A 56,797-nucleotide genomic window follows, 5' to 3' on the forward strand; every position below is an offset into this window, starting at 1 on the left:
GCGCACGCAAACCCGTACCGTCGTTACACACACACCCGCCACGGCAGATCCACCAACCGGCCGCCGGCTTAGTCGCGGGCCATCGCCTCGCGCAGACTCTTGGGCCGCATATCGGTCCAGTGTCCCTCCACGTACGCCAGACAGTTCGCGCGAGTGTCCTCACCGAACACCACCCGCCAGCCCTCCGGCACGGCGGCAAACGTCGGCCACAGGCTGTGCTGGTCCTCGTCGTTGACCAGGACGTAGAACGTGCCGTTGTCGTCGTCAAACGGATTGGTACTCATCGCTTCTCTCCAGCGGGGGCGTCGCAACAGCCAGATCGGCGCCCAGGACACGGTCCGACAACAACCCCAGACAGCTCAGGTTCGGGAATCCCGGCCCCTGGTTCAGGCCGGAAAGATTGGGCAGCACCAGCTTCGGGGTCACACCCGTGATCGCCAGGTCATGTCCGATGGACTCCTCCAGCCGCTCGCCACTGAGCGACCCACCCAGCGACAGCTCCAGACGGTCCACGACGTCCTGGCTCAACAGCGGGACAAACCACAGCGGATCCGCCCCCGATCCGTCGATCACCAAATCGAAGCCGTGCATCGTCTCGACCCGCTCACCGGCGCGGTCGGTATGCAGCGTGATCCAGACCTGGCTGTCATCGTCGACGACGTCGGCGACACGGCCCCGCAGGTGTCTGATCCGTTCGTCGGCCAGCAGCGACTCCTGCATGCGGGTGGAGAAGACGCCGCGGTCGGTGCGGGCGATGCAGTCGCGCCGCTCGGCGACCGTCAGGCTGCCCCAGTCGGTGGGATCGGAGAACAGTGAGTTCTCGAAGTAGCCTTCGCCCCGGGTGAACAGGGTCGCCTGCGGCGCAATCGCGGTGATCGACGAAATCCGGTGGTGGAAGAGCTCGTTGAGCATCGACGCTGCGGTCTCGCCACCACCGATGACCGCCACCTTCTCGGCGACGATCCGGTCATGACTCGCGGTGCGCTGCCAGAACTGGGCGATCGACAGAATCCGTGGGTCGCCGGAGACGACCGACCGTTCCGGCTGGCCTGGACCGGTGACCATCAGCGCGTCGGCGGCCAGCGTCGCCTCACCGGTGTGCAACTCCCAGCCCGATTCGTTGGCTGCGATGCGCACGACTTCGCCATGGACGACGTTCAAGCCCACCATCTCGGCAGCCCAACGCAGATAGCGTGCCCAGGTGTCGTGGGTGGGTGCCGGCCTACCCCGATCGATCCAGCCGACGAACTGGTCGGTCGCCACCAGATACGACTGCCAACTCCACCGCATCATCCGCTCATCGAGTTCGGCGGCGCGCCCGGGCGCCAGCGTCGAGCGGTACGGGTAGCCGAGGTCCTTTTCCGGGCTGGTCCCCAACAACTGCCGACCATCGGTCCAGCCGCCGCCGGCCCCCCAGTTCGCGGCGACTCCCGAACGTTCGATCGCGACGACCTCGACGGTGTCGATGCCCATCTGGCGCAGCGCCGCCGCTTTCGCGGCAACAGCCACCGCCTTGGCGCCGGCCCCGATGACCGCGAGCGTCCCGCTCATCGCGGACCTGAGTCGAGGCGGACGGCCCGCGGAGAACGAATGCCCACCAGCCCACCCTCCCTAATTAGCCCAGGCTGCCCTAACTTCGTGTACGCTACACGATGTTCGACGACCGGAACACACGCCCCCGAGGGAGCATGGACGGGTTTGATCCTTTTCCCCCGGACCGGGCGGCCGCCTACCGCGCGGCCGGCTACTGGACCGGCGACAGCGTCGATTCCCTATTGCGGCAGGCGGCGGAAACCTGGCCCGAGCGGATCGCGGTGGCCGATGCCGACAGTAGCCACACCTACGCCGCACTCGATGCCCTGGCTGACCGTGCGGCGGCCGGCCTACACCGACTGGGCATCACGCCGGGCGACCGGGTGTTGCTGCAGTTGCCCAACACCTGCCAGTTCGCCATCGCCCTATTCGGGCTGATGCGGGCCGGCGCGATCCCGGTGCTGTGCCTGCCCGGTCACCGCGCCACGGAGATGAGCCACTTCGCTGCCGTCAGCGGCGCCACCGCCGTGCTGATCCCCGACGCGGACGCCGGATTCGACTACCCCGCAATGGCGCAGTCCCTGGCTGCCGAGCATCCCGGGCTGCGCCATGTCATCGTCGACGGCGACCCCGGGCCGTTCACCTCCTGGCGGCAGCTGTGCGCCGACAACAACCCACCGTCCGCCCGGCAGCCGGCCGATCCCGAAGCACCGGCCCTGCTGCTGGTCTCCGGCGGCACCACCGGCCTCCCGAAACTCATCCCCCGCACCCACAATGATTACGTCTACAACGCGACGGCGAGCGCGGCGCTGTGCCGGCTGACCGCCCAGGACGTGTACCTGGTGGTGCTGCCCGCCGCGCACAACTTCCCGCTCGCCTGCCCGGGCCTGCTCGGAGCGATCTCGGTCGGGGCCACGACGGTGTTCACCACCGACCCCAGCCCGGAGTCGGCGTTCGCCACCATCGCCGCCCACGGCGTCACCGTCACCGCCCTGGTGCCCGCGCTGGCCAACCTGTGGGCCCAGGCCTGCGACTGGGAGCCGGTCACGCCGACGTCGTTGCGGCTGCTGCAGGTCGGCGGCTCCAAGCTGGCCGCCCCCGACGCCCGGCGGGTGCGCGATGCTCTGACACCGGGCCTGCAGCAGGTGTTCGGGATGGCCGAGGGCTTGCTCAACTTCACCCGGCTCGACGACGCTGACGAGGTGCTGGACAACACCCAGGGCCGCCCGCTGTGCGACGCCGACGAGGTGCGGGTGGTCGACGACACCGGCACCGAGGTGCCGGCCGGCGCCGAGGGCGAGTTGCTGGTGCGCGGCCCCTACACGATCAACGGCTACTTCCGGGCGGCGGCCGCCAATGAGCGGTCCTTCACCCCCGACGGGTTCTACCGCAGCGGCGACACGGTCCGTCGTACCGCGGACGGGTATCTGGAGGTGACCGGACGGGTCAAGGACGTCATCCAGCGCGCCGGTGAGACCGTCGCCGCCGCCGATCTGGAGGAACACCTGCTCACCCATCCCGCGATCCGGTCCGCGGCCGCGATACCGCTACCCGACGAGTACCTCGGCGAGAAGATCTGTGTGGCAGTGATCTTCGACGGCCGGCCGGTGTCGCTGAGCGAGCTGAACCGCTACCTCGATGAGCGCGGAGTGGCGACACACGTCCGGGCGGACACCCTGATGCCGATGACCACATTTCCCACCACCGCCGTCGGCAAGGTCGACAAGAAGGCGATCGTCGGGCTGGCATGCGGGTGAGCCGCACCCGGCGGCTGCACGCCAAGCTGGCCGCCCTGCCCGGGGTGACGTCGGTGCGTCGACCCGTCACCCCGGACAGCACCGAGAGCTTCGACCTGTACTACGTGCGCAACGGGCCGGTCTCCGCCCATCCGCTGGTGATCATCCCGGGCGGGCCCGGTGTCGCCTCGGTGGCGTTCAAGGGGATTCGCCGCCGCGCCGCCGACGCGGGACTCGACGTCATCATGGTCGAACACCGTGGGGTAGGCCTATCGCGGCGCGATGACGCCGGCGCCGATCTTCCGCCGCAAGCGCTCAGCGTCGATCAAGTAGTCGATGACATAGCCGCCGTGCTCGACGACGCCGGGGTGGACACCGCCGTCATCTACGGCCTGTCCTACGGCACCTACATCGCCGAGGGCCTCGGCGTCCGACATCCCGACCGAGTCCACGCGATGATTCTGGACTCGCCGCTGCTCTGCCAAGATGACCTCACCGAGGTACGTGCAGCCATCCGGGAATTACTGTGGGACGGAACTCATCCGGAGACCGGCGCACTGGCACCCAAGGTGCATGCTCTCGTCGATTCCGGCGTGATGACCCCGCTCGGCGGCCAGGTCGCGGCCACGCTGTACGGCATAGGCGGACCAACGCTGCTGGACCGTCACCTCGACCTGCTGTTGCGCGGCCGAACGCGGGTGTGGCGTCATCTGATCCGCATCGCCAAACTGATGACGCGGGTGGCCCCCTATCGCAACGAGCCGGATCTTGTTGCCCGCATCGCATTCCGGGAACTCAACTACGGCGGTCAGCCCGACGGGCAGCCGCTGGACCCCGCCGTCGCGATGCGTGACATCGGCTACCGCACACAAGACTTCGAGTCCGAACCCTATGACCTGACAGCCGAACTGCCGACGTTCAACTGGCCCGCCGTGGTGCTCTCCGGCGGCCGTGATCTGACCACGCCCCCGGCGGTGGCCGAACGCATCGCGGCGCTCATCCCGGATGCCACGTTGATTCAGTTCCCGACCATGGCGCACGGCGCGCTCAGCACGCGTGAACCCGCCGCGCTGGCGATCGCCGTCGCGGTCAGCCGCGGCGAGTTCGACGAGTTGGCCGACCGGGCAGCGGTGCTGGACGCGCTCCCGCCGCGCGTCGGCCAGCGCCTGATCCCGGTAGTTGCGGGAATCGCGGCAAGCATCGGCGGCGTCCTTCCCGGCTGACCCCGTCGCTTCCGGCGTGACGTTGGCTTCACGTTCGAATGCGAGCGCGAACCTCGCTTCACGTTCGCGCGGGATATTCCCACGGACCAACATTGCCATTGACGAATGTCACCATTGGTTGTTGACTTAGTCGATGATGTTCGGACGATCGCCGAAACGCAGCCACGACGCCTCGGCGGTGGTGACCGGCGCCGGCAGCGGAATCGGTGCGGCGTTCGCGCTCGAACTCGCCCGTCGTGGCGGCGCCGTGCTGTGCAGCGACATCGACGAACCCTCCGCGCAGTGCACCGCGGCCGCCATCACCGACCAGGGCGGGCGCGCCATCGCGACGCTCTGCGATGTGTCCAGCATCGACCAGGTCAATGAGCTCGCAAACCAGGCGCAGTCCTGGTTCGACGGCCCACCCACCCTGGTGATCAACAACGCCGGCGTCGGCGCCGGCGGCAGCCCGATCGGTGAGATGCCCCTGGACGACTGGCACTGGACGCTGGGCGTGAACCTGTGGGGTCCGATCCACGGTTGCCACGTATTCACCCCGATCCTGCGCGAATCCCGCACCGACCGTCCCCGCGGCATCATCAACGTCTCATCGGCGGCCTCGTTCGGCGCCGCGCCCGGCATGGGCGCCTACAACGTCGGCAAGGCCGGCGTGTTGTCTCTGTCGGAAACCCTCGCCGCCGAGTTGTCCGGTACGGGGATCGCGGTCACCGCACTGTGCCCGACATTCGTCAAGACCAACATTGTCGAGTCCGGACGGATCACCGAACAATCCACCGCAATGGCCGCCCGGCTGATGCGCTGGACCGGACTCTCGGCAGCCAAGGTGGCCCGGGACTGCCTGGATACCCACGACCGCGGCGGCCTGTACTGCATGCCCCAGCTGGAAGCCAAAATCGGTTGGAATGTCAAGCGTTTCGCTCCGGAATCGTTCACCCGTTCAATCGGCCTGCTGTACCGGGCCGGGGGCAGTCTGTAGAGGAGGGTCTGCTGATGACCATCGACATGGATGTGATGCTCGCCAAGATCAAGGACCGGCAGTGGGCGCTGGCCGACATCGACTGGAATGCCCCTGGCGCAGAGGTGATCCGACCCGAAATGCGGCCCAAGCTCAAGGCGTTCATGGCTGATCTGTGCTGGATCGAGAACATCGGCGCCCGCGGATTCGCCGCCCTGGCCCGCAAGGCACCCACCCCGACCATCGCCGAGATCTACCGGTACTTCCACGCCGAGGAGCAGCGCCACGCCAACGCTGAACTGGCGCTGATGAAGCGGTGGGGAATGCTCGACGACGGCGAGATGCCCGAACCCAACGTCAACATCCGGCTGGCCATGCAATGGCTGGACAGCTACTCCGACGATATGCCGCTGTCGCTGCTGGGCACAGCGATCCCCATGCTGGAAGTGGCACTGGACGGAGCATTGCTGAAGTTCCTCCTCGAAGAGGTCGACGACCCGGTGTGCCACCAGGTGTTCGAGAAGATCAACAACGACGAATCACGGCACCTCGCCGTGGATTTCGCGGTACTGGACATGATCGGGCATGCCGACGTCCGAAGACTGGCGATCGAGTTCGTCGGCAACGTCGCCTCCCCCGGGGTGATCATCGGCGCGCTGATGGCCGTCCCGCTGTTCAACCGGGTACGCAACGAGATCATCGGCATGGGTCTGGATCCGCAGCGACTTTACGCCGCGTTCATGCGATTCCAGCAGTTCGGTGACCGCGGCGAACGCACCCGCCGGGTGCCGGCCTACCAGGTGATCAAACGTTACTCGGGCTGGCTGGCCAACCCGGAGAGCCCGTACCACCTGGTTGCCAACCCCACGGTATGGCTGTCCGGCTTGTATCCCAAGCGGCTACTCAAACCGATTCCGTCCTGGTTCAACGAACTCACCCACGAGCCTGCGGCCTGAACATGGCACCCGCGCACACCTATCAGACGCTGATCGTCGGCGCCGGTTTTTCCGGCCTGGGCGCCGCGATCAAACTCACGCAGGCCGGCGTCGAGGACTTCGTGATCCTTGAGCGCGCCGACGCTGTCGGCGGTACCTGGCGCGACACCAGCTATCCCGGTGCGGCCTGCGACATTCCGTCGCTGCTGTATTCGTTCTCATTCGCCGGCAACCCGACCTGGTCGCGCGCCTATTCCCCGGCCCCCGAGATCCGCCGGCACATCGAAGACCTGGCAGACCGCTTCGATCTGCGCCGCCGCATCCGCTTCGGTCACGAGGTCAACGGGCTGTCATTCGACGCGGACGCCGGGGTGTGGACCGCACGGGTGGGCCGCAAACGCGTCCGCGCCCGCACCGTGGTCTTGGCGTCGGGACCACTGCCGGACTCCAGCTTCCCCGACATCCGCGGCTTGGACTCCTACACCGGGCACAAGATCCACAGCGCCCGCTGGGATCACGACTACGACTTCAGCGGGAAGCGGGTCGGTGTGATCGGCACCGGCGCCAGCGCCATTCAGATCATCCCGGAACTGGTCAACCGTGCCGAGTTCGTCAAGGTTTTCCAGCGCACCCCGGGCTGGGTGATGCCTCGCCTCGATGTCGCGATGGTTCCCGCCGTGCAGACGCTGTTCAGTAAAGTCCCTGGCGCCCAACAGCTCGCGCGGCAGGCACTGTTCTGGGGACATGAGGCCAGCGCCACCGCCCTGGTGTGGGATACGCCGCTGAGCGGACTGGTGGCGCAGCTCGGCAAGGCCCATCTGCGGCTGGCGGTCAAGGATCCGTGGCTGCGGCGCCAACTCACCCCGGATTTCACGCCGGGCTGTAAACGCATGCTGCTGTCCAGCGACTACTACCCGGCGCTGCAGCGCGACAACTGCAAGCTCATCGACTGGCCGATTGCCACCCTGAGCCCGGCGGGTATCCGCACCAGCGACGGTGTCGAGCACCATCTGGATGCCATCGTGTTCGCCACCGGCTACGACGTGCACCTGACCGGCCCGCCGTTCCCGGTCCGCGGGCTCGACGGTCGGGAACTGGCCGCTGAATGGGCCGGCGGCGCGCAGGCCTACAAGAGCATCCATGCCAGCGGCTACCCCAACCTGTTCTTCATGACCGGCCCCAACTCCGGGCCCGGCCACAATTCGCTGCTGGTGTACGTCGAGGGCCAACTCGACTACGTGGTGCGCGCGATTTCCACCATCCTCGACAAGAACCTGCGCTACCTCGACGTGCGCGACGACGTCCAGCGCCGCCACAACGCCCGCATCCAGCGCCGACTCGCCAATACGACGTGGATGTCCGGCTGCCGCAGCTGGTATCTGACCAAGGACGGATTCAACGCGTCGATGTACCCGGGAACCGCCACCCAGTATCTTCGGCAGATGCGTGACTTCCGATTCGCCGACTACGACGCGGCGGCGCGCCCGGCCTGATGACCCCGGACCGACGCCCCGATTCCATCGCCGGTGTGCTGGCCAACCTGCGACGGGTGCCGCGCCGGATGCAACGCCAGTCCCGCGACGTCATCGAGAACGCGGTGACGCAGCTGTTCGACGCTGCGGTGCGCCACCCGCATTCCGGCGGCACCTCCGGCGAGTACCGGATCGACGACCTGGCCCGGCTGGCCGGCACCACCACCCGCAACATCCGGGTCTACCGGGACCGCGGCCTGCTGCCGCCACCGCTGCGGGTGGGACGGATCGCGCTGTTCAACGACACCCATCTGACCCGGCTGCGGTTGATCACCTCGATGCTGGATCGCGGCTACAACATCGCGCACGTCCGGGAGATGCTCAGCGCCTGGGAGGAGGGCAAGAACCTCGGCGACGTACTCGGGTTGGAGACTGCGATCGCGGGGACCTGGACCACCGAACGGCCGCAGACCATGGCGCGCACGCATGTCGAAGAGCTCATCGACGACCCGCCCGCGTTCGATCGGTTGGTGAGGCTGGGACTGATCCGGGTCGACGGGGCGAACGCCACCATCACCCGGCCCAAACTGATCGAGGCATTCAACGAGATCCGCGGATACGGCCTGAGTATCGACAAGCTGGTCGACTTGTACGAGACGAGCCTTCCGCACATCGACGCGATCAGCGACATGCTGGTGCGGGCCGGCGCCGAACACGTCATCGAACGGATCCGTCCCGGCGAGCCGCTGCCCGCGGACACCGAGATCGCCGAATTGCTCACCATGCTGGTGCGGTTCCGCACCCAGGCCGTCGCCTCGGTGACCGCGACGTTGGCGTCGTCGATCGAGTCCACCATCGAGTCCATGGTCGGCCAGCTGCTGACCGACTACCTCACCAAGGCCGAGCAGACGTAAATGTGCCCAATTTCGGGCTGAAAAGGGCACATTTGCGTCTGTTCGCGCTTAGGGGCGCGCCACCAGATACGGCGCCAGCGTGCCCAGCTTTTCGCAGGTCTCCTCGAACTCGCGCTCCGGCGTGGAGACGTCGATGATGCCGGCGCCTGCCCGCAGCCAGGTCCGACCCTCGCACGCGTAGGCCGTGCGCAGCGCCAGCGCGGCATCCAGGCCGCCATCGGCCGAGAACATCACGACGGCACCGGAATACAGTCCGCGGGGGCCTTCGTCGAGACGCAGGATGGCGTCGATGCCGGCCGCCTTCGGGATGCCCGACGCGGTGATCGCCGGAAAGAGTGCCTCCAGGGCATCCATCCGGTCGCGCGCCGGATCCAGGCGCCCACTGACCGTTGAGCCCAGGTGCTGCACGCTGCCACGTTCGCGCACCGTCATGAAATCGGTGACCGCGGCACTGCCGGGTACAGCGACCGAGGCGATCTCCCCCATCGAGGCACGCACCGAGATGGCGTGTTCGACAATCTCTTTCGGATCCGACTCCAGGTCCTCGCGAGCCTCTCGGTCCAGCGCCGCCCCGCGGCCCAACGCCCTGGTCCCCGCCAGGGGTTCGGTGATCACCACACCGTCGGGTCGGACCGCGGCCACCAGCTCCGGGCTATACCCCAGGGCCTGAATTCCGCCCAGGTGCAGCAGATAGGAGCGCACCGGGGTGGAGTGGCGGCGTCCCAGCCGATACGTCGACGGAAAGTCCAGCGCGAACGGCACATCGACACACCGCGACAGGATCACCTTGTGGTAGCGGCCCGAACCGATCTCGTCGACCGCCGTCGCCACCCTACTGCGGTACCCGCCGGCGTCGTCCAGCACCGAGATCGGTGACGGGGCGGCCAATCCCGGCACCCCGTCAGCCAGTAACCCGTCCAATACCGCGCGCTGGTGGTCGTCGGCGCCGACGGCGCGAATCTCCTGGCCGGTGACGACGATCCGGGTGCGCGGCCAGAACATCCGGGCCAGTGGGGTCCCGGGCGCCAGGCGGTCCTGCAACCCGAAGTGGTGGGCGCAGAACTCGAAGGCGATCCAGCCGAACACCTGGTCGGTCTCCAGCAGCAGCCGGTCGACGGCCTCGCCGAGCACCGCTGCCGGGCGCCCCGACCACGACTGGCGCTGCACCACGCCATCGCGCGCGATGCGCAGTTCGTCGCTGTCCAGCTCGATACTCGCCTGCACGCCGATGGCCAGGGTCCACACCCCGTCGCGCTCGTAGAGGAGGTATTCCTCGCCGTCCCGTTCGTGCAGCGCCGCGGCCAATGCGGCGGCCAGGTCGGCCGGGCTCACCCCGGCCATCAGCGCGATAGACGCGCCCGCCTCGACCCCCACCTCCGTCACAGCTAGTAAATGTAGCCTAACCTACTAAGCGATGGTGACGGCCCCTCCGCACTCGGCCCTCAAAGGACCCGCAGCAGCGCCGCGCGGCCCTTCACGTGCAGCCGCTCGAACTTCGAATCGCGCAACTGCTGCATCCGCGCGGCCATCGCGTCACCCAGTTCCTCCAGCTCGGCCTCGGTGAGATTCACCGGCGCGGGCGGCGGCACCAAGTCCCGTTCCTCTTCGTCGGCGTGCGCCTCCAGGACCGTCAGGAAGCTGTTCCACTCGGCTTCGTAGTCGGGCGAGGTGACCGGGGTCCGCAACGCCGCCGCCAGCGCGTCATAGATCTGGCGATGCTCGGCGTGCGCGATGGCGATCAGGGTGCTGGCGGCGGCCAGCGCCGGGTAATAGAGGTCATCCTCGATTCGCATGTGGATGTCGAACTCGAGCAGCAGTTCGTCGAGAATCTCCTGGCGTTCGGCCGAGCCGACCGGCGCTGCCTTCAATCGGGTGCCCAGCCCGCGAAGGGTGTCGTGGTGGGCGCACAAAACGTCGTAGGCGTTGCTCACTGCGCTGCTTCCTTCCCCGCCGCGTCGTCGGCGGCCTCCAGGTACTTGTGTCTGCCTGAGCCGGTGGGTTGCGGTGCGCCGTCACGTAATTCGATCATCCCGTTGCGCAATCGGGCCTCGTAGCACGGCAGCGGCGCCGCCGAAGGCCCGCGCACCACCTGACCGGTCGTGGTGTCGAACTGCGACCCGTGCCACGGGCACACCAGCCGGCCACGATCGAGCCAGCCGTCCTCCATCGGCGCGGCCAGGTGCGGGCAGTAGGCGCCCAGAGCAGACACGGAGTCGCCGTCGCGGCACAGCACGATGCCCACACCGTCGACGTCGACCCGGGTCGGCTTCTTGCCGCTTTGTAGCGCGGCGGCCGACAGCACCGGCGTCCAGTCGTCGATCCGCAGCCGGTGACCGGACTGGTCGATGCCGACCCCGGAGCCGAACACCAGCGCGCCACCCAGGAAGCCGCTGCCGGTGGTGATGCCGTAGCCGACGGCACTGATCACCATCCCGCGCCGATGCCGGCCGCGCCGGCGGTCCCGCCACGAGTGGATATAAAGCCCGGTTGCGACGAGGTTCAGCAACCCGTGCACCGCCCCGATCCGCCGGTCTTGTTCATGGGTGTGCTGCCAGTCGGTCACGCCGGTGACCGCCGAGGCCAGGTTGGCCAGGATGCCCAGCCCGAGCGCGCGTTGCGCGAACCGGGAAGCGTCGAGCAGCTCACTTTTGGGCCGACCCGGCAGCACGCTCAGCGCATCCAGTGCCACCGTGGTACCCAGGGCACCGCTGGTCAACGACGCCAACGGCGGGTGTACCGGATGCCCCAGCCAGACCCCGTTGAGCAGGTTGGTCACCCGATTACGCGCACCGCCGAAGGCATTGAACACGAAGCTCAGCGCGTTTTCGAAGCGATAGCTCGGCCGATCCAGCCACTCCTGACGCCCGAGGACGGTCAGCACCCGGGTGCCGGCCCGATGGAACCCATCCTCAACATTTTCCCGCTCGATAACCATCACACCGTCCCTTTGTCGACCTGCGGCGCGCCGACGTCACCGTCGGCAGGTCCTTCAACCTCGGCCCGACCGCACCGCGAAGCCGGGTTCTGATATTTCCGCAATTGCGGATTACAGTAGCGGATTCTCCCGAGTTTGCCGAAGGACGGGTCCAGCCGTCTCTCGGATACCGGCCGGACAGCTGTGAGATCGCTGGCCAGTAGCCGGTTTCTTGCTGTTTTATCGGATTCAACCAGGAGGTTCCCGGATTGTAGCGGGGCGCTGGCGATCGCATAGCGACGTCGCTTACAGCGCATTCACAGTCTGGATTGCTGTTCACGGTTTGCGGATATCACTATCGATTATTTCCGCATCCGCGCTATGCGAGGGACGGTCTACGCTCACCCCGGCGGCACGGATCTAACGTGGCAAATCCCGCCGTGGATCCTTCGCGCGAACCGTAAAGTGAGCGTGGCGCGTGTCGGCGAATCGGGAGGTCGCGGGGTGGACGAGGCGTTCGGCCGCTACCGGCTGCACGAGTTGCTCGGCGCCGGTGGAATGGGCCAGGTCTTTCACGCCTACGACACCGAACTGGACCGCGACGTGGCGATCAAGGTCCTCCCACCGCAGGCCGGCTCCGACCCGACGTTTGAGCAGCGGTTCCGTCGCGAAGCCCGCGCCGCCGCCGGGCTCGGTGAACCTCACGTGATCCCCATCTATGACTCCGGGGAGATCGACGGCCGACTGTTCATCTCCATGCAGCTGATCAGCGGCACCGACCTGCATACCCTGCTGGGTGACCGCGGCCTGCTGCCGGCCGAGCGCGCGGTGAGCATCATCGAACAGGCCGCGGCCGCACTCGATGCCGCCCACGGCGCCGAGCTGGTGCACCGCGACGTCAAACCCGCCAACCTGCTGGTCACCGCGAAGGACTTCGTCTACCTCATCGACTTCGGCATCGCCCGCGCGCCGGGCGAAACCAAGTTGACCAGCACCGGCGCGACGATCGGGACGGTGTCCTATATGGCCCCGGAACGCTTCACCACCGGACTTTGCGATCACCGCGCCGACATCTACGCACTGACCTGTGTGCTCCACGAATGCCTCACCGGCACAAGGCCCTACCCGGCAAACAGCCTCGAACAACAGATGTTCGCCCATGTCAACGGCCCGCCGCCCAAGCCCAGCGAAATCCAAACCGACCTCCCCGCCGCGCTGGACGACGTTATCGCGTGCGGCATGGCTGCAGACCCCGACGATCGCTACCAGAGTGCCGGCGACCTCGCCAAGGCTGCCCGCGCCGCACTCGGCGCCGCCGGAGCGTCCACCCACCCATCCGTCACCCACCTGAAGGCAGCACCTGATGCGGCCACGATTCCCGCGCGGAACCTACCGGGCGCGGCGCAGACCCGAGGTAACCTACGCCGACGCTGGATTGCGGCGTGCGCGGTTGCGTTCGTCGTGGTGCTCGTCGCGGCCGCGGGGATCCTCTACCGCATGAGCTCCGGGCACGACGACTCACCGGAAAACTCGGCCGCCGATGGCGGCGCTGACGCGCCGACGCCCGGGGTCATCACGATCCAGGTCGGGCGAGCGCCGACCAACATGGCCGTCGACCCCGAAACCCATACCGCCTACACCGCCAACTGGGACGACAACACCATCTCGGTCATCGACACCACCAGCAACGCGGTTACCAAGACCGTCAATGTCGGGGAGACGCCCAGCGCGGTGGCCGTCGACTCCGGCACCCACGCCGCCTACACCACCAGTTGGGGCGACGACACCGTGTCGATCATCGACACCACCAAGGCCTCGATCACCGCGACCATCCCGGTCGCCAAGAAACCACAGGGTTTAGCCGTCGACCCCACCACCCACACCATCTACACCACCGACTGGGGCTCCGACACCGTGTCCGTCGTCGACACCGTCAACAACACCGTCACCACCGCCATCCCGGTCGGCTCCTATCCGCACGCGGTGGCCATCGACCCGAACAGCCACACCGTCTACACCACCAACGCCGGCGCCAAAACGGTATCGGTGATCGATGCCACCACCAACGTCGTCACCGCGACCGTGCCCATCGGCAGGAGCTCACACGGGGTAGCCGTCGACCCCGTCGCTCGCATCGTCTATGCCACCAACAGCGCCGAGAACACCGTGTCGGTCATCAACGCCACCACCAACACCGTCACCACCACGGTCAACGTCGGCAGAAAACCACAGGGGGTAGCTGTCGACCCCGCTATCCACACCGCGTACATCGCCAACGCTGACGACGACACCGTGTCACTGATCGACACCACCAACAACACCGTCACCGGTGTCCTCAAAGTCGGCAAGCGGCCGTACGGCGTGGCGGTCGACCCCACCACCCACACCGTGTATGTCAGCAATAGCGCCGCCAGCACCGTGTCGGTGATCCCGCCCTATCGGTGAGGGCTCTGGCTTGTCGGCCGCGGCGTCGAAAATTCCCGTCATCTGGGGACGGCTGCTGACCGTAAGGTGAGCGTGGCGTGTGTCGGCGAATCGGGAGGTTATGGGTTGGACGAGGTGTTCGGCCGCTACCGCCTGCACGGATTGCTGGGCGCCGGCGGCATGGGCCAGGTCTATCGCGCCTTCGACACCGAACTGCACCGCGAGGTCGCCATCAAGGTGCTGCCCCCACAAGCTGCCTCCGACCCCTCCTTTGAGCAACGGTTCCGCCGGGAAGCCCGCGCCGCCGCCGGACTCGGCGAACCCCACGTCGTACCCATCTACGACTCCGGGGAAATCGACGGGCGGCTGTTCATCGCCATGCAACTCGTCGACGGCACCGACATCGCGACGCTGCTCAGACAGCACGGGCCCATGCCGCCCGAACACGCCGTCGCGCTCATCGAACAGGCCGCCGCCGCCCTCGACACCGCACACGCCGCCGGGTTGGTACACCGCGACGTCAAACCCGCCAACCTGCTCGTCACGCCGCGAAACTTCCTCTACCTCATCGACTTCGGCATCGCCAACGCCCCCGGCGAAACCAAACTCACCAGCACCGGCGCCGCCATCGGCACCCTGTCCTACATGGCCCCCGAACGCTTCACCACCGGACAATGCGACAAACGCGCCGACATCTACGCCCTGACCTGCGTCCTACACGAATGCCTCACCGGCACAACGCCTTACCCCGCCCGCAGCCTCGAACAACAGATGTACGCCCACGTCCACGGACCGTCGCCACGGCCGAGCCTGATTCGGCCCGGCGTGCCTGCGGCGTTCGACGACGTCGTTGCCCGAGGCATGGCTGCGAATCCCGAGCAGCGGTACCAGACCGCGGGACAACTCGCCGCCGCAGCGCATGCCTCCCTGCACACAGGCACCGCAGCCACGTCCAGTCCAGCAGCGGGGATACGCCGACCCGCTCCCCTTCCCCTATACCGGGCGCCAACCGTCCCGAACGCCTACGACGACGCCGCGGAATTCAACACGTCATCGTCCACCGCGCTCGCTACTACGCAACCGGCAGCCGACACCCGCCCACCCGGATTGGCGGAGCCAGGGCGGCGGCGCGGCGTCGCCGCGCTCGCCGCCACCATCTGCCTCGTTGTCGCGGCAACAGCTGCGGTCGTGTTCTGGGTCCACAGGCGAGGCGCCAACCCGGCTCCATCGACGGCCAACTCAGCCTCAACTGCTGCGGCCACGGCGCAAGGGGCGCGCGCTGTCGCCGACACAATTGACGTCGGCAAGTGGCCGAGCTCGGTGGCTGTCGCGCCCGGTATTCACTCTGCCTACGTGGCGAATTTCGAAGACGACACCGTGTCGGTCATCGACACCAAAACCAACAAAGTTAGGGCGACCATCGCAACTGGCAAGAATCCTTGGATGGTAGCGGTCGATGTCACCACCCACACTGCCTACACCGCAAACAGATTCGATAGCACCGTGTCCGTCATCGACATGGCCACTAATAAGGTCACCGCCACGGTCCCGACCGGCAAACACCCGTACAGCGTGGCGGTCGACCCCGCCGCTCACACCGCTTACGCCGCCAACTACGACGAAGGCACCCTGTCCGTAATAGACACCACGACCAACACCGTCACAGGCGCCATCGACGTCGGCACCTTCCCGCTGGGACTGGAGGTGGACCCCACGACGCACGCCGTCTATGCCACAAACAGTCGGGATAGCACCGTGTCGGTTGTCGACAGCGCTAGTCACATGGTCTTCGCCACAATCAAAACCGGCCGCCAACCGCTCGGCGTGGCCGTCGACCCAAGCACCCACAGTGCTTACGTCACCAGTACCGGAGGCAACAGCGTCTCGGTCATCGACACCACCACCAACAAGGTCACCGAGACCCTCAACATCTCTGGGCCGCAGGGCGTAGCAGTCAGCCCAACCACACACACCGTCTATGTCACCAGTGCAAGCCACCACACGGTGTCCGTCATCACTCCCGCCCGCTGACTACCCCAGCAGACTCCGCACCACCCCATCGGCCAACAGCCGCCCCCGATCGGTGAGGACTAACCGCTCACCCTCGGACGTCAGCAGGCCATCGACCACCGCGACGGTGGCCCGCTCCCGCTCGGCGGCGGAAAGCCGCGACACCGCCAATCCCTGCCGCAGGCGCAGGCCCAGCATCACCTCTTCGGTGTGGCGGTCCGCCTGCGACAGCTCCTCGAAATCGGCCACCGGCAACTCGCCGGAATCCAACGCCGAGGCATAAGTATTGGGGTGCTTGACATTCCACCACCGGAGGTTCCCGACGAAGCCGTGTGCCCCCGGCCCGGCACCCCACCACTGGCCGCCGTCCCAGTAACCCATGTTGTGCCGGCATTCCCCGCCGGGCCGACTCCAGTTGGACACCTCGTACCAGGTGAAGCCGGCCGCAGACAGCCGCGCGTCCACCAATTCATAACGGGCAGCGAGAACGTCGTCGTCGGGGGCGGGCAGCTCACCGCTGCGCACCCGCCGGGCCAGCGCGGTCCCGTCCTCCACGATCAGCGCGTACGCCGACACATGATCGACGCCGGCACCCACCGCGGCATCCACCGACTCCAGCAGATCGTCGTCGGTCTCCCCCGGCGTGCCGTAGATCAGATCGAGGCTGACGTGCTCGAAACCGGCGGCCAGCGCCTCGCGAGCAGCGGCCGTCGACCGTCCCGGCGAATGCACCCGTTCCAGCACGCGCAACACCCGCGGCGCCGAGGACTGCATCCCCAACGACACCCGGGTGAAGCCCGCCGCGCGAATCGCCTCGAAGAACTCCGGTGACGTCGACTCCGGGTTGGCCTCGGTGGTGACCTCGGCATCGGGCGCCAGCTCAAAGCACGAGCGCACCGCGTCGAGCATCGTCGTCATCCGGGGGTGCCCCAGCAGCGACGGCGTCCCGCCCCCGACGAACACCGTGTGAACCGTCGGCCCACCCAGCCGCGCGGAGGCCAGCTCCAGCTCCCGGCACAGCGCGGCCAGCCACGCATCGGGGTTGACCCCGCCCAACTCGGCGGGGGTATAGGTGTTGAAGTCGCAGTATCCGCAGCGGGTCAGGCAAAACGGCACGTGCAGGTACAGCCCGAACGGCCCGTGGGGCGTCAGCTGAAGATCGGGCAGGGCTGCGGTCATGACGACCGATCATCCCACGCTGCGGGGCAACCGGCAGGTCAGCGACCGAAGCCAATCGTGTCGTCGATCAGGGTGTTCAGGTACTGCGTCACCGACCCCACCGGGGTGGCCTGGGGATCACGGCTGTGCGCGCGGGACATGCATTTGCCCCAGGCTTTGGGTCCCTGAGTGGCCAAGATCCGCTGGGCGACCGCTACCTGCTGCTGCGGACTGGCCTGCGAAGGCAAGTTTGTCTGGCCACCGTTGGCATCCCAGGTGGAGTCCTTGATCTGCAGGCCACCGTAGAAACCGTTGCCGGTGTTGGCGGCCCAGTTGCCGCTGGATTCGCACTGCGCGACCGCTTGCCAGTCCACCGAGTCCGCGGTCGCCGCGCTGATACAAAACGCCGCCCCAGCCATCCCGACCGCGCCCGCAGCCAGCCTGATCATCCGCCTCATAGCAGCTCCACCTTGCTGGCCAGCCACTGGCCGTCGCTCTTTTGCATTGTCATCCGCAGCCTGCTGTGGTCCACCACCGCATCGGGGTTCGCGGCGTTGCGCACCGATTGGTCGACCAGGACCATCACCACCACTTCATCGGTGGTTGCCGACTTCACCGCCGAGTCCACGATCGTGCCGCGCGAGGTGGCGAGGTGCCCCTGGATCAGCCCCCGCAGGTGTTCGCGGGAGTTGGCATGTTGCGCACGGAACTCACCGGTCGAGCCGGCGGTGAGTTTGTCGAAGGTGTCGTCGATGATCCCCGAGTTGATGTTGGTCATCGTCAGCGCGTAGTCCTCTGCGGCGGAAAGCGCTTGCGCACGTGCGACATCGGTCTGGTGGTTGTGCACCAGCTGCCATCCGCCGTATCCGATGCCCAGCACGACGGCGACCGCCAGGCCGACGTCGAGCCAACGTCTCGGCCGTCGTCGCCCCGGCTTGTCGGTCAGTGTGGCGGTGTCGCCGTCTTCTGGAGATTCCATATCTCGCCCATCTCTTGAAGGTCGAGGACATGGTCACCCGAGGCCGGCATTTCACCTGGGGCCGACACACCGATATTTATCGTTTCGACACCATCTCCGGTAATGCCACGTTCATTCTGCGTTCACGGCGCAAAAGGTCGAGTGAACGCCGCCGTGGACGCAGAATCAACGCGAACAGGCCCCGACTTTCGCTCACAGTGATCGCAACTTTCGCCTGGTTAGGCGGCTGGGCGCGGTGTGTGGCAGAATGACGGACGTGACCGTCGCGCACCGCACCGAGTTCGATGTTGCCTTGGTGGTGCGGCGGCATATCGATTTCAAGCGTGTTTGCAGCTGTCGCTGTCTGCCTTGATGTCGTAGACCTGCCCACCTGATTTCAGCTGGCCGCCGGATCTGCGCCGCCGGACAGCCCCGGTGATGTGCGCGATCGAGCCAGCTCCTCCGCAAGGGAGAAACCTGTTATGACGTCACCGACGACGCAGCCCCGCCCGGCCAAGACCAAGGCCGAAGGTCAGTGGGCGCTGGGCGACCGCACCCCGCTCAACGGCAATGAGCAGTTCAAACTCGACGACGCGCCGCTCAACGTGCGCGATCGCGTCATCGACGTGTATTCGAAGCAGGGCTTCGACAGCATCGAGAAGAACGACCTGCGGGGCCGTTTCCGCTGGTTGGGCCTCTACACCCAGCGTGAACAGGGCTACGACGGCACCTGGACCGGCGATGAGAACGCCGACCTGCTGGAAGCCAAGTACTTCATGATGCGGGTGCGCTGCGACGGCAAGGCGCTGTCGGCGCAGGCCATGCGCACCCTGGGCACCATCTCGACCGAATTCGCCCGGGACACCGCCGACATCTCCGACCGGCAGAACCTGCAGTACCACTGGATCGAGATCGAGAAGGTCCCGGAGATCTGGGACCGGCTGGCCGAGGTCGGGCTGCAGACCATCGAGGCGTGCGGCGACTGCCCGCGTGGGATGTTGGGCTCGCCGCTGGCCGGGGAGTCGCTCGACGAGGTCCTCGACGCCTCCCCCGCCCTCGACGAGATCGTGCGCCGCTACATCGGCAACCCCGAGTACGCCAACCTGCCGCGCAAGTTCAAGACCGCGATCTCCGGCCTGCAGGACGTCGCGCACGAGATCAACGACGTCTCGTTCATCGGTGTCAACCACCCCGAGCACGGACCCGGCCTGGACGTGTGGGTCGGCGGCGGCCTGTCCACCAACCCGATGCTGGCCCAGCGGCTGGGCGTGTGGGTGCCGTTGGACGAGGTGCCCGAGGTGTGGGAGGGCGTCACCGCGATCTTCCGCGACTACGGCTACCGCCGACTGCGGTCCAAGGCCCGGTTGAAGTTCCTGGTCAAGGACTGGGGACCGGAGAAGTTCCGCGAGGTTCTCGAAACCGAATACCTCAAGCGTCCGCTGATCGACGGCCCCGCCCCGGTGCAGCCGCCGCACACCATCGACCACGTCGGGGTGCAGAAGCTCAAGAACGGGACCAACGCCGTCGGCGTCGCCCCGATCGCCGGCCGGGTGTCGGGCACCATCCTGTCCGCCGTCGCGGACCTGATGGAGAAGGTGGGATCGGACCGCGCCCGGCTGACCCCCTACCAGAAGCTGATCATTCTCGACGTCCCCGACGACAAGCTCGACGAGCTGGTCGCCGACCTGGACGCGCTGGGTCTGCCGTCGGCGCCGTCGCACTGGCGGCGCAACGTGATGGCCTGCACCGGTCTGGAGTTCTGCAAGCTGTCGTTCGTCGAGACCCGCACCCGGTCGCAGTCGCTGGTCCCCGAACTCGAGCGTCGGCTCGACGACCTCAACGCGCAGTTGGACGTGCCGATCACCGTCAACATGAACGGCTGCCCCAACTCGTGCGCCCGCATCCAGGTCGCCGACATTGGATTCAAGGGCCAGATGATCGACGACGGTCACGGCAACTCGGTGCCCGGCTTCCAGGTGCACCTGGGCGGCAGCCTGGGCGCCGACAGCGGCTTCGGCCGCAAACTGCGCCAGCACAAGGTCGCCGACAACGAGCTCGGCGACTACATCGACCGGGTGGTGCGCAACTTCATCAAGCACCGCGAGGACGGTGAACGGTTCGCGCAGTGGGTAGTGCGCGCCGATGAGGACGACCTGCGATGAGCTACAGCGAGGCGCAGCTACGGGATCTCGCCGCGCGCGGCGCCGCCGAGCTGGACGGTGCCGACGCCACCGAGTTGCTGCGCTGGACCGACGAACACTTCGGCGGGGTGAACGGTCCCCGCGGGGCAGCGACCTGCAACTATGTCGTGGCCTCCAACATGGCCGACGCGGTGCTGGTGGACCTGGCCGCCAAGGTGCGCCCGGGTGTGCCGGTGCTGTTCCTGGATACCGGCTATCACTTCGCCGAGACGATCGGCACCCGCGACGCGGTCGAGGCGGTCTATGACGTGCGGATCCTCAACGTCACCCCCGAGCACACGGTGGCCCAGCAGGACGCGCTGCTGGGCAAGGATCTGTTCGCCCGCAACCCCGGTGAGTGCTGCCGGCTGCGCAAGGTCGAACCGCTGACCCGGGCTCTGAATGGCTACTCGGCGTGGGTGACCGGGCTGCGGCGGGTGGAGGCGCCCACCCGCGCCAACGCCCCGCTGATCAGCTACGACGAGCAGTTCGGTCTGGTGAAGATCAACCCGCTGGCGGCGTGGACCGATGACGACATGGCCGCCTACATCACCGAGCACGATGTGCTGGTCAACCCGCTCATCGACGAGGGCTACCCGTCGATCGGCTGCGCCCCGTGCACCGTCAAGCCCGCCGAGGGCGCCGACCCGCGCAGCGGACGCTGGCAGGGCACCGCCAAGGTGGAATGCGGGCTGCACGCGTCGTGAGACCGACCGCGTCGCGCCGATGCAGAGTGAAGCGATGGGGAGCAGCGGCGCCGTGACCACCGTGCTGCTGACCGCACACGGCAGCGCGGATCCCCGCGCTGCCGACAACACCCGCGCAGTCGCCGGCCAGCTGCGCCGGATTGCCCCCGAACTCGACGTGCGGGAGGCGTTTTGCGAGCACAACACGCCCAACCTGCGCGACGTGCTGCCGGTGGTGTCTGGTGACGTCGTGGTGGCTCCCCTGCTGCTGGCCAGTGCCTACCACGCGCGCACCGACATCCCCGGTGTGATCGCCGAGACCGGCGCCACCGTGCGGCAAGCCGAGGTGCTCGGCGAGGACGAGCGTCTGTTGAGCGTGTTGCGGGAGCGCCTGGCCCGCTGGGGGGTGTCCCGGTTCGACGCCGATCTCGGCGTGCTGGTGGCCGCGGTGGGCTCCTCGGACCCTGCCGCCAACGCCCGCACTGCCGGCCTGGCCGCTCCGCTGGCGCACGGAACCCGCTGGGCGGGAGTCGAGGTCGGCTTCGCCAGCGGAACGGCGCCCACGCTGGCCGCGGCCGCTGAACGGCTGCGCGCTCACGGTGCCACCCAGTTGGTGATCGCCCCCTGGTTCCTGGCCCACGGCCGGATCACCGACCGGGTCGCCGGCTACGCCCGCCGTCTGGGCGTCCCGATGGCCGAACCGCTGGGCGCACATCGGTTGGTCGCCGCGACGGTGCTGGACCGCGTCGAGGCCGCACTGGCCCGTGGCCGGCTCGCGGCCTGAGCGCCGGTAGTTCGAATCGGCCTGAGAAAAAACCTTTCGACAGTCGATCAGCGCAGGTCAGCTCGATTTCCCAGGGGATTTCAAGCGATCCGGCACCCGGCTGCCAAGGTCCGTCTCTGGTTAACATTAATCAAAATTCCCGTGTCATCGGACCAGTGCCGTTGACCGCAGCAGGAGAACAGCGAACATGCCCAGCAGCGACCAGCTCGACCCGCGTTACGCGGCAGCCGGCGACGTGCTGGGCGCCGCTGGGCGATGTTTCAGCTCCACTCGGCGCTGACCTAGCTGCACCGATCCGCCCACCGTTCTGGTGGCCGGGCATCACTCTTGATCGGCGAGCGGTCGCTGTCGGCGAATCACGTTTCGCGGCAGGCGCTTAGGTCAGTTGGATTCATGCCACGCCCCCGACCGATCGGCCGGGATCAGAAAGGATATTCATGCCGGATTTCGGATCGTTACCACCGGAGATCAACTCGGCCCGGATGTACGCGGGCCCGGGTTCAGCACCGATGATGGCGGCCGCGGCGGCCTGGGACGCGCTGGCGAGCCAATTGGATTCAGCCGCACGCGGATACACCGCAGTGATCTCCAACCTGTACGGCGAAGACTGGCTGGGCAACGCATCCGACACGATGGTGGCGGCCGTCGCACCGTATTTGGCGTGGACGACCACCACCGGGGCGACCGCCGAGGAAGCCGCTAATCGGGCACGTACCGCGGCAGCGGCCTACGAGCAGGCTTTCGCTGCCACCGTTCCGCCGCCGTTGGTGGCGGCCAACCGGGTCCAGTTGGCGAATCTGGTTGCCAGCGACTTCCTCGGTCAGAACACGGCGGCGATCGCGAGCACCGAGGCCGCCTACGACGAGATGTGGGCGCAGGACGCCGCCGCCATGTACGGCTACGCCGCGTCTTCGGCGGCCGCGACACGGCTGACGCCGTTCAGCGATCCGACCCAGACCACGAATCCGGCCGGGCAGTCCGCCCAGAGCGCCGCGGTCGCTCAAGCCCTCGCCTCCTCTGGCGCCCAACAAGCACAGAACACGGTGTCCCAGACGATGGCCGCTGTGCCGCAACAGCTTCAGTCCCTGTCCACGGGGGCCTCGCAGACGGCTGCGACGACGGCGGCGGACCCCTGGACCAGCCTGCTCAGCAGCTTCAGCGCATTCAACACGTTGATGGGACCGGTCAGCCTCGAGGCGGCGTTCAGCCGTACCTACACCTCGGCGGCCAGCATGTTCTACGCGGCCAAGCGCGACATCGAAACGCACAGTGCCGCTCCCAAGGCGTCGTCGCCCGAAGCCGCCGGCCCGCTGAAGTCTGCCGAACCGGCACCGACGGCCACCCGCCCACCGGTGGCCGCGAACATGGGCGGGTCCGCACCGGTCGGCAGATTGTCCGTCCCGCAGAGTTGGGCGCCGCCGGCTGCGCCGGGGCTGCTGGGCAACGAGCCGCTGTGGGTACCGGAATCCAATCTCGGAGCCACCGCTGCCGCTGAGGCCGCCGGAAATCCGGGCATGCTCGGCGCGGCACCGGCAGCCGGCATGGGCGCCGTCGCCGGCGCGGCGGGGCGTTCGTCGGTCAGCAGCGTGCTGCGGGTGGGACCTCGCAAGTTCAGCATGCCTCGTCCCGCCTTCGGCGGATAGCCGGGTGATTCTGCGGAGGTATGGTCGTGCTTGATTTCGGGGCACTACCGCCCGAGATCAACTCGGGTCGAATGTATTCCGGTCCCGGATCCGGACCGATGATGGCCGCGGCGGCGTCCTGGAGTCAGCTGGCCGCCGAGTTGAGCACCGCGGCAGCCGGTTACGCATCGGTTACCGCTGAACTGACCGAGATCTGGCGCGGCCCGTCGGCGACCACCATGACAACCGCCGCCGCACCGTATGTCGCGTGGTTGAACGAGACCGCCGCGCAGGCCGAGCAGACCGCCGCCCAGTCGCTGGCCGCCGCGGCGGCCTATGAGGCGGCGTTCGCCGCGACCGTGCCGCCGCCGGTCATCGAGGCCAACCGGATGCTGTTGATGTCGCTGGTGGCGACGAACTTCTTGGGTCAGAACACGCCCGCGATCGCCGCTGCCGAGGCGGCCTACGCCGAGATGTGGGCGCAAGACGCCACCGCAATGTATGGCTATGCCGCCGGGGCTTCCGTGGCCGCCACACTGACGCCGTTCAACCAGCCGCCACAGACCACCAATCCGGCCGGGCAGTCAGCCCAGGGCAGTTCGGTGGCCCAGGCCGTCGGCACCTCCGCCGCCCAGCAGGCCCAGACCGCCGTGCAGCTGACATCGGCGGCGCCATTGCAATCCAGTGCCCCGGCCGGTGCGACCAATACCGCCGCGGCGGGCACATCCGCAGATGCCTTCTCCGGCTTCATCACCTTCATGTCGCAGGTCAACACCATCCTCGGGCCGTTGGACCCGGGGATTCGGGTGCCCTATGCGGTGTTCCAGTGGATGAACCTCGGCTATTCGATGAAAAGCGATCTGGAGTCGAGCGCCTCTGCCGCTGCGGCCGGCCAGACACCCCGACTCGTCGACGCCGCGCCTCAGGCCCTCGGATCGGCCGGGGTGCGCGGGCCGGCGGTGGTCAGCAGCGAGCGGGCGCTGTCCGTCGGCGGGTTGTCGGTTCCCAACAGCTGGCCCGCGGCTACGCCCAGTACCGCCGCTGAACCGTTGCCGGTCAAGGCAAACAACTTCCGAGCCCTTCCGCTCTGGGCGGCCGAAGACGTCGCCATCGCCAACGAACACGTGCCGCCGGCCGTCGGCCCGATGCGGGGTGTGACACCGCCGCCGCTGCGCAAGCAGGTACTGCGGATGCGGGACAACCGGTTCACGATGCCCCGCCCCGCGGTCGGCGGGTAACGGCCGAGACCACAACGCGCGACTCGGAATCTGGCGACGCGACGCGCCGTCGCGCCGTCGTCAGATTCAGTCTCGCGGGGCGGTCAGACCGCGGCGATTCCAACCTGAGCAGGAGCCAGTTCCTCCTCCTGCAACTGCGGAACGCGGGTGGCCCGGACATACACCGTGTCACCCTCGACCAGCGAAAGCGCCTCGGCGTCACCACGGGTGATCTGCGCGGTGAACGCCCCGCCGGTGGCGGCGTTCGTCAATTCGACCCGTACCTCAAAGCCGAGCACCACCACCCGGTCGACGGTGGCACGCAACACTCCGGTGGATACCGCCGTACCGTCGTTTGCGGCGATCGCCATGTCAGGGGTGCGGCCGACCCGAATGTCGTGCGGCCGGACGAGTGCGCCGTTCAGCGCGGAAACCGCCCCCAGGAACGACATCACGAAGGCATTCGCCGGCGCGTCGTAGACGTCTGTCGGGGAACCGACTTGCTCAATCCTGCCCCTGTTGAGCACCGCGATCCGGTCGGCCACGTCCAGCGCCTCGGACTGGTCGTGGGTGACCAGCACCGTGGTGACATGCACCTCGTCGTGCAGCCGACGCAGCCAGGTGCGCAGATCATCGCGGACCTTGGCGTCCAGCGCGCCGAACGGCTCATCGAGCAGCAGCACCTGCGGATCGACGGCGAGCGCGCGGGCCAGCGCCATGCGCTGGCGCTGACCACCCGACAGCTGGTTTGGGTAACGCCCCTGAAATCCGCTGAGCCCCACCACCTCTAGCAGGTTGTCAACCTTTTCGGCGATCTCGGCCTTGGGCCGGTGCCGGATCTTCAACCCGAAGGCCACGTTGTCGCGCACCGTCATGTGCTTGAACGCGGCGTAGTGCTGGAACACGAAGCCGATTCCACGTCGCTGCGGCGGCACCCCGGTGACGTCGTGACCGTTGATGGTGATAGTCCCGGTGTCGGGGTGGTCGAGTCCGGCGATCGCGCGCAGCAAGGTCGATTTGCCCGAACCGCTCGGACCCAGCAACGCGGTCAGCGACCCGGACGGCACCACGAAGTCGACGTTGTCCAGCGCCACGAAATCGCCGTACCGCTTGTTGGCGCCTTTCACGGTGATCGCGTTGGTCATGAGGACACCTCCTTGTTGCCCGCGCGGCGAGCGTCCAGCAGCACCTGGACGATCAGAACCAGCACGGAAACGGTCATGAGCAAGGTGGACAGCGCATATGCACCGTATTCGTTGCCGCGGTTGTAGCGGTCGGAAACCAGCAGCGTCAGCGTCTGCGATGTTCCCGGCAGATTCGACGACACCATCAGCACCGCGCCGTACTCGCCGAGCGTGCGCGCCACGGTCAGCACGACACCGTAGGTCAGACCCCACCGGATGGACGGCAGCGTGATCCGCCAGAACGTCTGCCACCAGCTCGCGCCCAGCGTCGCCGCCGCCTGCTCCTGATCGATACCCAACTCGTGCAGTACCGGTTCGACTTCGCGGATCACGAACGGCAGCGTGACGAACAACGTGGCCAACACGATGCCCGGCAGCCCGAAGATGATCTTGATGCCGATGTTGTTCTCGATGAAGCCCAGGGCGCCGCCCGAGCCCCACAGCACGATCAGCGCCACACCGACGATCACCGGTGAGACGGCGAACGGCAGGTCGATGACGGACTGCAGAATGCCTTTGCCGCGGAATCTGCTGCGCGCCAGCACCAGCGCGGTGGGGATCCCGAAGATCAGGTTCAGCGGCACCACGATCGCGACCAGCAGCAGCGTCAGGTCCAGCGCTGAAATGGCCGCCGGGGTGGAGATGTAGGCGAAGAACTGGCCGAATCCGGGTTCGAAGGTGCGCCAGAGGATCAGCGCCACCGGCACCACCAGCAGCACCGCGATGTAGCCCAGGGCCAGGAACCGGATGAGGTAGCGGACCCGCGGTGAGGGGGTCATGCGGACTGCTCCTGACGTTTCGCTGCCCGCGAGCCCACCAGGCGTAGAACGAGCAGGACGATGAACGACATCGACAGCAGCACAATCGATATCGCGGCCGCACCGGTCCGGTCGTCGTTCTCGATCAGGGTTCGGATCCACTGGGACGACACCTCGGTCTTGCCGGGCACCGCACCGCCGATGAGTACCACCGACCCGAACTCGCCGATGGCACGCGAGAACGCCAGCCCCGCCCCGGTCAGCAGCGCCGGTGTCAGGGACGGCAGCACGATCGTGCTGAAGATGGTGGCACCGCCGGCGCCCAGTGATGCGGCGGCCTCCTCAGCCTCCCGGTCGATTTCGAGCAGCACAGGTTGAACGGCCCGGACCACGAACGGCAACGTGACGAAGGCCAGCGCCACGCCGACACCCCATCCGGTGTGCTGCAGATGCAGGCCGACCGGGCTGTGCGGGCCGTACAGCGCCAGCATGACCAGGCTGGCGACGATGGTCGGCAACGCGAACGGAAGATCGATGATGGCGTCGATAAGCCGCTTCGCCGGGAACTCGTCACGCACTAGCACCCAGGCGATCAGCAGCCCGAAAATCAGGTTGAGCACGGTGACACCCGCCGACAGGGTCAACGTCACCCGGAACGAATCCAGGGCGGCATTCGATGTCACCGCCAGCCAAAACGCCTCCCAGCCACCGCCGACAGCCTGCCAGCCGATCGCCGCCAGCGGCAGCAGCACGATCACCGACAGCCACACCGTCGCCGTACCGACGCGCAGCCGGGTACTGCCCAACTGCCGGCTCAACAACTTCGCCGACGTCATCCGGTGGCCTGCGTGTAGATCTTGGTGATGGAGCCGCCACGCTTGTCGAACAGTTTGGGATCCACGGTCGCCCAACCACCCAGGTCGGCGATGGTCCACAGTTTCTCCGGCATCGGGAACTGCGCCCGGAAATCGGCGGCGACCGCAGGGTCGACCGGCCGGAATCCGGCCTGAGCCCACAATTTCTGCGCGGGGGCGGTGTACTGGAAATTCTTGAACGCGTTGGCCACGTCGAGATGGCGGCTGGAGGTCACCACCGCCACCGGATTCTCGATCTTGAAGGTCTGCGACGGGTTGACGTGCTGCACCGCTTTACCCTGCCGCTCGATGGCGATCGCCTCGTTCTCGTAGCTGATCAGCACGTCGCCGCTGCCCTGGATGAACACGTCGGTGGCCTCCCGTCCGGACCCCGGCCGCAGTTTGACGTGCTGACCGACCAGCTTGCCGACGAAGTCCAAACCATCCTGCGGATGCTTTCCGCCTTCGCTTTTGGCCGCGTAGGGCGCCAGCAGATTCCATTTGGCCGATCCGGAGCTCAGCGGGCTGGGGCTGATCACTTCGACACCGGGCCTGAGCAGGTCATCCCAATCGCGAATCTGCTTCGGGTTGCCTTTGCGCACCACCAGGGTTACCACCGACCCGAACGGCACGCCCTTGGTGGCGTCCTTGTTCCAGTCCGGTGAAACCTTGCCCGCCTGCACTAATCGGGTGATGTCGGGTTCGACCGAGAAGTTGACGATATCGGCCGGCTTACCGGCGGCCACCCCGCGCGACTGGTCCCCCGATGCGCCGTAGGAGGTGACCACCTCGACGTCCTTGCCCTCGTCGGAGTCGGTGAACGCGGGAATCACTGCGCTCCAGCCTGGTTCGGGGGCCGAGTAGGCGACCAGCGTCACGCTGGTGTGTGCGCCGCTGCTCCCGTTGCCGCCCACGACGTCGCTGGGACCGCCACCGCATGCCGCGAGCACTGTCGCGGTAAGCACCAGCGCGGCGGTGCTACGGGCGTTGAGCATCGGTGACCTTTCACAAAGTTGGGCGAGAATCAGGCCGCGATGAGAAAGGGATCAAGCGTCACGAACTCCCTGGACGCCACATCGCGGACGGGATGCCGGTCAGCGACAACAGTGCACATCGGACACAGCGCAATTTCCCACGGCAATGAGCGCCAAGATGTGGCACTCGGTCTTGCCGGACGCTGCGTACATGCCGGGAAGCCTAACAGAATCTCGCGTCGTCACCCGGCGTGCGTCAGCACCCAGGTGGCGATCACCAACAGGATCAGGACCACCAGTACCAACGTGACCCGCGATCGGGGCAGCCCGGGCCCGGTCCCTCCGCCTGTGCGCCGAGCGCTCATCGCAGCGGCACTTCGTTGGCGTCGGCGTGCGGCCGGGTGCGCGATATCAGCCGGATACCGCTGCCCAGCATGGTGTCCAACAGCACCGCCGCAGCGTAGGCGATCACCAGCACAACGGGCATCACCAGGAACGTTTGCACGACGAAGCCGAGCCCGGACAGCCACAGTTCGACGCCATCCCACCAGCTCAGGAACCGGTCCATTTCGCCCACCTTAGCGGCGATCGCAAGCGCGGCGCAGCCGGGCGCAGCGGGTCGCCGCCATCAAGCCAGCGGCGATCGCAAGCGCGGCGCAGCCGGGCGCAGCGGGGCCGCCGCCATCAAGCCAGCGGCGATCGCACGCGCGGCGCAGCCGGGCGCAGCGGTCGCCGCCATCAACGCCAGCGGCCAGTCTGACGAAAACCAACCCAATCGGTAGACGACGGGCGGGTCGGCAGAGATGATGGCCGCATGGTCCTGCACGCCGAGCCTGCCGACGACAATGCCGACAATGCCGAGGACGCCGAGGATGCTGCCAACGCCGACGCCGCCGTCGACGGCCATTCCGCCCAGCAGTTCCCCGGGGCGCCGCTGATCGGCGCCAACCCGGTGCCCTTCACCTCGAGCGGAGCGCTGCGCAACCCCTTCCCGCCCATCGCCGACTACGCGTTCTTGTCCGACTGCGAGACGACGTGCCTGATCTCGGCAGCCGGGTCGGTGGAATGGCTGTGCGTCCCGCGGCCGGACTCGCCGAGCGTTTTCGGCGCGGTTCTGGACCGCAGCGCCGGCCACTTCCGGCTGGGCCCCTACGGCGTCTCGGTGCCTTCGGCCCGTCGCTACCTGCCCGGCAGCCTGATCCTGGAAACCACGTGGCAGACCCACACCGGCTGGCTGATCGTGCGCGATGCGCTGGTGATGGGGCCCTGGCATGACATCGACACCCGCTCCCGCACCCACCGCCGCACCCCGATGGACTGGGACGCCGAGCACATCCTGCTGCGCAGCGTGCGCTGCGTGAGCGGCACTGTCGAGTTGGTGATGAGCTGCGAACCGGCCTTCGACTACCACCGGACCGGCACCGAATGGGAGTACTCGGCCAACGGCTACAGCGAAGCCGTCGCGCGGGCCACCAAGAGCCCCGACACCCAGCCGACACTGCGGCTGACCACCAACCTGCGCCTGGGCCTGGAGGGCCGGGAGGCCCGCGCCCGCACCCGCCTCAAAGAGGGCGACAACGTGTTCGTCGCGCTGAGCTGGTCGCGGCACCCGGCGCCGCAGACCTACCAGGAGGCCACCGACAAGCTGTGGAACACGACCGAGTTCTGGCGTCAGTGGATCAACATCGGGAACTTCCCCGACCACCCGTGGCGGGCCTACCTGCAGCGCAGCGCGCTGACGCTGAAGGGCCTGACGTACTCGCCGACCGGCGCCCTGTTGGCCGCCAGCACCACCTCGCTGCCCGAGACGCCGCAAGGCGAACGCAACTGGGACTACCGGTACTCCTGGGTGCGAGATTCGGCGTTCACGCTGTGGGGCCTGTACACGCTGGGGCTCGACCGCGAGGCCGACGACTTCTTCTCGTTCATCGCCGACGTGTCGGGGGCCAACAACGGGGAACGCCATCAACTGCAGGTGATGTACGGCGTCGGCGGCGAACGCAGTCTGGTCGAGGAGGAACTGAACCATCTGTCCGGATACGACCATTCCCGTCCGGTGCGCATCGGCAACGGCGCCTACAACCAGACCCAGCACGACATCTGGGGCACCATGCTGGACTCGGTGTATCTGCATGCCCGGTCGCGCGAGCAGGTGCCGGAAACGCTGTGGCCGGTGCTCAAGCAACAGGTCGAGCAGGCCGTCAAGCACTGGCGTCAGCCCGACCGCGGCATCTGGGAGGTGCGCGGCGAACCACAGCACTTCACCTCCAGCAAGATCATGTGCTGGGTGGCGCTGGACCGGGGCGCCAAACTCGCTGAGCGGCAAGGTGAGCGAAGCTACGCCCAGCAGTGGCGGGCCATCGCCGACGAGATCAAGGCCGACATCCTCGAGCACGGCGTGGATTCTCGCGGGGTGTTCACCCAGCGTTACGGCAGCGACGCTTTGGATGCCTCGCTGCTGCTGGCCGTGCTGACCCGGTTCCTGCCGCCCGATGACCCGCACGTGCGCGCGACGGTGCTGGCGATCGCCGACGAGCTCACCGAGGACGGCCTGGTGCTGCGCTACCGCACCGAGGAGACCGACGACGGGTTATCCGGTGAGGAAGGCGCTTTCACGATCTGCTCGTTCTGGCTGGTGTCGGCGCTGGTGGAGATCGGCGAGGTCAGCCGCGCCAAGCATCTGTGCGAACGGCTGCTGTCCTTCGCCAGCCCGTTGCACCTTTACGCCGAGGAGATCGAGCCCCGCACCGGGCGGCATCTGGGCAATTTCCCGCAGGCGTTCACCCACCTGGCGCTGATCAACGCGGTGGTGCACGTCATCCGCGCCGAGGAGGAAGCCGAAAGCACCGGTACCTTCCAGCCGGCCAACGCGCCGATGTAGTTCGGCGGCCGTCGCCGACTGTAGGGTTTTATCCGCGACACGCCGCCCCGGGCGGATCAATCCGCACGCTCGGCGGCCGCTACTTCTTGGGCTTGTCCGCCGCGGCGTCGGTGGACAGCGCCGCGACGAAGGCCTCCTGCGGCACGTCGACGCGCCCGATGGTCTTCATCCGCTTCTTGCCTTCCTTCTGCTTCTCCAGCAGTTTGCGCTTACGGGTGATGTCACCGCCGTAGCACTTGGACAGCACGTCCTTGCGGATGGCACGGATGTTCTCGCGGGCAATGATTTTCGAGCCGATGGCGGCCTGCACCGGAACCTCGAACTGCTGGCGGGGAATGAGTTCCTTGAGCTTGGTGGTCATCTTGTTGCCGTAGGCCGACGCGCCGTCCTTGTGCACGATCGCGCTGAACGCATCCACCGCCTCGCCCTGCAGCAGGATGTCCACCTTGACCAGGTCAGCCTCCTGCTCGCCGGCCTCCTCGTAGTCCAGGCTGGCGTAGCCGCGGGTGCGGGATTTCAGCGAGTCGAAGAAGTCGAAGATGATCTCGCCCAACGGCATGGTGTAGCGCAGCTCGACGCGCTCCGGCGACAGGTAGTCCATGCCGCCGAGTTCGCCGCGCCGCGACTGGCACAGCTCCATGATGGTGCCGACGAATTCGCTGGGCGCGATGATCGTGGTCTTCACAACCGGCTCGTAGACGGTGCGGATCTTGCCTTCCGGCCAGTCCGACGGATTGGTGACGACGATCTCGGTGTCGTCCTCGCGAATCACCCGGTAGACCACGTTGGGTGAGGTGGAGATCAGGTCCAGGTCGAATTCGCGCTCCAGGCGCTCGCGGGTGATCTCCATGTGCAGCAGGCCCAGGAAGCCGCAGCGGAAGCCGAAGCCCAGCGCCACCGAGGTTTCCGGCTCGTAGGTCAGGGCCGCGTCGTTGAGCTGCAACTTGTCCAGCGCGTCACGCAGGTTCGGGTAATCCGACCCGTCCACCGGGTACAGCCCGGAGTACACCATCGGCTTGGGTTCGCGGTAGCCGGTGAGCGCGTCGGTGGCGCCCTTGCGGGCGGTGGTGACCGTGTCGCCGACCTTGGATTGGCGGACGTCCTTGACGCCGGTGATCAGGTAGCCGACTTCGCCGACGCCCAGGCCCGCGGCGGGTTTGGGTTCCGGGGACACGATGCCGACTTCCAGCAGTTCGTGGGTGGCCCCGGTGGACATCATCGCGATCTTCTCGCGGGGGGTGATCTTGCCGTCGACGACGCGGACGTAGGTGACCACGCCGCGGTAGATGTCGTAGACCGAGTCGAAGATCATCGCGCGGGTGGGTGCGTCGGCGTCCCCGGTGGGCGCCGGCACCTGCTTGACGACTTCGTCGAGCAGTTCGGCCACACCCTCGCCGGTCTTGCCGGACACCTTGAGCACATCTTCGGGTTCGCAGCCGATGATGTGGGCCAGCTCGGCGGCGTAGCGCTCCGGGTCGGCGGCGGGCAGGTCGATCTTGTTGAGCACCGGGATGATGGTCAGGTCACGGTCCAGCGCCAGGTACAGATTCGCCAGGGTCTGGGCCTCGATGCCCTGAGCGGCGTCGACCAGCAGGATGGCGCCCTCGCAGGCCTCCAAGGCGCGGGACACCTCGTAGGTGAAGTCGACGTGGCCGGGGGTGTCGATCAGGTGCAGGACGTAGTTCTCGTCGTTTGCCGTCCACGGCAGGCGCACGTTCTGCGCCTTGATGGTGATGCCGCGTTCCCGCTCGATGTCCATCCGGTCCAGGTACTGGGCACGCATCGACCGTTCGTCGACGACGCCGGTGAGCTGCAGCATCCGGTCCGCCAGCGTGGACTTGCCGTGATCGATGTGGGCGATGATGCAGAAGTTCCGAATCTGCGCCGGCGCGGTGAAGGTTTGGTCGGCGAAACTGCTGATGGGAATCTCCTGGTGAACGGGTGGTGCGGGCCTACTGCCTAGTCAGGGTAGCGAGGCGACGCCCGCAAAACGAAACCCCCGGAGTGATCCTCCGGGGGCGTCGTTTCGAAGTGAGGGCTAGATGTCTAGCGACGGGATGTCGAAGTAGCCCAGGATATCGTTGAAGCCGTTCATGTAGAAGTTGCCGGCGTCCGCCCAGAAGCTGTCGCCGCCCAGCGCATCCACGATCGAGGCGTTTCCGCCGAACAGATAGTCGCTGTAGGCGGTCGGGTCGATCTGGTCGCCGTTGTTCAGCAGCCCGTAGAGCAGCACGTTGTTGCCGTCGGTGAACTGCGTCAGCGCGCCGTTGAACAGGCTGAAGGAACCCGGGAGCGAGCCCATCTCGTCCGTCCAGTTCACGCCGTACAGCAGCTGGCCAAACGCCTCGTTGTCCAGCAAGTTCGCCTGGGTAATGGTGTCGAACGGGTATGCCTCGTCGCCCTTGACGATGTCGGTGGGGTCAACACCGGTAAGCGCGGCCTGGTTCTCGAACATCGAGTTCATCGACGCGATCTCGCTGGCGAGAATCTGGCCCCAGTCAACGCCGGTGCTGGCGGAGTCCGCGGACGCCAGCGGCGCCAACGCCAGGGCCGCCCCGGCCGCGAATGCGCCCACCACGCCGATTTTGCGAATGTCCATGTAATTGCCTTTCACGATGTCCGCCGGCGGTTGTCTGTGTACCGCCTGGTAGGTCCCCCCCGGCATCGCCGCCAGTAACCTGAACAAACCCTAACAATGAGCCGTGTTTGCAGCAAGTTGGCTGCTTACAGGTGGGTAAGTGCGGCGATCGTGCTGACGTCAGTGCTCCTCGGCGCCGCCGGCCCCGCGGCATGCCCACACGCGAAAACCCCCGACCGGTCACGTCGGGGGCTTCGTTTCCGAGGGACGACTAGGCCGGGATGAAGATCCCGAGGTACCCGAGCAGATCGCCCCAGCTTACTTGCAGGAACTCGTCCATGGCTCCCATGGCGGTGCCCGTGCCCAACGCGGCGTTGATGACGCTCTCGGACCCGAAAAGTTCATCGGCCGGAATCAACTGGCCGCCGCTCAGCAGGGAGTACAGCATGACGTTATACGCGTCGTCGAACTCGGTCAGGGCGCCGTTGAACAGACTGTAGGAACCCGGGTCTGAGGCCAAGCCGGCGACGGTGGGGTTGACTCCGTAGATCAGAAAGTCGAACAGGGTGGTGCCGTCGCCCTGGACGCTATGCACGTCTCCAGGCGTGATCACATCCCACGGATTCGCACTGTCGAAGATGCCGGTGCCCTTGGTGACGTCCCCGCTGACGCCGGCAAGGAAGGTGTCGAACTCGAACATGGAGTTCATCGAAGCGATCTCGCTGTCGAGGGTGCTGGTGATGTCGACCGCCGGCGCCGCGGCCGCCAGCGGCGCGAGTGCCAGGGCTGCGCCAGCGCCAAAACTTCCGAGCACAGCAATTTTTTTGAAGTTCATTATCAGGCCTTTCCCCGAAGTCCGGCGGCCGATTACGTACCGCCGCAGGTCCCCCAAGCAACGCTGCTCTAAACCTAATGAGAGGCTAACAACCATTTATGCCCCTAACAAGAGGTTTGGTTAAATCAATTTAGGTAAGCAATGTAAGTAATTTGACTTATCTGCACCCACGTTATTAACAGCAAGTAGATCGGTTATTAATTAGGGCATTTAATTGAAGGATCAATCCCGGCCGGCAAGGCCGCAGCACGAATCCACCGCCCCCGGAATCCGGGCCACGCGACGATGCCGTGACACCCGCCTATGCTTCGAACTATGCCTTCCGCGCGGAAGACCCCATGGAAAGCGGTCCAGCAGTTCGCCGAGAACCTGGTCTTCAACGAAGGTCCGCGGCTCATCCGCCAGCTGCAACAGGCGCCCGCGGTCCAGCAGGGCATCCAGCGCGGCCTGCAGCACGGCATCAGGATCGGGGTCGAAGCAATCGTCAGCGGGATATTCGAGCCACCCACTGCCGTCCCCGGGGGTCGACCGGTGACCAGCAACGGCGTCCCCACCGCGCAGCGGGCGCGCAAGGTGCAATACGCGCCCGACCTGGACGGCCGTGCCGATCCCGGTGAGGTGGTGTGGACGTGGGTGGTCTACGAGGACGATCCCACCCGCGGCAAGGACCGCCCGGTGTTGGTCGTCGGACGTGACCGCCAGACGCTGCTCGGGTTGATGCTGTCCAGCCAGAGCCGCCATCAGAGTGATCCCAGCTGGGTGGGGATTGGCGCCGGGCCGTGGGACTACGACGGCCGACCCAGTTGGGTGCGCCTGGACCGGGTGCTCGACGTGCCCGAGGAGGGCATCCGGCGGGAGGGCGCCGTCCTGGACCGCCCGGTGTTCGATCTGATCGCCGCCCGGCTGCGCGCCGAATACTCCTGGGGCTGAGGCGAGTGTCAGGGTGATGCACGCTTTCGGCGTTGGAGCGTGACATAAGTCGACGCTCGACGCTGGGAATCAGCCCTGGGTGATGTAGGACTGCAGCTGCTCGTGCTCGGCCTGGAGCTCTTCGATCCGTGATTTGACGACGTCGCCGATGCTGACGATCCCGGCCAGCCGCCCGTCGTCGAGCACCGGCACATGCCGGATCCGGTGCTCGGTCATCAAGACGCTGACGTCGTCGGCGGAATCGGCCTTGGTGCAGGTGGCGACCACCGTGCTCATGATCGCCGACACCGGCCGCGCCAGCATGCTGGCGCCGTGCGCGTGCAACTCGCGCACCACGTCACGCTCGGACACCACACCCTCGAGGCCATCGGGTCCGACCACCACCATGGCGCCGATGTTGTGTTCGGTGAGTCCGGCGAGCAGTTCCCGGACGGTGGCGTCCGGGTCGATGGTCACCACCGCGGCACCCTTGTTCCGCAGCACGTCCGCAATTCGCATCCAGGCCTCCGGTCTGTGATCCGGTTCACACCAGGCTACGCCAACTCGTCGTCCGCGGAAGCCGGTCCGGCCGAATGCTCAAGTAGTCCAGGGCCGTAACGCGACGGCGATGGCCCGGTTCAGCCGGTCCCGCAGCGCGTCGACGTCGGCGCCGACCTCCGCCGCGCTACGGTCGCCCACCAACACCTGCAGTGCACCGCTGATGGCGCCGATGAATGCCCCCACCAGCGCCGCGGATTCGACGTCGTCGAGGTCGTCGGGGAAGGCGTCGCGCAGCCGTCGCGCGATCTGGCCCGCGGCATCCTGTTGCACTTGCAGCGCCCGGCCCCGTACGGCGGGCACCGTGCGGATCAGCTGCAATCGCAGCGAGGCCGTCGGCCCGATCAGGTCGTCATGGGTCAGGCTGACCTCCCGCAGCGCGCGCAGCAGGACGCCGGTCGGCGTCTCTCCCGGGCCGCGCTCGTCGATCGCGGCCAGCGCCGCCTGCACCCGCGCGCCGCCGTCGACGAACAGCACCTCCTCCTTGCTGGCGAAGTAGGAAAAGAAGGTGCGTGGGCTGACGTCGGCGGCGGCCGCGATATCGGCGATCGTCGTCTGCTCATAGCCGTCGCGCAGGAACAGCTCGGCCGCGGCGTCGGCGAGTGCCTGGCGGGTCCGGGCCCGTTTGCGATCACGCAGCGACGGCATGACACCTCCCTAATTGCAGTCATTGCAATTTTACACTGACTGCACGTACGGTGGTGGTATGCGAAGCGCATTGGTGTCCGGTGGCGGTATCGCGGGTGCGACGACGGCGTATTGGCTGGCGCGGCGCGGCTTCGAGGTGACCGTGGTGGAGCGCGCCGCGGGCGCGCGGTCCAGCGGAAGCCCGGTCGACGTGCGCGGTGAGGCGGTCGGGGTTGCCGAGCGAATGGGCATCTGGGGCACGCTGCGGGACTGCGCCACCGGCGTGCGGGACATGGTGCTGGTCAACGGCAACGGGCGCGTGGTCGGTCGGGTCGATATGACGGCGACATGGGCCGAACCGGCGGATGTCGAGCTGCCGCGGGCGGATCTGGCCCGGGCGCTCTGTGCTGCGGTCGGCGACGACGCCGCGTTTCGATTCGGCGACTGGATCACCGCACTTCACCGCGACGGCGACGGTGTGCGGACGACCTTGCACAGCGGCGAGCAGCGCCGGTTCGACCTGGTGGTGGGCGCCGACGGCACCCATTCGGCGGTGCGCGCGTTGGCGTTCGGTCCCGAGCGCGACTACGTACACCACCTGGGCATTTACGTCGCCACCATGCCGCTGGACGGCGAGACCGGTACCGAGTTGGTGATGTACAACACCCCGGGCCGGGCGGTGGCCATCCACCCCGCTCGGGGCCGGGCGATCGTGGCGTTCATGTTCCGCGCGCCCGCCGTCGCGCACTTCGACCATCGCGACACCGAGCAGCACAAGCGGTTGCTGCTGGACGCCTATGCCGGCGCCGCGTGGCGGGTCCCGGAGTTGCTGGACCGGGTCCGGCTGGCCGACGACCTCTATTTCGATTCGGTGAGCAGGGTGCGGGTACCTCGGTGGTCGCAGGGCCCGATCGGGCTGGTCGGCGACGCCGCGTCGTGCGTCTCACTGTTCGGCGACGGGTCGAGCCTGGCCATGGTGGGCGCATACACGCTGGCCGACGCCGTGGGAGGTGACATCGCGTCCGGGCTGCGCGACTACGAGACCCGGCACCGCCCGCAGCGAGACGCCAAGGAGAACGCCGTCAGCCTCGCCGCCGGGCTGCTCGTCCCGGCCACCCGAACCGGAATCCTGATCCGCGACGTCACCAGCCGGCTGTGGCCGATGGCCGCGGCCGCGACCCGGTGGGGCCGCCGGGCCTCGTAGCCGGCCGGCGATCTGCGCCAAGTGCGGGTGCGCTCCCCCGCCGACGCGATAGGAATGGGGTGTCCGGCCCCCGTGGATTGAGGAGACGTCGCCTCGATGATCGAAGTCACGCTGTTAGGCACCGGAAGTCCGATTCCCGACCCGAACCGGGCGGGACCGTCGACCCTGATCCGCACCGGCGGTCAGGTGTTCCTGGTGGACTGTGGGCGCGGGGTGCTGCAGCGGTTGGCGGCGGCCGGCGGGGCGGCGAACGGCCTGTCGGCGGTGTTGCTGACCCATCTGCACAGCGACCACATCGCTGATCTCGGGGACGTCATCATCAGCCGATGGGTCACCACGTTCACGCCGGACCCGACGCCGCTGCCGATCATCGGACCGCCCGGCACCGCGGAAGTGGTCGATGCGACGCTGAAGGCCTTCGGCCACGACATCGGCTACCGGATCGCCCATCACGATGACCTGACCGCGCCGCCGCCGGTGCGGGTGCGCGAGCACACCGACGGTTCGGTGTGGGATCGCGACGGTGTGCGGATCCGGGTGGCGCCGACCGATCACCGACCGGTGGCGCCGACCATCGCATTCCGCGTCGAACACCAGGCTGGCGCGGTGGTGCTGGCCGGGGACACCGTGCCCTGCGCCGGCCTCGACGATCTGTCGGCCGGAGCGGATGCCTTGGTGCACACCGTGATCCGCAAAGACCTGATCGAACTGCTACCGCAGCAACGGCTCCGGGATATCTGCGATTACCACTCGTCGGTGCAGCAGGCCGCCGCGACCGCCAGCCGCGCCGGGGTGGGCACGCTGATCCTGACCCACTATGTGCCCACCATCGCGCCCGGGCAGGAGGAGCAGTGGCGGTCATTGGCCGCCGAGGAGTTCGGCGGCACCATCGAATTGGGTGACGACCTGCACCGGGTGGTGATCGGGCCCGCCTAGGCGCCCGACGCCCCCCGGTCCGACAACAGGGCGCCGGCGACGATCAGCCACACCAGCCCGCCGAGATGCGCGACGGGCAGCAGCGGCGCGATCTCCGGCCACACCAACACCAGGGTGGCAGCTTCGGCGATCCCGGCGATGACCACGCCCGCACAGGCCAGCGCCCTGGGCAGCAGACCCCATGTCAGGCTGGCCACCGCCATCGCGGCCAGCAGCAGGCCGAGCGCCACGATGTGGCCGATTCCGCCGGTGAGGAACACCAGCAAGTACAGCGCGTGGACCACCGCGGCGTCTCCGGTGACCTCCGGACGCGACAGCACCCAGCTCAGCAACCCGGCCAAACCCAGCGAGGCGGCCGCCAGCAATCCGCCGCCGAGCGCGATCGCGGCGCCGGTCGCGCTCGCCCCGAGTTGGCGCATCCGGGAGCTGGCCGCCGCCGCGTACACCCCCAGCAGCACCGATGAGACGAATACGCCGACAGCGATGACCTGCACCGCGGTCCGTTGGCCATCGATGTAGTCCAGCACCGCCGACCCGCAGCGGTACGGCAGCGGCATGAGGCCGCCCAGAGCCACCCCGATGGCCAACGCGCCCACCAGCAACGCCAGGGAGCCCGCGGCGAGCCAGGCCAGCGGCGGCCCGCACCGGGTGGGTCTCACCCGTCTTATGCTGCCGCAGAACCATCGTTTCAGTGCGCGTTCATTCCGGTCGGGGCCGTTCTGCTTTGGGAGATCCGCGCGCCGACTGGTAGCCTGAACAGCTGCTGCCCAGGTGCTCGCTTGCCCTGAGGTAACCCAAGCCGAGAATTGCGAAGGAACTTACGCGTGGCCAACATCAAGTCGCAGGAAAAGCGCAACCGCACCAACGAGATCTCCCGGCTGCGGAACCAGTCGGTGAAGTCGTCGCTGCGTACCGCGGTCCGCGCCTTCCGCGAGGCCGCCGAGGCCGGCGAGAAGGACAAGGCCGCCGAGCTGCTGGTGTCGACCAGCCGCAAGCTCGACAAGGCCGCCAGCAAGGGCGTGATCCACAAGAACCAGGCCGCCAACAAGAAGTCGGCGCTGGCGCAGGCCCTCAACAAGATCTGATCTGCCGCGCCGTAGCGCGCGAGCAGCCGCAAAGCCCCCGTTTCGCCTACCGAAACGGGGGCTTTTGCGTCTCCGCCGACCGCGACTGGCACTGTCACGACGCGTCGGCGGCGTGTCGCGTCGTGACGATGCCGCTCGGGCAGCTGCTCGTCGGGTTAGTCGGCCACCAGCTCGGCGACCTTGCGGACCGCGGCTTCCAGCGCGTAGTCGGTGTCCACGGCCGCGCCCTTGACGTCGGCGTTGAGCGCGGCGACCACCTGCAACGCTTCGGCCACCGTGTCCCGCGACCAGCGCCGCGCCTGCCGTTGGGCTTTCTGCACCCGCCAGGGCGGCATCCCCAGCTCGGAGGCCAGCCCGTAGGGATCGCCCTTGCGCGGCCCGACCACCGCGATGGTGTGTACCGCCTCGGCCAGGGCGTCGGCCAGCACCACCTGCGGCTCCCCGCGCATCATCGCCCAGCGCAGCGCCTCGGCGGCGCCGGCCACATCACCGCCAACGGCCTTGTCGGCGATGTCGAAGCCCTTCACCTCGGCCTTGCCGCTGTGGTAGCGGCGCACCGCGGCGACGTCGACGTGGCCGCCGGTGTCGGCCACCAGCTGTGAGCATGCGGCGGCCAGCTCACGGATGTCGGAGCCGACCGCGTCGAGCAGTGCGGACACCGCGGCCTCGTCGGCCTTGACCCGCAGCGCCCGGAATTCGGCGCGGACGAAGTCGGTCCGTTCGCTGGGCTTGGTGATCTTTGCGCAGGGATGCACCTGGGCCCCCAGTTCGCGCAGCCTGCCGGCCAGCGCCTTGGCGCGCCCGCCGCCGGAATGCACCACCACCAGCACCGTGCCGGGCGGCAGATCAGCGGCCGCCGACTCGATCAGGGCGACGGCGTCCTTGCCGGCCTCGCCGGCGGCCTCCAGAACCACGACCCGTTCGTCGGCGAACAGCGACGGGCTCAACAGCTCGGCCAGCTCATGGGGGTCGACGTCACCGGCCCGCAACCGGTCCACCGGGATGTCGGCGGTGCCGGCCTGCTTGCGCACCGCCCGCAGCACCTCGGCCGCCGCGCGTTCGACCAGCAGTTCCTCGTCCCCGAGAACCAGGTGCAGCGGCGAGACCGGTTGGTTCACCCGGCAATCGTGTCACGGGTGGCCGACAGCGCCGCGAGCCGGTCCTGCCCGGTCAACAGGCCGGACGCCGCCCACGCCAGCGCGCAGACCAGCACCGCGGCCGTCGCCGACCGAAACCAGCGCCAGCGCCAGGCCGGCACCGCCAGCGCGGCGCCCGCGACCAGGACGGCCACCCCGGCCACACCGGCGGGAACGGGCACCGTCGCCCCCGGCACCGCGGCAGCCCAGTGCGCGACATGGCACACCCACCACAGTTCCGGGCCGGTGAAGCGGATCAGCAGCTGCGCCCCGGCCGGCCAGAGGACGCCGAGCGCCGCCGCGGCGCTACCCAATACGGTGATCGGCACGACCATCACCGCCACCAGGAGGTTGGCGGCGGCCCCGACCACGCTGAGGCGCCCGGAGATGCCGGCGATCAGCGGCGCGGTCACCAGCTGCGCCGCCCACGCCACGCAGAGCGCGTCGGCCACCGGTTTGGGCCAGCCCCGGCTGACCAGCCGCCGCGACCAGATCGGGGCGATCACCACCAGCGCCGCGGTGGCCACCACCGACAGGGCGAACCCGACGTCGACCGCCAGCTGCGGGGCGACCGCCATCAGCAGCAGCACGCTGGCGGCCAGGCTCGGGATCGCCTGCCGCCGCCGCGACGACACCACCCCCAGCAGCGCGATCGCCCCCATCACCGCCGCCCGCAACACGCTGGCGGTGGGCTGCACCACGATCACGAACACCACCAAGGCCAGCGCGGCCAGGCCCGCCGCCGGCCGCGGACCGATCAGCCGGGCAGCGAACAGCACCGCCCCGCACACGATCGTGACGTTGGCGCCCGACACCGCCATCAGGTGCATCAGGTTGGCGGCCCGGAACTCGCGGCTGGTGGTGGCGGTGACCGCCGAGGTGTCCCCCAGCACCAAGGCCGGCAGCATCCTGGCCTGCTCCCCCGGCAGCACCTGGCCGGCCAGCTCCGCGAACCGGGTCCGCACGGTGTGCGCGGCCCGCTGCACCGGCCCGGCCCGGCCCGGCGTCGCCGCCCCGGCGGCGGTGAGGACCGCGACGGTCAGGTCACGCCTGTTCGGGTGGGCGATCCGGGCCGAGAAGGCCAGCGGCTGGCCGACCATGACCTCGCTGACGTCGGCGGCGGGCGCGAAGACCACCACCCGGCCGGTGATCGGCTCGGCGCGCAGCCGCTGCAGGGTGGCGCGAAACATCAGCCGGCGCCCACCCACCACCATCGCGCTCTCGCTGGGGGTGACGACCACCGGTGCGACCGTGCCGAACGCCGCGACGATCGGGTGCCGGCGCACCGCGTCGGCGCGCAGCGCCACCGCCCACCCGAACCCGGCCGCCACCACACCCACCGCCGCCAGGCCGACACCCAGCATCGCGAGGCCGCCGGCACGCACGCGGTCGGCCCGCCACCACAGCACCGCCGACGCCGCGGCCAGCGCGACGCCCGATGCGGCGAGCAGATTGCCGACCGGCCACACGATCCCGGCAGCGGTGACCAGCCAACTGGCCAGCGCGGTCGGAGCCAACCGCAGATCCAGCCGCTGCTCCATGAGGCTCAGACGCGGACCAGGGCACGCAGCTTCTCCAGGCGCGCCGGGCCGATGCCGTCCACCTCGCCGAGTTGGTCGACGCTGGTGAACTTGCCGTGGGCGTCGCGCCACGCCACGATCGCCGCGGCGGTGACCGGACCGACGCCGGGCAGGGTGTCGAGTTGCGCGACGGTCGCCGTGTTGAGGTCGACGAGCCCACCGGCCTTGGCGGGCGCCGAGCGCGAGGTGGGCTGCGCGGGGGCGGCTGGGGCTTGCCCGGCATCGTCGCGTCCACTCACCGAACTGCCCAGCGACTTGGGCAGCCCCACCCGCTCCGCGATACCGACGACGATCTGTTCACCGTCGGCGACCTGGCGTGCCAGGTTCAATCCGACGGTGTCGGCGCCGTCGAGTACACCGCCGGCCGCGGTCAGCGCGTCGGCGATGCGGGCCCCGGGAGCCAAGGTCACCAGTCCCGGGCTGTGCACCAGGCCCACCACGCTGACCACCGGCTGCGCCTCGGCGGCCGCCGGCCCGGGATCCGCGCTGCGGGTGACCGAGGAAACCACCTCCACGGCAGGCAGTTTGGCCGATGCGACCGGCGCGGGCCGATCCCCGACCAGCGTGAACACCGTGATCAGCACCGCGACCGCCGCGACCGCCGCCAGCGCGATGGCCCCACTGCGGCCGGGGTCGACCCGCACCTTGGCCAGCCAGCCCCCGGACGCCGTTCCGTCGGGAACCCAGCGCGGCAGGATCGCGTTGGGGTCCTCCTCAGCGGCGTCGTCGTCCTCATCGCAGGTGTCAGCGGCGTCGCCGTCCTGACATTGGGGCGGCAGACCCAGCCGGCGGTGCGCCCGGCCGACCGGAAGTTCGGTTCGCATGGGGCCGACCCTAAGCAGCGGCCACGACGCGGACCGGCCGCACACCGGGCGATCAGGGGCCCGCTGTGGAGCAATCCGCAACTGTGCACAACCAACCGACTGGTCGGGGGCTGCCGACCGGCCGGTAACCGCACGCATTAGTGTTCAGACAGCATCGGTGCACGCTCACCCGCCAGACAAGGAGGCTGCCATGCAGTTGGCGCTCACCGCAGATGAGGCCGCTTTCCGCGACGAGCTTCGGACCTTCTACACCACCAAGATTCCCGCCGAACTGCGCGAGCGGGTCCGGCTGGGCCATGAGCTGGGCCGCGACGGGATCGCCACCAGCCACAAGATCCTCAACGAGCACGGTCTGGCGGTGCCGGGCTGGCCGGTGGAGTGGGGCGGCAAGGACTGGACCGCCACCCAGCACCAGATCTGGCTCGACGAGATGCAACTGGCCAGCGTGCCCGAACCGCTGACGTTCAACGCCAACATGGTCGGCCCGGTGATCGCCGAGTTCGGCTCGCAGGAACTCAAGGAACGGTTCCTGCCGCCGACCGCCAACCTGGACATCTGGTGGTGTCAGGGATTCTCCGAGCCCGAAGCCGGGTCGGACCTGGCGTCGCTGCGCACCACCGCGGTGCGCGACGGCGACAGCTACGTCGTCAACGGCCAGAAGACCTGGACCACGCTGGGGCAGTACGCGGACTGGATCTTCTGCCTGGTCCGCACCGATCCGCAGGCGCCCAAACGCCAGGCCGGTATCTCCTTCCTGCTGTTCGAAATGTCCACCCCGGGAGTCACGCTGCGACCGATCAAGCTGATCGACGGCGGCTACGAGGTCAACGAGGTCTTCTTCGAAGACGTCCGGGTGCCCGCCGATCAGCTGGTGGGCCAGGAGAACCAGGGCTGGTCGTACGCGAAATTCCTGCTCGGCAACGAGCGCGCCGGTATCGCCGGAGTGGGCCGCACCAAGGTCCGCCTCGCCGAGGTCAAAAAGCGCGCCACCGAGACCGGGCTGCTCAGCGACCCGCTGTTCGCGGCGCGCCTCGCCGAGGCGGAGAACGACGTGCTGTCCCTGGAACTCACCCAGATGCGGGTGGCCTCCGGTTCGGTCGACGGCAAGCCCAACCCGGCGTCGTCGGTGCTGAAGCTGCGCGGCAGCCAACTGCAGCAGATCGCCACCGAATTGATGGTCGAGGTTGCCGGCCCGGACGCGTTGCCGTTCGAGGCGGGGCCGGATCTCGCGTCGCCACACTGGGCGCAGCACAGCGCGCCGCACTATCTGAACTACCGCAAGACATCGATCTACGGCGGCAGCAACGAGGTGCAACGCACCATCATCTCGTCCACCATCCTGGGATTGTGAGGCAGCCATGGACTTCCAATTGAGCGACGAGCAGACCCTGCTCCGCGACACCACCCGGGATCTGTTGCGCAACTACGACATCGAGACCCACAACAAGATCGTCGACACCGAGCTGGGCTGGAACCGCGACGTGTGGAGGCAGCTGGCCGAGGTCGGGATCCTGGGGCTCGGCCTGGAGCCCGACGCCGGCGGCCAGATCGAGGTCATGCTGGTCCTCACCGAGATCGGGCGGCGCCTGGCGCCCGAGCCCGTCGTCAACGCCGCCCTCGGGCCCGGCGCCATCATCGCCGAGCAGGGCAGCGACGACCAGCGCGGGTTGCTCGACGACGTCGCCGCCGGCGAGAAGCTGCTGGCGTTGGCGCACAACGAGCCCGGAATGCGTGGCGCCGCACTGCAGGTGTCGACATCGGCGGTGCGGCAAGGCGATTCGTGGGTGATCAGCGGGCGTAAGAACCCGGTGCTGGCCGGCCACTGCGCGGACACCCTGGTGGTCAGCGCGGCCCTGCCGGACGGCGGGACCGGACTGTTCCTGGTCGACACCGCCGAGAACGCGGCGGTGACCCGCCAGCCGTACCGGACCTTCGATGGTCTGCACGGCGCCCAGATCGACTTCGACGCGGCCGCGGCGCAGCCGTTGGGGGCCGCCACTGATGCATCGCCGGCGTTGCGGGCCGGCCTGATCCGCATCCAGTCGGCGCTGTGCGCCGAGGCGCTCGGCGCGATGGAGGAGGCGCTGCGGCTGACCACCGACTACCTCAAGACGCGCAAGCAGTTCGGGGTCACGCTGAACACCTTCCAGACGCTGACCCAGCGTGCTGCCGACATGTACGTGTCGCTGGAGTTGGCGCGCAGCATGAATCTGTATGCCGCAATGTCGATCGCCGACGGCAACGTCGACCCGGTGATCGCGGCGCGCGCCAAACTGCAGATCGCCCGCTCCGGGCGGCACATCGCCCAGGAGGCCATCCAGCTGCACGGAGGTATCGGGGTGACCGCGGAATACCCGGTGGGCCACTACGCCGCGCGGCTGACCGCGATCGAGCAGACGCTGGGGTCCGCGCAGGACCAGCTGGGTGTGCTGGCCGGTCAGGTGGGTGACTACGACCTGGCCCGGCTGTAATCCCCGAGATTGCACTCAGGGACCAACAGCGCCGGTAGATCCCTCCCTGGCTGCAATCTCGCGTCAAATCCTAGAAGCCGAAACCGATCTGGGCCGGCAGGTCGCTGACGAACGCGGCGTCCAGGCGTCGGATCAGCTCGGGGTCCGTGCACCGCAGCCGGTTGGCGCCCGCCAGCGCCGACGCCCGGTGGGTGCCCAGGTACAGGCTGCCCAGCACATCGAGGTCCATCTCGACATCGGCCGCCGCGTCGGTCGGTGTGCACCGGGCACGGCCGTCGCGGATCTCCAGGGCCAGCCGGCCGCCGTCGCCGCGGAAGCCATCGGACAGCTGCAGCACCACGGACAGGTCCGCATGATAGCTGCGCGCCTGCAACGCCGCGGGAGCATCCATGATCCGCAGCCACAGACCGTCCTCGCGCGCGGTGGTGGTGGCCAGCCGCGGATCGGTCAGCAGGTAGGGCAACGGGTCGTCGGGATGGGTCAGGGCGCTGACGGTCTGCATCAGGTCCAGCCCCAGCAGCGCGCGCCACAGCGCGACGTGTGCCGCGGCGGTCGCCGCCCGGAATTCGCCGACCCGCACCGACTTCGGGTCATGGCCGTGCACCCGGTACAGCACGTAGCCGTCGGGATGCAGCAACGCGAACCGTTCTGTGCCGCCACCGCGCGTGCTTTCCCGATCCGCGAGCAGGTCATCCCACAGCGGGGTCGGACGTATCAGCCCGCCGGGGGTGCGCTGCCGCCACCGGTCATAGATGGCGGCAAGCTCGTCGCGGCACTCGACGGGTTTGACCAACCGGACCCCGCCGGGGTCCGGCACGTCGGGGTGAAACCGGGCGAACCGGCGGTCGATGGTCCATTCGTGGTCGGTGGTGGCCGGACCGTACCCGAAACGGCCATAGATGCCGCCCTCGCTGGCGGTCAGGGCGGCGACCGGGTATCCGGCATCGGCGATGCGCCGGTGCAAATCCTCGTACATCATCCGCAAAATGCCGCGACGACGATGTGTCGGAGCGACGACCACCAGGCTGACCCCGGCCGTGGGCAACACCGCCCCGCCGGGGACGGTCAGCCGCAAATCCAGGTACAGCGCGTGACCGACGATGTCGCGGCCGTCGTACACCACCACCGCACCGTCGGTGGCCTGCAAAACCCGCCATGCCGTGAACGACTCCGGCTCGACCGACCACCCAAAACCGGTGGCGGCCAGCAACGATATCGCCGGCCAATCGTCGTCGGTGGCGGTGCGCAGGGTCAGGGTGGTCACGGCCTTCGACGGTGCCACAGACGCCCGTGCATCGCATCCCAATAAAGTGATCACACCACCACCGACCTCGAGGAGCGCCATGAGAGCCACTGACCGTCCGCTGCGGGTGATCCAATGGACGACCGGCAACATCGGGCAGCGGTCGCTGCACGCCATCATCGGCCGGCCCGACATGGAGTTGGTCGGGGTCTACGCGCACGGCGCGGGCAAGGTCGGCGCCGACGCGGCCAAGCTCGCGAACTGGCCGGAACCGACGGGGGTCACCGCGACCAACGACATCGAGGCGCTGATCGCGCTCAAACCGGACGCCTGCTGTTACAACCCGCTGTGGCCGAACATCGATGAGTTGGTGCGACTGCTGCAGGCCGGCATCAACGTCTGCTCCAGCGCGGCGTGGATCACCGGCGGCAAGCTGAGCCCGGCCGACCGGGAACGCGTCGAGGCGGCCTGCCAGGCGGGGCAATCGACGATGTTCGGCAGCGGCGCACACCCGGGCCTGACGAACATGATCGGCATGGTGCTGTCGTCGGCGTGTGAGCGGGTCGACGAGATCCGGATCACCGAGTCGGTGGACTGCTCGACCTACGAGTCCGCGGACACCATGGCGGCGATGGGGTTCGGCCAGGACCCCGACACCCCCGGCCTGGCCGACAGTGTGCGACGCGAGTGCGAGGTATTCGCCGAGTCCGCGGCGATGATGGCCGATGCCATCGGTGCGCAACTGGACAAGTTGACCTTCGACGTCGAATTCACCGCCGCCACCGCCGATTCCGACCTGGGCTTCATGAAGATCCCGGCCGGCACCGTCGGCAGCGTCTACGGCTATCACCGCGGCTGGGTCGGCGAGCGCAACGTGGTCAGCGTCGGCTTCAACTGGATCATGGGAAGCCACGTCATCCCGCCCAAGCCGGTCGCCCACGGCCACGTCATCCAGGTGTTCGGGGTGCCCAACATGCGCACCGTCATCCACTGCCTGCCGCCCAAGGATTGGGCCGAGGCCGGCGTCGGCGGACTGGGCGGCATCTACACGGCGATGCCGGTCACCAACGCAGTACCGGCCGTGGTCGCTGCCGCACCCGGCATCGTCACCCTGGCGGATCTGCCGCCGGTCACCGGTCGCGTCGCGACCTGAGGTTCGACTCACTGATGCCAGTCATTGACAGGAGTCAGTGACCGGAACCACAATGCGAGGCGATGCCTCTACAGGTCGCCCCGCCGGCACTGACGCTCGAGCGCCGCTGCGCGCTGGTCGCCGTGGCGCTGTCCGGTGGCGCTCGCGACGGCGCCCGACTGGTGTCGGGGGAACGCCGCGGCTTCGGCCTCAACCCGGGGCGCAGGATCGTCGAGGTCCCCTACCCCGTCATCGACCCTGGCTGGACCCCGCGGACGCTGACCTGCGGGGTAGCTTTGCAGTGCGCCCCGTCCAAGGACGCTTTCGCCGACTACGCGCTGCATGAACTCGCCGCGCGGGAACTGGCCGCCCTGGCGGTCGTCGAGGGCCGGGTGGCGCTGGGTTGGATCGAGGTCAATTGGCCCGGTCTGCTGCCCGAATGCCGGCGACATCTCGTCGGACTGGAGCCGCAGTCGCCGGACGGCGCCGACGCGGCGCAGATGATCGACGCGGCAATGGTTCTCGCTCGTTCGCGTGAACAGCTCGACCGCTACCCGCTGCTGGGCCGGCTTACCCCTGCTGCGGGACCGCGGCGCGGTATCAGCGCGGCGGCGCTGCGGATGCGCGGCCGCATGCCGTGGAGTTCGCAACGAACCCACCGACGGATCGGGTTCACCATCCCGGTCGGCGGGGAAGGCGGTGTCCGCAATCCGAATCTGCCGCCGCCCAGCCGCCCCGAAGACGAAGAGATCGAGATCCGCGCCGACCAGCGCGTCGGCATCCCCTACCCGGAATGGAACGCCTGGACCGGAGCGTTCCTGCCGCGCCATGTCGCGGTGCTCGAACGCAAACACGAAACACGCTCGACAGCACCGCAACCCGTCTCGCCTGCGATCCGGCGCTGGTTCGAGCAGCACACCCACCGGGTGATGCGCGGGGGGCTCGAAGACGGGTGCGATCTGGACATCGACCGCTACGTCGACCACTATGTCGACACGAAATCCGGTGGGACGTCCAAAGGGCTGGTGTTTCGGGAGTTGCTACCGGGCTTCCGCGACGTCAGCACCGCGTTGCTGCTGGACGGCAGCTCGTCGCTGGGCATCCACCAGGGCCAGATCTTCCGGCTCGAATTGGCATGCGCCGACGCGCTGTCGCAGGCGATGAAACTCGCCGGGGAGCGCCACGGCGTCTTCGTGTTCAGCGGCAGTACCCGCCACCGTGTCGAGGTCCGCTGCCTGAAGGATTTCGACGACCCCAGCTTCGCCGCCCCCAGCGGACAAGGCCTGGCAACCGGCGGATACACCCGGCTCGGCGCGCCGGTGCGGCACCTCACCAGCCGGCTGCTGGCCCAGCCCTCGCAACGACGGCTGCTGATCGTGATCGGCGACGGTCTGATCTCCGACGAGGGCTACGAGGGCCGCTACGCGTGGGCCGACGTCACCCACGCCGTCGAGGAAGCCGAGGCGGCAGGGGTGTCCGTGTACTACATCGGGGTCGGCCCCACCCGGGTGGATCCGCTGCCGGAGGTGTTCGGGCCGCGCCGCTCCACCCGCATCAAACGGATCGACGAACTGCCCAACGTGTTGGCGCACGTTCATCGAGAGCTGGTGTCGGCGTAGGTTTTTCACTCGGCCGGGCGCACGATGACGCCCGCCGCCTGCTCGAGCGGCTGGATCGCGGCGGTGAAGTCGCAATCGGGCCCGAGCACGCTGATCACGTTCTCCCACGCCTGCCCGACCGCCGCCATCACCTCCGTCGGCACCCCCAGGGCCTGCGCCTCCTCGAGGTAGAGCCGGACATCCTTGACCATCAGCCCGGTCGCGAAGCCGAAGTCGAAGGTGCGCGGCAGAATCGACCGCGGGAATTTGTCCCGGCTGGCGTGCGTCGCGCCCGAGCCGGCGTTCAGGACGTCGATCATCACCTGCGGATCAAGACCCGCCTTGACCCCCATCACCACGGCCTCGCAGGTGGCGATCAGCCCGGTGGCCGCAAGCATGTTGTTGACCAGCTTCATGGACTGCCCCGAACCGGGCGCCTCGCCGACGTAGAACACCGTCCCGACCGCGTCGAGCACCGGGGCCACCAGATCGAAATCCCGACGCGCGCCCGACACCATCAGGGCGAGCGTGCCGCGCTGCGCGCCGGCGATACCGCCGCTGACCGGGCTGTCGATCGCGGCGATGCCGCGCCGGGCAAGCCGCTGCTGGATTCGCTGCGCCGTACCGGCGCCGACCGTGGAGAAGTCGACGAAGCGCCGCACCGACGTGCCCTCGATCAGCCCGTCGGCGCCGGTGGCCACCGCCAGCGACGCCTCCGGTGACGGCAGGCTCGCCAGCACGGTTTCGGCGCGGTCACCGACGTCCTTGGCCGAGGCAGCACGCTGCGCGCCGTGGCCGACGAGGCGGTCCAGGGCGTCGTTGCGGGTATCGAAGGCCACCACGGCGTGGCCGGCCTGCAGAAGTCGCCGCGCGATCGGAAAACCCATGTGACCCAGGCCGATGAATCCGAGTTGCACGCCCGTGTCCTTAGTTTTCCTGTCGCTCCACGTCGACGCAGACCGCCACCGCACCCCCGCCGACATGCAGGGCCAGCACCGGGCCCAAATCGGTGATGATCGCGGGTTCGCAGGCCGGCAGTCGCTCGGCCAGTGCCGCCGCAACCTCGTCCGCACCCTGCGGATTGGCGACATGGTGCACCGCGAGCCTGGCCGGCCGGTCGCCGACGATCTCACACACCCGCTCGATCATGGTGGCGACGGCCTTGCTGGGGGTGCGCACCCGTTGCGCCAGAACAAGTTTTCCGTCGTCGATCCGTAGCAGCGGTTTGAGCGACAACGCGGTGCCCAGCCACGCGGCCGCACTGCCGATTCGGCCGCTGCGGCGCAGGTTGTCCAGTCGGTGCACGACGATGTAGCCGTGGCTGCGGCCCACCGCGGCCGATGCCGCGTCGGCAACGGCGTCCAGGTCGGCGCCGTCGGCCGCTGCCCGAGCAGCAGCCAGCGCGACGAAACCAGACGCCATGGCGACGGTTTTCGAGTCGATCACCCGCACCGCGGGTCCCACATCGGCGGCAGCCAGTTGAGCGGCCCGCAGCGTGCCCGACAGCGCCGAGGACAGGTGCACTGCCAGCACGCCGGCACCGCCGCTGTCGGCAAGCGCTTGGCGGTACACCGCTCGCAGGTCGTCGGGGGTGGCGGCGGCGGTGGTGGCCCCGTCCCGCTCGTGGATGTCGTCGGGAACCTCGTCCACCCCGTCGCGCAGGTTGGCGCCGTCGAGCAGGATATGCAGCGGAACTTCCCGGATACCCCAACGCGTGCGCAGGTCGGCGGGGATCCGCGCGGAGGAGTCGGTGACAACGACTACTGCCACGGGCACCGCCGCTCCTGGGCGCGGGTCATCCGGGCGACCCTGGTATCCCGGCTTCGGCCAGGGCTTTGAGCATCAGGTCGGCGACCGCGCGGTGCGCTTCGAAATTCCAGTGGATGCCGTCGGGGTTGCCGCGACCGCTCATCACTTCGTCGCCGACCGCCTCTTTGAGGTCGACCAGCGGAACATCGTGCTGGGCAGCCCATTCGGTGATGGCGGCGACGGTCCCGGCCCTGCCGTGGTGCGCCTTGCCATAGGTCTCGGCGATGTGGACGGACGGCAACGACGCCACAATCGGGATCCCGGGGCGGTTGAAATCGATTGCACCACGGGTATCTTCGAGATACTGCGCGGTCAAATGCGGCGGCAGCGCCGAAGGGGCCACCGGTGAGAGTCGCGGCTGCAGCCAGCCGTAGCCGTCACGCACCCAGCGTCGCAGCCACGGCGGGCGCACATAACGGATCAGTTCGCGCAGCGCGGTCGGCAGCACCGACGGCAGCGAATCCATGCCGCTGGTCGCGAAGATGACCGCACCTGCCCGCGGCAGCGCCGCCCAGGCACGTGGGTCCTGGGTGGCCGCCCACCACACATCTCGACAGGTCCAGCCGATCCGGCCGATCAGTTCGACATCCCAGCCGATTTGGGCCGCAACGATATTGGGCCAGATCCGCGGGTCGTCGGCAGGAAGCCCGCCGGTCGGCCCGTAGTAGGACAGCGAGTCGGCGAAGATCAGCAGCGTGGGGCGGGGCTCAGAGGACATCGTTGGCCACCTGCGCCGAGGCGTTCCAGACATCGATGCGCCATCTGATGTCGTCGAAGGCGGTGCTGGAATCGGAGTCTTCGCTGTGTCCGCTGAGCTGCGTCCAGCTGGCGTTGCCCATGCCTCCCAGCACCGGCCAGTTGTCGACCGGCAATCCCAGCAGCGATGCCGCCAATGCGGCGATCAGGCCGCCGTGGGTCACCAGCACCACCGGCCGCTCGGCACCATGGGTTGCGCCCCACTCCGGTTCGGCGGCAATCAGCTCGGCGACCAGGGGCCGGCTGCGATCGGCGACGTCGACCCGGCTCTCGCCGCCGTGCGGCGCCCAGGTGGCATCCTCACGCCAGGCCAGCCGGGCACCGGGTGCGGCCTCGTCGACCTCGGCGTGCGTCAGGCCCTGCCAGTCACCCAGGTGCGTCTCACGCAACCGGGTGTCCACCCGAACCGCCAGGCCGGTGCGCTCCCCCAGCTTCTCGGCGGTGTCGTCGGCCCGGCGCAGATCCGAGGACACGATCAGCAGGGGTTGACGCTTGCTCAGCACCTCGGCGGCGGCCACCGCCTGCGCGTGCCCCAGCTCGCTGAGCTCGGTGTCCAGCTGGCCCTGCATCCGGCTGGCGGCGTTGAACTCGGTCTGCCCGTGCCGCAGCATGACCAGCCGCCGGACTCTCACTGCGCGCCCTCCAGCGTCACCGGCACCACCGGACAGTCGCGCCACAGCCGGTCCAGCGCATAGAACTCACGCTCCTCCTGGTGCTGGATGTGCACGACGATGTCGACGTAGTCCAGCAGCGTCCAGCGGCCGGCGCGGGTGCCTTCGCGACGGGCCGGCTTGTAGCCCGCCAGCCGCATCTTCTCCTCGACCTCGTCGACGATCGCGTTGACCTGCCGTTCGTTGGACGCCGAGGCGATGACGAAGCAGTCGGTGATCACCAACTGGCCGGACACGTCGATGACGACGACGTCGTCGGCGAGCTTGGCGGCCGCCGCCCGGGCGGCGACAGTCGCCATTGCGACGGCCTCTTCGGTCGCGGTCATGGCTGGCCTCCATCGGGTTTGCTGTAGAGCCGTCGCTTGGACACGTACTGCACCACCCCGTCGGGAACCAGGTACCAGATCGGCCGGGATTGCGCGGCGCGCTGCCGGCAGTCGGTGGACGAGATCGCCAGGGCGGGCACCTCGACCAGGGTCAACGCGTCGGGAGGCAACTGGGCCAGCACCTCGGAGAGGTGCTCTCCGTGCAGTTCGTAGCCGGGCCGGCTCACCCCGACGAACCGGGCCAGGGCAAACAGGTCCTGCCAGTCCTCCCAGGTCAGGATGGACGCCAGGGCGTCGGCGCCGGTGATGAAGAACAGTTCCGCGTCCGGGTGCGCCGCCCGCAGCTCGCGCAGCGTGTCGCGGGTGTAGGTGGGCCCGGCCCGGTCGATGTCGACCCGGCTCACCGAGAATCGCGGATTGGCGGCGGTGGCGATCACCGTCATCAGGTAGCGATCCTCGGCGGCGGTGACGGCATGGCTCTTCTGCCACGGCTGACCGGTGGGCACGAACACCACTTCGTCGAGGTCGAATCGGTCGGCCACCTCGCTGGCAGCGACCAGGTGGCCGTTATGGATGGGATCGAACGTCCCACCCATCACACCCAGCCGCCGCGGTTTTCGCACGATAGGCCAGCTTACTGGGCTGTCATTCACCTCCACCGGCGAGCGTGCGCCGAATGCCAGTTTTCTGGCCCACCACCGCACAACTACGCACGCTCACGGGCGGGCCGGCTAGGCCCGCACCAGACCGTCGTCGATCATCTGCTGGAAGTGCTCGACGACCGACTCTTCCACCGGCCGGAACCCGATGCCCAGCTCGCTGCGCGCACGCGAACTGTCCAACCGCAACGGCCAGCCGACGTTGAGGTCGACATATCTGCGGGTCAGCCCGGCCACCGGCGCCGCCAGCTTGATCATGAACTTGGGCAGTTCGCGGCTGGGGAAGGACATCCGGGAGCCGAACTTTTGCCGCAGCATCCTGCCGATGTCGAGCATGTTGACCACCGCGGAGTTGACCACGTAGCGGCCGTGCGCCGCGGGGGTGAAACCCGCGACGATATGCGCGCGGGCGACCTCACGCACATCGACGACGCCCATGGCCAGCGCGGGCGCGCCCAACGCCATCGTCATGTCGACGAAATGCTCCATCGTGGTCATGCTTCCCGACGCGCTGGCCGTGGTCAGCGCCGGACCGAGCACCAGCGACGGGTGGATGGTCACCAGGTCCCAGCGCTGCTGCGCTTGTTGGGTCGCCCAGGCCTCCCGCTCGGCCACCGTCTTGGAGTACGAGTACGGCTGGTGGTCCAGGGTGCTGGTGGTATTCCAGTCCGCCTCGGTGAAGCAGTCCTTGCCTTGCATGTCCGCGTTGTCGCCGTAGATCGCGACCACGCTGCTGGTCAGCACCACCCGGCGGACCGAGGCGGTGCGGTCCACCGCGGACAACACGTTGCGGGTGCCTTCCAGCGCGGGACGCACCAGCTGCTGCTCGGGATCACGGATGGCGCCCAGCAGGAACGGCGACGCGGTGTGGATGACCAGCTGGCATCCGCCCATCGCCGCGGCGAAGCTGCCCGGGTCCAGCAGGTCCGCGCGGTGCAGGGTGAGTTTTCCGGGATGCTGGTCGGCCAGCGCGTGCAGATGCTCCAGACCCTTCGGTTTCTCCGGGTCGCGAACCGTCGCGCGCACCTGGTAGCCGTCCTCCAACAGGTAGCGCACAATCCAGCTCGCGATGTATCCGCTGCCGCCGGTCACCAGGACCGGCGCGCCGGGGTCGATGCTCGTCATGGTTTCTCCTTCACCGGGCCGGGCTTTTCGCCGAAATTGCACTCAGGGATGGAAAGTTCGAGCGGGCCCGTACATGAGTGCAATCTCGGCGTCGCAGGCATCTCACACCGGCAGCAGTTGGTCGATCACCGAGGCCAGCTGTTTGGCCGACCGGCATTCATGCATGGTGATCACCTCCTGGTAGCGGCTCACCGCTGAATCACCGCTGTTCCACAGGTGTTTGGGCTCGGGATTGAGCCAGTGGGCGTGCCGGCTGGCGGTCACCATGTGCGCCAGCACGTCGGTGGCCGGGTCCCGGTAATTGGTGCGGCCGTCCCCGAGCACCAGCAGCGAGCTGCGTGGCGACAGCACGTTGTGGAACTGTTCGGTGAACGAGGTGAACGCGTTGCCGTAATCGGAGTGCCCGTCGCGGGTGTAGACCTCCGCCTCCCGGGTGATCCGTTGGATCGCCACCGCCAGGTCGGCATCCGGCCCGAACAGATGGGTGACCTCGTCGGTGGTGTCGATGAAGGCGAAGACGCGGACCCGCGAAAACTGTTGGCGTAACGCGTGGACCAGCAGCAAGGTGAAGTGGCTGAAGCCGGCCACCGATCCGGACACGTCGCACAACACCACCAACTCCGGGCGGGCCGGCCGGGGTTTGCGCAGCACCAGGTCGATCGGAACCCCGCCGGTGGACATCGAGCGGCGCAGCGTCTTGCGCAGATCGATCGCCCCGGCCCGGGCACGGCGCCGCCGCGCGGCCAGCCGGGTGGCCAGGGTGCGGGCCAACGGTGCCACCACCCGCCGCATCTGGCGCAGCTGCTCGCCGGAGGCGCGCAGAAATTCGACGTTCTCGGAGAGTTGTGGGATTCCGTACATCTGGACGTGGTCGCGGCCGAGCTGTTCGGCGGTGCGCCGCTTGGTTTCCGACTCCACCATTTTGCGCAGCTGGTTGATTCGCTGCGCGGCAAGCGCTTTGGCGATCTGCTCCTGGGTCGGGCTGGGCTCGTCGCCGTAGGGCGCCAGCAACCCGGCCAGCAGCCGGCCCTCCAATTCGTCCAGCCCCATCGCCTTGAGCGCCTGATACGACGAGTAGGACGGGCCGCGGCTGGAGTTGTACCGGCCGTAGGCCTCCACGATCCGGGCGATCATCGCCGTCAGCCGCTCATCGAGATCCGCGAGATCGGGGTTGTCGGTGAGCAGGTCGAGCAGCATCTCCCGCATCGCGTCGACGTCGTCGGCGGGCAGCTGCCCGCTGTCCGGGTCCGCCTCGTCCGAGGCGATCACCGTGCGCCCGCCGAGCGCGGCCGGGAACCACAGGTCGAACATGGCGTCGTAGGTGTCGCGGTGATCCGCCCGACGCAGCACCGCGCAGGCCAAT

56 protein-coding genes (1 of these 56 cut by a window edge) are annotated in these 56,797 nt (G+C 68.2%); 23 read left to right on the forward strand and 33 right to left on the reverse strand.

What is annotated here, in order from left to right; all coding sequences use genetic code 11:
- Window positions 1-68: 68 nt before the first annotated feature.
- Both AC5Y36_RS20005 and mbtG read right to left on the reverse strand, forming a co-directional pair.
- Complete coding sequence (locus AC5Y36_RS20005) at window positions 69-284, reverse strand: MbtH family protein (protein ID WP_500042696.1); 216 nt, start codon at window positions 282-284, stop codon at window positions 69-71.
- Window positions 265-1,551, reverse strand: coding sequence for an NADPH-dependent L-lysine N(6)-monooxygenase MbtG (mbtG, locus tag AC5Y36_RS20010; protein WP_500042697.1), 1,287 nt, complete (start codon window positions 1,549-1,551; stop codon window positions 265-267). The genes AC5Y36_RS20005 and mbtG overlap by 20 nt, the downstream gene beginning before the upstream one ends.
- Window positions 1,552-1,652: 101 nt before the next feature.
- Between mbtG and AC5Y36_RS20015 the strand changes: the two genes are divergently transcribed.
- The 6 genes from AC5Y36_RS20015 (at window position 1,653) to AC5Y36_RS20040 (ending at window position 8,768) form a co-directional block, all read left to right on the forward strand.
- Complete coding sequence (locus AC5Y36_RS20015) at window positions 1,653-3,290, forward strand: (2,3-dihydroxybenzoyl)adenylate synthase (RefSeq protein ID WP_500042698.1); 1,638 nt, start codon at window positions 1,653-1,655, stop codon at window positions 3,288-3,290.
- Entirely contained in the window at window positions 3,287-4,492 is a 1,206-nt protein-coding gene (locus tag AC5Y36_RS20020) for an alpha/beta hydrolase (RefSeq protein ID WP_500042699.1), read from the forward strand. The genes AC5Y36_RS20015 and AC5Y36_RS20020 overlap by 4 nt, the downstream gene beginning before the upstream one ends.
- 136 nt (window positions 4,493-4,628) lie before the next feature.
- On the forward strand, window positions 4,629-5,468 hold the full coding sequence (locus AC5Y36_RS20025; protein WP_500042752.1) for an SDR family NAD(P)-dependent oxidoreductase: 840 nt from the start codon (window positions 4,629-4,631) through the stop codon (window positions 5,466-5,468).
- A gap of 14 nt (window positions 5,469-5,482) precedes the next feature.
- Complete coding sequence (locus AC5Y36_RS20030) at window positions 5,483-6,403, forward strand: ferritin-like domain-containing protein (RefSeq protein WP_500042700.1); 921 nt, start codon at window positions 5,483-5,485, stop codon at window positions 6,401-6,403.
- Between the two features lie 2 nt (window positions 6,404-6,405).
- A complete protein-coding gene (locus AC5Y36_RS20035; protein ID WP_500042701.1) occupies window positions 6,406-7,875 on the forward strand; it encodes a flavin-containing monooxygenase in 1,470 nt (489 codons plus the stop codon).
- Window positions 7,875-8,768 (forward strand): MerR family transcriptional regulator, encoded by an 894-nt coding sequence (locus AC5Y36_RS20040; protein WP_500042702.1) that lies wholly within the window; start codon window positions 7,875-7,877, stop codon window positions 8,766-8,768. The genes AC5Y36_RS20035 and AC5Y36_RS20040 overlap by 1 nt, the downstream gene beginning before the upstream one ends.
- A 48-nt stretch (window positions 8,769-8,816) precedes the next feature.
- On the opposite strand, the gene AC5Y36_RS20045 is transcribed toward AC5Y36_RS20040, so the two are convergent.
- Genes AC5Y36_RS20045 through AC5Y36_RS20055 form a run of 3 tightly spaced genes read right to left on the reverse strand, consistent with a single transcriptional unit; the run spans window position 8,817 to window position 11,703 of the window.
- Complete coding sequence (locus tag AC5Y36_RS20045) at window positions 8,817-10,151, reverse strand: salicylate synthase (protein WP_500042703.1); 1,335 nt, start codon at window positions 10,149-10,151, stop codon at window positions 8,817-8,819.
- Between the two features lie 59 nt (window positions 10,152-10,210).
- On the reverse strand, window positions 10,211-10,699 hold the full coding sequence (locus tag AC5Y36_RS20050; protein WP_500042704.1) for a hemerythrin domain-containing protein: 489 nt from the start codon (window positions 10,697-10,699) through the stop codon (window positions 10,211-10,213).
- Window positions 10,696-11,703, reverse strand: a complete 1,008-nt coding sequence (locus AC5Y36_RS20055; protein WP_500042705.1) for a Rieske (2Fe-2S) protein — start codon at window positions 11,701-11,703, stop codon at window positions 10,696-10,698. The genes AC5Y36_RS20050 and AC5Y36_RS20055 overlap by 4 nt, the downstream gene beginning before the upstream one ends.
- Window positions 11,704-12,186: 483 nt before the next feature.
- On the opposite strand from AC5Y36_RS20055, the gene AC5Y36_RS20060 reads away from it, so the two are divergent.
- Window positions 12,187-14,127: a serine/threonine-protein kinase gene (locus AC5Y36_RS20060; protein WP_500042706.1), complete on the forward strand. Its 1,941-nt coding sequence runs from the start codon at window positions 12,187-12,189 to the stop codon at window positions 14,125-14,127.
- A 114-nt stretch (window positions 14,128-14,241) separates the two neighbouring features.
- On the forward strand, window positions 14,242-16,137 hold the full coding sequence (locus AC5Y36_RS20065) for a protein kinase domain-containing protein (protein WP_500042753.1): 1,896 nt from the start codon (window positions 14,242-14,244) through the stop codon (window positions 16,135-16,137).
- Here AC5Y36_RS20065 and hemW read toward each other — a convergent pair whose 3' ends face one another.
- The 3 genes from hemW to AC5Y36_RS20080 are packed head-to-tail and all read right to left on the reverse strand — an operon-like array spanning window position 16,138 to window position 18,253.
- Window positions 16,138-17,295 carry a radical SAM family heme chaperone HemW gene (hemW, locus tag AC5Y36_RS20070; RefSeq protein ID WP_500042707.1) on the reverse strand — a complete coding sequence of 386 codons (1,158 nt, stop codon included), beginning with the start codon at window positions 17,293-17,295 and terminating at the stop codon, window positions 16,138-16,140.
- A 38-nt stretch (window positions 17,296-17,333) separates the two neighbouring features.
- Window positions 17,334-17,732 (reverse strand): transglycosylase family protein, encoded by a 399-nt coding sequence (locus tag AC5Y36_RS20075; protein WP_500042708.1) that lies wholly within the window; start codon window positions 17,730-17,732, stop codon window positions 17,334-17,336.
- Window positions 17,729-18,253, reverse strand: a complete 525-nt coding sequence (locus AC5Y36_RS20080) for an Rv1363c family protein (protein WP_500042709.1) — start codon at window positions 18,251-18,253, stop codon at window positions 17,729-17,731. Before AC5Y36_RS20080 ends, AC5Y36_RS20075 begins: the two co-directional genes overlap by 4 nt.
- A 247-nt stretch (window positions 18,254-18,500) precedes the next feature.
- Between AC5Y36_RS20080 and AC5Y36_RS20085 the strand changes: the two genes are divergently transcribed.
- From AC5Y36_RS20085 to AC5Y36_RS20110, 6 genes are all read left to right on the forward strand, one after another.
- On the forward strand, window positions 18,501-18,605 hold the full coding sequence (locus tag AC5Y36_RS20085; RefSeq protein WP_500042710.1) for an Ms4527A family Cys-rich leader peptide: 105 nt from the start codon (window positions 18,501-18,503) through the stop codon (window positions 18,603-18,605).
- A 109-nt stretch (window positions 18,606-18,714) separates the two neighbouring features.
- Window positions 18,715-20,394 carry a nitrite/sulfite reductase gene (locus AC5Y36_RS20090; protein ID WP_500042711.1) on the forward strand — a complete coding sequence of 560 codons (1,680 nt, stop codon included), beginning with the start codon at window positions 18,715-18,717 and terminating at the stop codon, window positions 20,392-20,394.
- Complete coding sequence (locus AC5Y36_RS20095; RefSeq protein WP_500042712.1) at window positions 20,391-21,119, forward strand: phosphoadenylyl-sulfate reductase; 729 nt, start codon at window positions 20,391-20,393, stop codon at window positions 21,117-21,119. Before AC5Y36_RS20090 ends, AC5Y36_RS20095 begins: the two co-directional genes overlap by 4 nt.
- Window positions 21,120-21,153: 34 nt before the next feature.
- The gene (locus AC5Y36_RS20100; protein ID WP_500042713.1) at window positions 21,154-21,882 is read left to right on the forward strand and encodes a sirohydrochlorin chelatase; all 729 of its coding nucleotides are present in this window, start codon (window positions 21,154-21,156) and stop codon (window positions 21,880-21,882) included.
- A 437-nt stretch (window positions 21,883-22,319) separates the two neighbouring features.
- Window positions 22,320-23,525 (forward strand): PPE family protein, encoded by a 1,206-nt coding sequence (locus tag AC5Y36_RS20105; protein WP_500042714.1) that lies wholly within the window; start codon window positions 22,320-22,322, stop codon window positions 23,523-23,525.
- Window positions 23,526-23,545: 20 nt separating this feature from the next.
- Window positions 23,546-24,742, forward strand: coding sequence for a PPE family protein (locus tag AC5Y36_RS20110; protein ID WP_500042715.1), 1,197 nt, complete (start codon window positions 23,546-23,548; stop codon window positions 24,740-24,742).
- Between the two features lie 83 nt (window positions 24,743-24,825).
- Here the strand turns inward: AC5Y36_RS20110 and AC5Y36_RS20115 are convergent, their stop codons facing one another.
- The 7 genes from AC5Y36_RS20115 to AC5Y36_RS20145 all read right to left on the reverse strand — a co-directional run bounded on the left by AC5Y36_RS20115 (window position 24,826) and on the right by AC5Y36_RS20145 (window position 29,068).
- Window positions 24,826-25,866 carry a sulfate/molybdate ABC transporter ATP-binding protein gene (locus tag AC5Y36_RS20115; RefSeq protein ID WP_500042716.1) on the reverse strand — a complete coding sequence of 347 codons (1,041 nt, stop codon included), beginning with the start codon at window positions 25,864-25,866 and terminating at the stop codon, window positions 24,826-24,828.
- On the reverse strand, window positions 25,863-26,684 hold the full coding sequence (cysW, locus tag AC5Y36_RS20120) for a sulfate ABC transporter permease subunit CysW (RefSeq protein WP_500042717.1): 822 nt from the start codon (window positions 26,682-26,684) through the stop codon (window positions 25,863-25,865). The genes AC5Y36_RS20115 and cysW overlap by 4 nt, the downstream gene beginning before the upstream one ends.
- A complete protein-coding gene (gene cysT / locus AC5Y36_RS20125; RefSeq protein WP_500042718.1) occupies window positions 26,681-27,499 on the reverse strand; it encodes a sulfate ABC transporter permease subunit CysT in 819 nt (272 codons plus the stop codon). The genes cysW and cysT overlap by 4 nt, the downstream gene beginning before the upstream one ends.
- Window positions 27,496-28,512, reverse strand: coding sequence for a sulfate ABC transporter substrate-binding protein (locus tag AC5Y36_RS20130; protein ID WP_500042719.1), 1,017 nt, complete (start codon window positions 28,510-28,512; stop codon window positions 27,496-27,498). Before AC5Y36_RS20130 ends, cysT begins: the two co-directional genes overlap by 4 nt.
- 99 nt (window positions 28,513-28,611) lie before the next feature.
- Window positions 28,612-28,704 (reverse strand): Ms4533A family Cys-rich leader peptide, encoded by a 93-nt coding sequence (locus tag AC5Y36_RS20135; RefSeq protein WP_500042720.1) that lies wholly within the window; start codon window positions 28,702-28,704, stop codon window positions 28,612-28,614.
- Between the two features lie 29 nt (window positions 28,705-28,733).
- Window positions 28,734-28,856 carry a hypothetical protein gene (locus AC5Y36_RS20140; protein ID WP_500042721.1) on the reverse strand — a complete coding sequence of 41 codons (123 nt, stop codon included), beginning with the start codon at window positions 28,854-28,856 and terminating at the stop codon, window positions 28,734-28,736.
- Window positions 28,853-29,068 (reverse strand): hypothetical protein, encoded by a 216-nt coding sequence (locus AC5Y36_RS20145; RefSeq protein WP_500042722.1) that lies wholly within the window; start codon window positions 29,066-29,068, stop codon window positions 28,853-28,855. Before AC5Y36_RS20145 ends, AC5Y36_RS20140 begins: the two co-directional genes overlap by 4 nt.
- 357 nt (window positions 29,069-29,425) lie before the next feature.
- Between AC5Y36_RS20145 and AC5Y36_RS20150 the strand changes: the two genes are divergently transcribed.
- On the forward strand, window positions 29,426-31,372 hold the full coding sequence (locus AC5Y36_RS20150; RefSeq protein WP_500042754.1) for a glycoside hydrolase family 15 protein: 1,947 nt from the start codon (window positions 29,426-29,428) through the stop codon (window positions 31,370-31,372).
- A 79-nt stretch (window positions 31,373-31,451) separates the two neighbouring features.
- Here the strand turns inward: AC5Y36_RS20150 and lepA are convergent, their stop codons facing one another.
- The 3 genes from lepA to AC5Y36_RS20165 all read right to left on the reverse strand — a co-directional run bounded on the left by lepA (window position 31,452) and on the right by AC5Y36_RS20165 (window position 34,842).
- Window positions 31,452-33,299: a translation elongation factor 4 gene (gene lepA / locus AC5Y36_RS20155; RefSeq protein WP_500042755.1), complete on the reverse strand. Its 1,848-nt coding sequence runs from the start codon at window positions 33,297-33,299 to the stop codon at window positions 31,452-31,454.
- A 111-nt stretch (window positions 33,300-33,410) separates the two neighbouring features.
- Window positions 33,411-33,971, reverse strand: a complete 561-nt coding sequence (locus tag AC5Y36_RS20160; RefSeq protein ID WP_500042723.1) for a hypothetical protein — start codon at window positions 33,969-33,971, stop codon at window positions 33,411-33,413.
- Between the two features lie 250 nt (window positions 33,972-34,221).
- Window positions 34,222-34,842: a hypothetical protein gene (locus AC5Y36_RS20165; RefSeq protein ID WP_500042724.1), complete on the reverse strand. Its 621-nt coding sequence runs from the start codon at window positions 34,840-34,842 to the stop codon at window positions 34,222-34,224.
- A gap of 258 nt (window positions 34,843-35,100) precedes the next feature.
- Here AC5Y36_RS20165 and AC5Y36_RS20170 point away from each other — a divergent pair, with 258 nt between their 5' ends.
- Window positions 35,101-35,715, forward strand: a complete 615-nt coding sequence (locus tag AC5Y36_RS20170; RefSeq protein WP_500042725.1) for a type II toxin-antitoxin system PemK/MazF family toxin — start codon at window positions 35,101-35,103, stop codon at window positions 35,713-35,715.
- Window positions 35,716-35,784: 69 nt separating this feature from the next.
- Here the strand turns inward: AC5Y36_RS20170 and AC5Y36_RS20175 are convergent, their stop codons facing one another.
- Both AC5Y36_RS20175 and AC5Y36_RS20180 read right to left on the reverse strand, forming a co-directional pair.
- Window positions 35,785-36,213 carry a CBS domain-containing protein gene (locus AC5Y36_RS20175; protein WP_500042726.1) on the reverse strand — a complete coding sequence of 143 codons (429 nt, stop codon included), beginning with the start codon at window positions 36,211-36,213 and terminating at the stop codon, window positions 35,785-35,787.
- 78 nt (window positions 36,214-36,291) lie between these two features.
- Entirely contained in the window at window positions 36,292-36,900 is a 609-nt protein-coding gene (locus tag AC5Y36_RS20180; protein ID WP_500042727.1) for a TetR/AcrR family transcriptional regulator, read from the reverse strand.
- Between the two features lie 58 nt (window positions 36,901-36,958).
- Between AC5Y36_RS20180 and AC5Y36_RS20185 the strand changes: the two genes are divergently transcribed.
- Window positions 36,959-38,083 carry an FAD-dependent oxidoreductase gene (locus tag AC5Y36_RS20185; protein WP_500042728.1) on the forward strand — a complete coding sequence of 375 codons (1,125 nt, stop codon included), beginning with the start codon at window positions 36,959-36,961 and terminating at the stop codon, window positions 38,081-38,083.
- 96 nt (window positions 38,084-38,179) lie between these two features.
- A complete protein-coding gene (locus AC5Y36_RS20190) occupies window positions 38,180-39,019 on the forward strand; it encodes a ribonuclease Z (protein ID WP_500042729.1) in 840 nt (279 codons plus the stop codon).
- Here AC5Y36_RS20190 and AC5Y36_RS20195 read toward each other — a convergent pair.
- Window positions 39,016-39,588, reverse strand: a complete 573-nt coding sequence (locus tag AC5Y36_RS20195) for a hypothetical protein (protein ID WP_500042756.1) — start codon at window positions 39,586-39,588, stop codon at window positions 39,016-39,018. The two genes, AC5Y36_RS20190 and AC5Y36_RS20195, sit on opposite strands and share 4 nt — an antisense overlap.
- A gap of 255 nt (window positions 39,589-39,843) precedes the next feature.
- Between AC5Y36_RS20195 and rpsT the strand changes: the two genes are divergently transcribed.
- On the forward strand, window positions 39,844-40,104 hold the full coding sequence (rpsT, locus tag AC5Y36_RS20200; protein WP_500042730.1) for a 30S ribosomal protein S20: 261 nt from the start codon (window positions 39,844-39,846) through the stop codon (window positions 40,102-40,104).
- 155 nt (window positions 40,105-40,259) lie between these two features.
- On the opposite strand, the gene holA is transcribed toward rpsT, so the two are convergent.
- From holA to AC5Y36_RS20215, 3 genes are read right to left on the reverse strand one after another with little or no spacing between them, the layout of a single operon-like run.
- On the reverse strand, window positions 40,260-41,222 hold the full coding sequence (gene holA, locus AC5Y36_RS20205) for a DNA polymerase III subunit delta (protein ID WP_500042731.1): 963 nt from the start codon (window positions 41,220-41,222) through the stop codon (window positions 40,260-40,262).
- Complete coding sequence (locus tag AC5Y36_RS20210; protein ID WP_500042757.1) at window positions 41,219-42,790, reverse strand: ComEC/Rec2 family competence protein; 1,572 nt, start codon at window positions 42,788-42,790, stop codon at window positions 41,219-41,221. Before AC5Y36_RS20210 ends, holA begins: the two co-directional genes overlap by 4 nt.
- Entirely contained in the window at window positions 42,787-43,644 is an 858-nt protein-coding gene (locus AC5Y36_RS20215) for a ComEA family DNA-binding protein (RefSeq protein WP_500042732.1), read from the reverse strand. Before AC5Y36_RS20215 ends, AC5Y36_RS20210 begins: the two co-directional genes overlap by 4 nt.
- A gap of 190 nt (window positions 43,645-43,834) precedes the next feature.
- Between AC5Y36_RS20215 and AC5Y36_RS20220 the strand changes: the two genes are divergently transcribed.
- Entirely contained in the window at window positions 43,835-44,995 is a 1,161-nt protein-coding gene (locus AC5Y36_RS20220) for an acyl-CoA dehydrogenase family protein (protein ID WP_500042733.1), read from the forward strand.
- Between the two features lie 7 nt (window positions 44,996-45,002).
- A complete protein-coding gene (locus AC5Y36_RS20225) occupies window positions 45,003-46,115 on the forward strand; it encodes an acyl-CoA dehydrogenase family protein (protein WP_500042734.1) in 1,113 nt (370 codons plus the stop codon).
- A gap of 70 nt (window positions 46,116-46,185) precedes the next feature.
- On the opposite strand, the gene AC5Y36_RS20230 is transcribed toward AC5Y36_RS20225, so the two are convergent.
- Window positions 46,186-47,370, reverse strand: coding sequence for an enhanced intracellular survival protein Eis (locus AC5Y36_RS20230; RefSeq protein WP_500042758.1), 1,185 nt, complete (start codon window positions 47,368-47,370; stop codon window positions 46,186-46,188).
- Between the two features lie 88 nt (window positions 47,371-47,458).
- Between AC5Y36_RS20230 and AC5Y36_RS20235 the strand changes: the two genes are divergently transcribed.
- Window positions 47,459-48,511 (forward strand): NAD(P)H-dependent amine dehydrogenase family protein, encoded by a 1,053-nt coding sequence (locus AC5Y36_RS20235; RefSeq protein WP_500042735.1) that lies wholly within the window; start codon window positions 47,459-47,461, stop codon window positions 48,509-48,511.
- Between the two features lie 62 nt (window positions 48,512-48,573).
- Entirely contained in the window at window positions 48,574-50,109 is a 1,536-nt protein-coding gene (locus AC5Y36_RS20240; RefSeq protein WP_500042736.1) for a nitric oxide reductase activation protein NorD, read from the forward strand.
- Between the two features lie 5 nt (window positions 50,110-50,114).
- Here AC5Y36_RS20240 and AC5Y36_RS20245 read toward each other — a convergent pair whose 3' ends face one another.
- From AC5Y36_RS20245 to AC5Y36_RS20280, 8 genes are all read right to left on the reverse strand, one after another.
- Entirely contained in the window at window positions 50,115-51,005 is an 891-nt protein-coding gene (locus AC5Y36_RS20245; protein WP_500042737.1) for an NAD(P)-dependent oxidoreductase, read from the reverse strand.
- A gap of 10 nt (window positions 51,006-51,015) precedes the next feature.
- Window positions 51,016-51,858: a DegV family protein gene (locus AC5Y36_RS20250; RefSeq protein WP_500042759.1), complete on the reverse strand. Its 843-nt coding sequence runs from the start codon at window positions 51,856-51,858 to the stop codon at window positions 51,016-51,018.
- Between the two features lie 25 nt (window positions 51,859-51,883).
- Window positions 51,884-52,615 carry a diglucosylglycerate octanoyltransferase gene (octT, locus tag AC5Y36_RS20255; RefSeq protein WP_500042738.1) on the reverse strand — a complete coding sequence of 244 codons (732 nt, stop codon included), beginning with the start codon at window positions 52,613-52,615 and terminating at the stop codon, window positions 51,884-51,886.
- On the reverse strand, window positions 52,605-53,285 hold the full coding sequence (gene gpgP, locus AC5Y36_RS20260; RefSeq protein WP_500042739.1) for a glucosyl-3-phosphoglycerate phosphatase: 681 nt from the start codon (window positions 53,283-53,285) through the stop codon (window positions 52,605-52,607). The genes octT and gpgP overlap by 11 nt, the downstream gene beginning before the upstream one ends.
- Complete coding sequence (gene rsfS / locus AC5Y36_RS20265; RefSeq protein ID WP_500042740.1) at window positions 53,282-53,650, reverse strand: ribosome silencing factor; 369 nt, start codon at window positions 53,648-53,650, stop codon at window positions 53,282-53,284. The genes gpgP and rsfS overlap by 4 nt, the downstream gene beginning before the upstream one ends.
- Window positions 53,647-54,255 carry a nicotinate-nucleotide adenylyltransferase gene (nadD, locus tag AC5Y36_RS20270; RefSeq protein WP_500042760.1) on the reverse strand — a complete coding sequence of 203 codons (609 nt, stop codon included), beginning with the start codon at window positions 54,253-54,255 and terminating at the stop codon, window positions 53,647-53,649. The genes rsfS and nadD overlap by 4 nt, the downstream gene beginning before the upstream one ends.
- A gap of 126 nt (window positions 54,256-54,381) precedes the next feature.
- Entirely contained in the window at window positions 54,382-55,434 is a 1,053-nt protein-coding gene (locus AC5Y36_RS20275) for an NAD-dependent epimerase/dehydratase family protein (protein WP_500042741.1), read from the reverse strand.
- Between the two features lie 102 nt (window positions 55,435-55,536).
- Window positions 55,537-56,797, reverse strand: partial view of a vWA domain-containing protein gene (locus tag AC5Y36_RS20280; protein ID WP_500042742.1) — the 3' portion only. Its footprint extends 179 nt past the window's final position; the window shows 1,261 of its 1,440 coding nt (coding positions 180-1,440); the start codon falls outside the window, past its right edge — the gene reads right to left on this strand; its stop codon occupies window positions 55,537-55,539.

Source organism: Mycobacterium sp. NGS50, assembly GCF_059812545.1.

Coding starts and splice junctions, on each gene's coding strand:
- mbtG (WP_500042697.1), bottom strand. CDS start 1,551: ATGAGCGGGACGCTCGCGGTCATCGGGGCCGGCGCCAAGGCGGTGGCT.
- AC5Y36_RS20220 (WP_500042733.1), top strand. CDS start 43,835: ATGCAGTTGGCGCTCACCGCAGATGAGGCCGCTTTCCGCGACGAGCTT.
- AC5Y36_RS20105 (WP_500042714.1), top strand. CDS start 22,320: ATGCCGGATTTCGGATCGTTACCACCGGAGATCAACTCGGCCCGGATG.
- AC5Y36_RS20110 (WP_500042715.1), top strand. CDS start 23,546: ATGGTCGTGCTTGATTTCGGGGCACTACCGCCCGAGATCAACTCGGGT.
- cysW (WP_500042717.1), bottom strand. CDS start 26,684: ATGACCCCCTCACCGCGGGTCCGCTACCTCATCCGGTTCCTGGCCCTG.
- AC5Y36_RS20040 (WP_500042702.1), top strand. CDS start 7,875: ATGACCCCGGACCGACGCCCCGATTCCATCGCCGGTGTGCTGGCCAAC.
- AC5Y36_RS20185 (WP_500042728.1), top strand. CDS start 36,959: ATGCGAAGCGCATTGGTGTCCGGTGGCGGTATCGCGGGTGCGACGACG.
- AC5Y36_RS20225 (WP_500042734.1), top strand. CDS start 45,003: ATGGACTTCCAATTGAGCGACGAGCAGACCCTGCTCCGCGACACCACC.
- AC5Y36_RS20075 (WP_500042708.1), bottom strand. CDS start 17,732: ATGAGGCGGATGATCAGGCTGGCTGCGGGCGCGGTCGGGATGGCTGGG.
- AC5Y36_RS20055 (WP_500042705.1), bottom strand. CDS start 11,703: ATGGTTATCGAGCGGGAAAATGTTGAGGATGGGTTCCATCGGGCCGGC.
- AC5Y36_RS20005 (WP_500042696.1), bottom strand. CDS start 284: ATGAGTACCAATCCGTTTGACGACGACAACGGCACGTTCTACGTCCTG.
- AC5Y36_RS20130 (WP_500042719.1), bottom strand. CDS start 28,512: ATGCTCAACGCCCGTAGCACCGCCGCGCTGGTGCTTACCGCGACAGTG.
- AC5Y36_RS20180 (WP_500042727.1), bottom strand. CDS start 36,900: ATGCCGTCGCTGCGTGATCGCAAACGGGCCCGGACCCGCCAGGCACTC.
- AC5Y36_RS20035 (WP_500042701.1), top strand. CDS start 6,406: ATGGCACCCGCGCACACCTATCAGACGCTGATCGTCGGCGCCGGTTTT.
- AC5Y36_RS20215 (WP_500042732.1), bottom strand. CDS start 43,644: ATGCGAACCGAACTTCCGGTCGGCCGGGCGCACCGCCGGCTGGGTCTG.
- hemW (WP_500042707.1), bottom strand. CDS start 17,295: ATGACCGCAGCCCTGCCCGATCTTCAGCTGACGCCCCACGGGCCGTTC.
- AC5Y36_RS20015 (WP_500042698.1), top strand. CDS start 1,653: ATGTTCGACGACCGGAACACACGCCCCCGAGGGAGCATGGACGGGTTT.
- AC5Y36_RS20085 (WP_500042710.1), top strand. CDS start 18,501: ATGACGGACGTGACCGTCGCGCACCGCACCGAGTTCGATGTTGCCTTG.
- AC5Y36_RS20235 (WP_500042735.1), top strand. CDS start 47,459: ATGAGAGCCACTGACCGTCCGCTGCGGGTGATCCAATGGACGACCGGC.
- AC5Y36_RS20275 (WP_500042741.1), bottom strand. CDS start 55,434: ATGACGAGCATCGACCCCGGCGCGCCGGTCCTGGTGACCGGCGGCAGC.
- AC5Y36_RS20025 (WP_500042752.1), top strand. CDS start 4,629: ATGTTCGGACGATCGCCGAAACGCAGCCACGACGCCTCGGCGGTGGTG.
- AC5Y36_RS20170 (WP_500042725.1), top strand. CDS start 35,101: ATGCCTTCCGCGCGGAAGACCCCATGGAAAGCGGTCCAGCAGTTCGCC.
- AC5Y36_RS20090 (WP_500042711.1), top strand. CDS start 18,715: ATGACGTCACCGACGACGCAGCCCCGCCCGGCCAAGACCAAGGCCGAA.
- AC5Y36_RS20190 (WP_500042729.1), top strand. CDS start 38,180: ATGATCGAAGTCACGCTGTTAGGCACCGGAAGTCCGATTCCCGACCCG.
- AC5Y36_RS20240 (WP_500042736.1), top strand. CDS start 48,574: ATGCCTCTACAGGTCGCCCCGCCGGCACTGACGCTCGAGCGCCGCTGC.
- AC5Y36_RS20080 (WP_500042709.1), bottom strand. CDS start 18,253: ATGGAATCTCCAGAAGACGGCGACACCGCCACACTGACCGACAAGCCG.
- rsfS (WP_500042740.1), bottom strand. CDS start 53,650: ATGACCGCGACCGAAGAGGCCGTCGCAATGGCGACTGTCGCCGCCCGG.
- octT (WP_500042738.1), bottom strand. CDS start 52,615: ATGTCCTCTGAGCCCCGCCCCACGCTGCTGATCTTCGCCGACTCGCTG.
- AC5Y36_RS20030 (WP_500042700.1), top strand. CDS start 5,483: ATGACCATCGACATGGATGTGATGCTCGCCAAGATCAAGGACCGGCAG.
- AC5Y36_RS20115 (WP_500042716.1), bottom strand. CDS start 25,866: ATGACCAACGCGATCACCGTGAAAGGCGCCAACAAGCGGTACGGCGAT.
- AC5Y36_RS20135 (WP_500042720.1), bottom strand. CDS start 28,704: ATGTACGCAGCGTCCGGCAAGACCGAGTGCCACATCTTGGCGCTCATT.
- AC5Y36_RS20095 (WP_500042712.1), top strand. CDS start 20,391: ATGAGCTACAGCGAGGCGCAGCTACGGGATCTCGCCGCGCGCGGCGCC.
- AC5Y36_RS20160 (WP_500042723.1), bottom strand. CDS start 33,971: ATGGACATTCGCAAAATCGGCGTGGTGGGCGCATTCGCGGCCGGGGCG.
- cysT (WP_500042718.1), bottom strand. CDS start 27,499: ATGACGTCGGCGAAGTTGTTGAGCCGGCAGTTGGGCAGTACCCGGCTG.
- AC5Y36_RS20175 (WP_500042726.1), bottom strand. CDS start 36,213: ATGCGAATTGCGGACGTGCTGCGGAACAAGGGTGCCGCGGTGGTGACC.
- AC5Y36_RS20140 (WP_500042721.1), bottom strand. CDS start 28,856: ATGAGCGCTCGGCGCACAGGCGGAGGGACCGGGCCCGGGCTGCCCCGA.
- AC5Y36_RS20100 (WP_500042713.1), top strand. CDS start 21,154: ATGGGGAGCAGCGGCGCCGTGACCACCGTGCTGCTGACCGCACACGGC.